This is a genomic window from Amycolatopsis sp. NPDC028719 (assembly GCF_055565395.1).
Genome location: NZ_JBVHUL010000005.1, coordinates 436,382 through 494,052, shown reverse-complemented (window position 1 = coordinate 494,052; position 57,671 = coordinate 436,382). Strand labels below are relative to the sequence as shown.

45 protein-coding genes and 1 pseudogene (1 of these 46 cut by a window edge) are annotated in these 57,671 nt (G+C 71.7%); 16 read left to right on the top strand and 30 right to left on the bottom strand.

What is annotated here, in order from left to right; translation table 11 throughout:
• The 4 genes in view from ACZ4TR_RS25590 to ACZ4TR_RS25575 are tightly spaced (at most 41 nt apart) and all read right to left on the bottom strand, a layout consistent with a single transcriptional unit that may run on beyond the window.
• On the bottom strand, positions 1-208 hold the beginning of the coding sequence (locus ACZ4TR_RS25590; RefSeq protein ID WP_465289342.1) for a hypothetical protein. The gene continues 233 nt to the left of window position 1, outside the view; the window shows 208 of its 441 coding nt (coding positions 1-208); the start codon lies at positions 206-208; its stop codon lies off the left edge, out of view.
• 41 nt (positions 209-249) lie between these two features.
• Positions 250-1,374 (bottom strand): sensor histidine kinase, encoded by a 1,125-nt coding sequence (locus tag ACZ4TR_RS25585; protein ID WP_465289341.1) that lies wholly within the window; start codon positions 1,372-1,374, stop codon positions 250-252.
• Positions 1,371-2,048, bottom strand: a complete 678-nt coding sequence (locus ACZ4TR_RS25580; RefSeq protein ID WP_169734892.1) for a response regulator transcription factor — start codon at positions 2,046-2,048, stop codon at positions 1,371-1,373. Before ACZ4TR_RS25580 ends, ACZ4TR_RS25585 begins: the two co-directional genes overlap by 4 nt.
• Before the next feature lie 35 nt (positions 2,049-2,083).
• On the bottom strand, positions 2,084-3,535 hold the full coding sequence (locus tag ACZ4TR_RS25575; RefSeq protein WP_465289340.1) for a PucR family transcriptional regulator: 1,452 nt from the start codon (positions 3,533-3,535) through the stop codon (positions 2,084-2,086).
• Between the two features lie 151 nt (positions 3,536-3,686).
• Between ACZ4TR_RS25575 and ACZ4TR_RS25570 the strand changes: the two genes are divergently transcribed.
• From ACZ4TR_RS25570 to ACZ4TR_RS25550, 5 genes are read left to right on the top strand one after another with little or no spacing between them, the layout of a single operon-like run.
• A complete protein-coding gene (locus ACZ4TR_RS25570) occupies positions 3,687-5,132 on the top strand; it encodes a sodium:solute symporter family protein (RefSeq protein ID WP_364519148.1) in 1,446 nt (481 codons plus the stop codon).
• Positions 5,125-6,069: an agmatinase gene (gene speB, locus ACZ4TR_RS25565; protein ID WP_465289339.1), complete on the top strand. Its 945-nt coding sequence runs from the start codon at positions 5,125-5,127 to the stop codon at positions 6,067-6,069. Before ACZ4TR_RS25570 ends, speB begins: the two co-directional genes overlap by 8 nt.
• Positions 6,066-7,718, top strand: coding sequence for a thiamine pyrophosphate-binding protein (locus ACZ4TR_RS25560; protein WP_465289338.1), 1,653 nt, complete (start codon positions 6,066-6,068; stop codon positions 7,716-7,718). Before speB ends, ACZ4TR_RS25560 begins: the two co-directional genes overlap by 4 nt.
• Positions 7,715-9,073 carry an aminobutyraldehyde dehydrogenase gene (locus ACZ4TR_RS25555; RefSeq protein WP_465289337.1) on the top strand — a complete coding sequence of 453 codons (1,359 nt, stop codon included), beginning with the start codon at positions 7,715-7,717 and terminating at the stop codon, positions 9,071-9,073. Before ACZ4TR_RS25560 ends, ACZ4TR_RS25555 begins: the two co-directional genes overlap by 4 nt.
• Entirely contained in the window at positions 9,070-10,521 is a 1,452-nt protein-coding gene (locus tag ACZ4TR_RS25550) for a purine-cytosine permease family protein (RefSeq protein ID WP_465289336.1), read from the top strand. The genes ACZ4TR_RS25555 and ACZ4TR_RS25550 overlap by 4 nt, the downstream gene beginning before the upstream one ends.
• Positions 10,522-10,744: 223 nt before the next feature.
• Here ACZ4TR_RS25550 and ACZ4TR_RS25545 read toward each other — a convergent pair whose 3' ends face one another.
• Positions 10,745-12,457 (bottom strand): arabinofuranosyltransferase AftB family protein, encoded by a 1,713-nt coding sequence (locus ACZ4TR_RS25545; RefSeq protein ID WP_465289335.1) that lies wholly within the window; start codon positions 12,455-12,457, stop codon positions 10,745-10,747.
• Between the two features lie 77 nt (positions 12,458-12,534).
• Positions 12,535-14,448 carry a 1-deoxy-D-xylulose-5-phosphate synthase gene (gene dxs, locus ACZ4TR_RS25540; protein WP_465289334.1) on the bottom strand — a complete coding sequence of 638 codons (1,914 nt, stop codon included), beginning with the start codon at positions 14,446-14,448 and terminating at the stop codon, positions 12,535-12,537.
• 185 nt (positions 14,449-14,633) lie between these two features.
• On the opposite strand from dxs, the pseudogene ACZ4TR_RS25535 reads away from it, so the two are divergent.
• Positions 14,634-16,102 (top strand): annotated as a pseudogene (locus ACZ4TR_RS25535) (aldehyde dehydrogenase family protein).
• 106 nt (positions 16,103-16,208) lie between these two features.
• Positions 16,209-16,646 (top strand): hypothetical protein, encoded by a 438-nt coding sequence (locus tag ACZ4TR_RS25530; protein ID WP_465289333.1) that lies wholly within the window; start codon positions 16,209-16,211, stop codon positions 16,644-16,646.
• A gap of 316 nt (positions 16,647-16,962) precedes the next feature.
• Here ACZ4TR_RS25530 and ACZ4TR_RS25525 read toward each other — a convergent pair whose 3' ends face one another.
• Genes ACZ4TR_RS25525 through ACZ4TR_RS25515 form a run of 3 tightly spaced genes read right to left on the bottom strand, consistent with a single transcriptional unit; the run spans position 16,963 to position 20,777 of the window.
• The gene (locus ACZ4TR_RS25525) at positions 16,963-17,526 is read right to left on the bottom strand and encodes a TIGR03086 family metal-binding protein (RefSeq protein WP_465289332.1); all 564 of its coding nucleotides are present in this window, start codon (positions 17,524-17,526) and stop codon (positions 16,963-16,965) included.
• A 33-nt stretch (positions 17,527-17,559) separates the two neighbouring features.
• Positions 17,560-18,747 (bottom strand): class I SAM-dependent RNA methyltransferase, encoded by a 1,188-nt coding sequence (locus ACZ4TR_RS25520; protein WP_465289331.1) that lies wholly within the window; start codon positions 18,745-18,747, stop codon positions 17,560-17,562.
• Positions 18,744-20,777, bottom strand: coding sequence for an APC family permease (locus ACZ4TR_RS25515; protein ID WP_465289330.1), 2,034 nt, complete (start codon positions 20,775-20,777; stop codon positions 18,744-18,746). The genes ACZ4TR_RS25520 and ACZ4TR_RS25515 overlap by 4 nt, the downstream gene beginning before the upstream one ends.
• 94 nt (positions 20,778-20,871) lie before the next feature.
• On the opposite strand from ACZ4TR_RS25515, the gene ACZ4TR_RS25510 reads away from it, so the two are divergent.
• Positions 20,872-21,537, top strand: a complete 666-nt coding sequence (locus tag ACZ4TR_RS25510) for a potassium channel family protein (RefSeq protein ID WP_465289329.1) — start codon at positions 20,872-20,874, stop codon at positions 21,535-21,537.
• Positions 21,534-22,190 carry a potassium channel family protein gene (locus ACZ4TR_RS25505; RefSeq protein WP_364519171.1) on the top strand — a complete coding sequence of 219 codons (657 nt, stop codon included), beginning with the start codon at positions 21,534-21,536 and terminating at the stop codon, positions 22,188-22,190. Before ACZ4TR_RS25510 ends, ACZ4TR_RS25505 begins: the two co-directional genes overlap by 4 nt.
• Before the next feature lie 152 nt (positions 22,191-22,342).
• Here the strand turns inward: ACZ4TR_RS25505 and ACZ4TR_RS25500 are convergent, their stop codons facing one another.
• Both ACZ4TR_RS25500 and ACZ4TR_RS25495 read right to left on the bottom strand, forming a co-directional pair.
• Positions 22,343-23,068 carry a DUF3159 domain-containing protein gene (locus ACZ4TR_RS25500; RefSeq protein WP_364519173.1) on the bottom strand — a complete coding sequence of 242 codons (726 nt, stop codon included), beginning with the start codon at positions 23,066-23,068 and terminating at the stop codon, positions 22,343-22,345.
• Between the two features lie 9 nt (positions 23,069-23,077).
• Positions 23,078-23,458 carry an OB-fold nucleic acid binding domain-containing protein gene (locus ACZ4TR_RS25495; protein WP_072480405.1) on the bottom strand — a complete coding sequence of 127 codons (381 nt, stop codon included), beginning with the start codon at positions 23,456-23,458 and terminating at the stop codon, positions 23,078-23,080.
• A gap of 106 nt (positions 23,459-23,564) precedes the next feature.
• On the opposite strand from ACZ4TR_RS25495, the gene ACZ4TR_RS25490 reads away from it, so the two are divergent.
• Positions 23,565-24,278, top strand: coding sequence for an alpha/beta fold hydrolase (locus ACZ4TR_RS25490; protein WP_465289328.1), 714 nt, complete (start codon positions 23,565-23,567; stop codon positions 24,276-24,278).
• A gap of 58 nt (positions 24,279-24,336) precedes the next feature.
• Here ACZ4TR_RS25490 and ACZ4TR_RS25485 read toward each other — a convergent pair whose 3' ends face one another.
• Positions 24,337-25,008 carry a DUF3710 domain-containing protein gene (locus tag ACZ4TR_RS25485; RefSeq protein ID WP_465289327.1) on the bottom strand — a complete coding sequence of 224 codons (672 nt, stop codon included), beginning with the start codon at positions 25,006-25,008 and terminating at the stop codon, positions 24,337-24,339.
• Positions 25,008-25,511 carry a dUTP diphosphatase gene (dut, locus tag ACZ4TR_RS25480; protein WP_364519177.1) on the bottom strand — a complete coding sequence of 168 codons (504 nt, stop codon included), beginning with the start codon at positions 25,509-25,511 and terminating at the stop codon, positions 25,008-25,010. The genes ACZ4TR_RS25485 and dut overlap by 1 nt, the downstream gene beginning before the upstream one ends.
• A gap of 24 nt (positions 25,512-25,535) precedes the next feature.
• Here dut and ACZ4TR_RS25475 point away from each other — a divergent pair, with 24 nt between their 5' ends.
• Positions 25,536-26,018, top strand: a complete 483-nt coding sequence (locus ACZ4TR_RS25475; RefSeq protein WP_465289326.1) for a DUF3093 domain-containing protein — start codon at positions 25,536-25,538, stop codon at positions 26,016-26,018.
• 138 nt (positions 26,019-26,156) lie between these two features.
• On the opposite strand, the gene ACZ4TR_RS25470 is transcribed toward ACZ4TR_RS25475, so the two are convergent.
• A complete protein-coding gene (locus ACZ4TR_RS25470; RefSeq protein ID WP_086676737.1) occupies positions 26,157-26,465 on the bottom strand; it encodes a DUF4193 domain-containing protein in 309 nt (102 codons plus the stop codon).
• 515 nt (positions 26,466-26,980) lie between these two features.
• On the opposite strand from ACZ4TR_RS25470, the gene cei reads away from it, so the two are divergent.
• Positions 26,981-27,664, top strand: coding sequence for an envelope integrity protein Cei (gene cei, locus ACZ4TR_RS25465; RefSeq protein WP_465289325.1), 684 nt, complete (start codon positions 26,981-26,983; stop codon positions 27,662-27,664).
• A gap of 144 nt (positions 27,665-27,808) precedes the next feature.
• Here the strand turns inward: cei and ACZ4TR_RS25460 are convergent, their stop codons facing one another.
• Positions 27,809-28,627, bottom strand: a complete 819-nt coding sequence (locus tag ACZ4TR_RS25460) for an inositol monophosphatase family protein (RefSeq protein ID WP_465289324.1) — start codon at positions 28,625-28,627, stop codon at positions 27,809-27,811.
• A 64-nt stretch (positions 28,628-28,691) separates the two neighbouring features.
• Here ACZ4TR_RS25460 and ppgK point away from each other — a divergent pair, with 64 nt between their 5' ends.
• Both ppgK and ACZ4TR_RS25450 read left to right on the top strand, forming a co-directional pair.
• Complete coding sequence (gene ppgK, locus ACZ4TR_RS25455) at positions 28,692-29,459, top strand: polyphosphate--glucose phosphotransferase (RefSeq protein ID WP_465289760.1); 768 nt, start codon at positions 28,692-28,694, stop codon at positions 29,457-29,459.
• 199 nt (positions 29,460-29,658) lie between these two features.
• Positions 29,659-31,059 (top strand): RNA polymerase sigma factor, encoded by a 1,401-nt coding sequence (locus tag ACZ4TR_RS25450; RefSeq protein WP_364519185.1) that lies wholly within the window; start codon positions 29,659-29,661, stop codon positions 31,057-31,059.
• Positions 31,060-31,131: 72 nt separating this feature from the next.
• Here the strand turns inward: ACZ4TR_RS25450 and ACZ4TR_RS25445 are convergent, their stop codons facing one another.
• The 10 genes from ACZ4TR_RS25445 to malQ form a co-directional block, all read right to left on the bottom strand.
• A complete protein-coding gene (locus ACZ4TR_RS25445; protein ID WP_465289323.1) occupies positions 31,132-31,524 on the bottom strand; it encodes a hypothetical protein in 393 nt (130 codons plus the stop codon).
• A 177-nt stretch (positions 31,525-31,701) separates the two neighbouring features.
• The gene (gene glgB, locus ACZ4TR_RS25440; protein ID WP_465289322.1) at positions 31,702-33,909 is read right to left on the bottom strand and encodes a 1,4-alpha-glucan branching protein GlgB; all 2,208 of its coding nucleotides are present in this window, start codon (positions 33,907-33,909) and stop codon (positions 31,702-31,704) included.
• 4 nt (positions 33,910-33,913) lie between these two features.
• Positions 33,914-35,287, bottom strand: a complete 1,374-nt coding sequence (locus ACZ4TR_RS25435; protein ID WP_465289321.1) for a maltokinase N-terminal cap-like domain-containing protein — start codon at positions 35,285-35,287, stop codon at positions 33,914-33,916.
• A 5-nt stretch (positions 35,288-35,292) separates the two neighbouring features.
• Positions 35,293-37,101, bottom strand: a complete 1,809-nt coding sequence (gene treS, locus ACZ4TR_RS25430) for a maltose alpha-D-glucosyltransferase (RefSeq protein WP_364519193.1) — start codon at positions 37,099-37,101, stop codon at positions 35,293-35,295.
• Between the two features lie 34 nt (positions 37,102-37,135).
• Positions 37,136-39,118 carry an alpha-1,4-glucan--maltose-1-phosphate maltosyltransferase gene (locus ACZ4TR_RS25425; protein WP_465289320.1) on the bottom strand — a complete coding sequence of 661 codons (1,983 nt, stop codon included), beginning with the start codon at positions 39,116-39,118 and terminating at the stop codon, positions 37,136-37,138.
• 250 nt (positions 39,119-39,368) lie between these two features.
• Entirely contained in the window at positions 39,369-41,513 is a 2,145-nt protein-coding gene (glgX, locus tag ACZ4TR_RS25420) for a glycogen debranching protein GlgX (protein ID WP_465289319.1), read from the bottom strand.
• 50 nt (positions 41,514-41,563) lie between these two features.
• Positions 41,564-43,285 (bottom strand): malto-oligosyltrehalose trehalohydrolase, encoded by a 1,722-nt coding sequence (gene treZ / locus ACZ4TR_RS25415; RefSeq protein WP_465289318.1) that lies wholly within the window; start codon positions 43,283-43,285, stop codon positions 41,564-41,566.
• Positions 43,282-45,558 carry a malto-oligosyltrehalose synthase gene (gene treY, locus ACZ4TR_RS25410; protein ID WP_465289317.1) on the bottom strand — a complete coding sequence of 759 codons (2,277 nt, stop codon included), beginning with the start codon at positions 45,556-45,558 and terminating at the stop codon, positions 43,282-43,284. The genes treZ and treY overlap by 4 nt, the downstream gene beginning before the upstream one ends.
• Positions 45,555-47,675 (bottom strand): glycogen debranching protein GlgX, encoded by a 2,121-nt coding sequence (gene glgX / locus ACZ4TR_RS25405; RefSeq protein WP_465289316.1) that lies wholly within the window; start codon positions 47,673-47,675, stop codon positions 45,555-45,557. Before glgX (ACZ4TR_RS25405) ends, treY begins: the two co-directional genes overlap by 4 nt.
• 78 nt (positions 47,676-47,753) lie before the next feature.
• Positions 47,754-49,715: a 4-alpha-glucanotransferase gene (malQ, locus tag ACZ4TR_RS25400; protein ID WP_465289315.1), complete on the bottom strand. Its 1,962-nt coding sequence runs from the start codon at positions 49,713-49,715 to the stop codon at positions 47,754-47,756.
• Between the two features lie 115 nt (positions 49,716-49,830).
• On the opposite strand from malQ, the gene ACZ4TR_RS25395 reads away from it, so the two are divergent.
• Positions 49,831-51,273, top strand: coding sequence for an amino acid permease (locus ACZ4TR_RS25395; RefSeq protein WP_465289758.1), 1,443 nt, complete (start codon positions 49,831-49,833; stop codon positions 51,271-51,273).
• Here the strand turns inward: ACZ4TR_RS25395 and ACZ4TR_RS25390 are convergent.
• Together ACZ4TR_RS25390 and ACZ4TR_RS25385 are read right to left on the bottom strand one after the other, a co-directional pair.
• Positions 51,251-52,033 (bottom strand): DUF6885 family protein, encoded by a 783-nt coding sequence (locus ACZ4TR_RS25390; RefSeq protein WP_465289314.1) that lies wholly within the window; start codon positions 52,031-52,033, stop codon positions 51,251-51,253. The two genes, ACZ4TR_RS25395 and ACZ4TR_RS25390, sit on opposite strands and share 23 nt — an antisense overlap.
• A 567-nt stretch (positions 52,034-52,600) precedes the next feature.
• Positions 52,601-53,407 carry an EamA family transporter gene (locus ACZ4TR_RS25385; protein WP_465289756.1) on the bottom strand — a complete coding sequence of 269 codons (807 nt, stop codon included), beginning with the start codon at positions 53,405-53,407 and terminating at the stop codon, positions 52,601-52,603.
• A gap of 342 nt (positions 53,408-53,749) precedes the next feature.
• Between ACZ4TR_RS25385 and ACZ4TR_RS25380 the strand changes: the two genes are divergently transcribed.
• Positions 53,750-53,926, top strand: coding sequence for a DUF7455 domain-containing protein (locus tag ACZ4TR_RS25380; RefSeq protein WP_284745229.1), 177 nt, complete (start codon positions 53,750-53,752; stop codon positions 53,924-53,926).
• Positions 53,927-54,097: 171 nt separating this feature from the next.
• Here ACZ4TR_RS25380 and ACZ4TR_RS25375 read toward each other — a convergent pair whose 3' ends face one another.
• From ACZ4TR_RS25375 to ACZ4TR_RS25365, 3 genes are read right to left on the bottom strand one after another with little or no spacing between them, the layout of a single operon-like run.
• Entirely contained in the window at positions 54,098-55,279 is a 1,182-nt protein-coding gene (locus ACZ4TR_RS25375; protein WP_364519219.1) for an ROK family transcriptional regulator, read from the bottom strand.
• A gap of 11 nt (positions 55,280-55,290) precedes the next feature.
• Positions 55,291-56,754, bottom strand: coding sequence for a sugar ABC transporter permease (locus tag ACZ4TR_RS25370; RefSeq protein ID WP_465289313.1), 1,464 nt, complete (start codon positions 56,752-56,754; stop codon positions 55,291-55,293).
• Between the two features lie 20 nt (positions 56,755-56,774).
• Positions 56,775-57,548, bottom strand: a complete 774-nt coding sequence (locus ACZ4TR_RS25365; RefSeq protein WP_086862680.1) for an ATP-binding cassette domain-containing protein — start codon at positions 57,546-57,548, stop codon at positions 56,775-56,777.
• Between the last annotated feature and the right edge of the window lie 123 nt (positions 57,549-57,671).

The following is a 57,671-nucleotide window of genomic DNA, read 5'->3' as shown; positions in this document are numbered from 1 at the left end:
GCATCTCGGCATCGGTCGGGAAGACCACGACGACCGCCGCGCACAGCGTGTGCCCGGCGAGCGGTGCCGGGTTCGTGTCCACCGGCAGGTCGGGCGGGCGCTTCAGGGCCGCGACGCCGAAGGCCAGCCCCACGCCGGCCGCCAGGGCCAGCGCGAAGACCGGGGCCACGACGCGGACCAGCGGCTTGTCTTCCACACCGACGATCACAGCACATCTCGGCTCCCGGGACACCGGTCGCGGCAGACTGCTCAGCGGACGGGGAGGTGGACCGTCACGCCCAGGCCGCCGCCCACGATCGGTTCCGCCGCCACGCTTCCGCCGTGGGCCGCCACCGCCGCGCGGACGATCGAGAGCCCCAGGCCCGCGCCGGACCGGGCCGTGCGGGCCACGCCCGCCCGGCGGAACGGCTCGAACAGCTCCGCCACCGTCGCCGGGTCCACCAGGCCCCCGGACGAGCGCACCCGCAGCACCGACCACTGCGGGCCCGGCTGCGTCACGACCTCCAGCCAGCCGCCCTCGACGTTGTGGCGGACCGCGTTCTCCAGCAGGTTGCCCGCGATCCGCTCCAGCAGCGCCGGGTCGCCGAACGCCGGCGCCGGCACCACCGCGAACGTCGCCCGGATCCCGCGCTGCTCGGCTTCCGTGCGGGCCGCACGCCAGGCTCGGTCGACGACCGCCGCCAGGTCGACCGGCTCGCGCACCCCGAGCCCGGCGCCGTCGGTGCGGGCCAGCAGCAGCAGCGAGTTCACCAGCTGCCCGGCGCGCTCGGTCGCGTCGCGGACCACCCCGCCCATCCGGCGCAGCTCGGCTTCGTCGGCGTCGTCGTCGGACAGGGTGACGTCGAGCTCCGTGCGGATCACCGCCAGCGGCGTCCGCAGCTCGTGGCTCGCGTTCGCGACGAAGTGGCGCTGCGCGTCGAACGCGGACTGGAGCCGGTCGAGCATGTCGTCGAACGTGCCGGCCAGCTCGGCCAGCTCGTCGTGCGAGCGCACCTCGCCGATCCGCTCCCCCAGCGACTCGACCGACAGCCGCCGCGCGGTCCCGGTGATCTCGCGCAGCGGCAGCAGCACGCGCGAGGTGAACGTCCAGGCGAGGATCGCCGCGGCCGCCACCACCAGCAGGAACGCGATCGACCCGAACAGCAGCATGCGGTTGCGGGCGTGCACGCGCAGGTGCTCGGCGAGGGCCGACGCGTCGACCTGGACGCCGTCGACGACGACCACGCTGCCCGGCGGCATCTGCGGGACGTTGTCGAGCGAGTCCCGGACGAGCGTCCAGGCCAGCCAGAGCAGCAGCAGGCTGACGGCGGCGACCAGCACGGTCGCCAGCAGGGTGATCCGGGCGCGGAGGCTGCGGGTGCCCGGCAGGTTCACGCGCGCGGCGCGCCGGGCTCCGGCACCCGGTACCCGGAGCCGACGACGGTCTCGATGATCCCCGGCTCGCCGAGCTTCTTGCGCAGCGTCATGACGGTGACCCGGACGGTCGTGGTGAACGGGTCGGCGTTCTCGTCCCACACGCGTTCGAGCAGCTCTTCGCTGCTGACGACCGAGCCGGCGGCCGACAGCAGCACCTCGAGGACGCCGAACTCCTTGCGCGTCAGCTCGACCGGCCCGCTCGCGCGCCGGACCGTGCGCTTGGCCGGGTCCAGCTCGACGTCACCCGCGGTCAGCAGCGGCGGCGCGGCCGGGGTGGCCCGGCGGCCCAGCGCTCGCACCCGGGCGACCAGCTCGGGGAAGGCGAAGGGTTTGGCGAGGTAGTCGTCGGCGCCGAGCGACAGCCCGTCGACGCGGTCGGACACCGAGCTGCTCGCGGTCAGCATCAGCACCCGGGTCAGTTCCCCGGACGCGACGATCTCCCGGCACAGCTCGTCCCCGGACATCCCGGGCAGGTCCCGGTCCAGCAACACGACGTCGTACCGCGTGACGGCGGCCTTTTCGTGCCCGTCGTCACCCGTGAGCGCGACGTCCACCGCCATGCCTTCGCGGCGCAAGCCACGGGCGATCGCGTCGGCCAGGGGTTCTTCGTCCTCTACTACCAAAACTCGCACGACTCCACAATTCCATATTTTCCTGAGAGTGCCCTTTAAGGACGATGTGCGTCAGGTGTGGCCCACCGGAGGGCGAACCACAACCGCATGCGGACCTCCGGGTCCGCCAGGTCCACGTCCAGGGCCTTCTCCACCTGGGCGATCCGGTGCCGGACGCTGTTGCGGTGCACGCCCAGCTCCGCGGCCGTCGGTTCCCAGCCGCCGTGGTGGGCCAGCCACGTCCGCAGTGTCAGCACCAATGACCGGTCCCCCGCCTGGTCGAGCGCGACCAACGGCTCCAGGGCCTTCGAAGCGAACCCGCGGGAAGCGTCCGGGGCCACCAGCGAGTCGAAGTCCAGCGGCGAGCTCCCGGCCACCACCGGGCGCCCCAGCGACTGGGCGCGCGCGAGCAGCAGGTCGACTTCGCCCTCGGACAGCCGTCCGGCCGGCGCCGGGGAGCCCACCGCCACCAGCCAGCCGTGGTCGCGCAAGCCCTCCAGCACCGCGAGCGGCGGCGCGGATCCCGCGATCGCCACGAACCGGCCGGACCGCACCGAAACCAGCGGGGTGTCCAGCCGCGCCCGCAGCCAGTCCGGGCGCTGGGCCACCTCGTCCGGGCCACGCCGGTAGGCCGTCCCGGCGACCAGCCGGACCACCTCGGAGCCCAGCAGCGACCGGGCCACCTCCCCGGGCGCCGTCCGGCCGAGCAGCAGGCCGGTGGCCGCCGCGCCCAGCTCGGCCGTGTCCGAGCCCGCGCGGCCGACCAGGCCGAGCAGGGCCGCGCCGACGGCGAGGATCGCCCGGTCGGCCCCTTCGAGCCGCCGGGATCGGCCGACGACCACCAGGTGCGACGCCGTCGCCTGCGGGTACACCGGCTGGACGACGACGAACCCGGCGTCGAGCTCGGTCGTCGCGCTCCGGATCCCGCTGCCCGTGCGCACGGTCGCCATCAGCTCCCGCACCTGCGGCGGCAGCGGCGTGGGTGCGTCGTGCGCCGAAGCCAGCACGTCCCCGGCGCCGACCAGGGCGACCCAGGACCGCAGCACCGCCGCCAGCGACGACGTCAGCTCGCCGAGCCCGCCACTCGCGGCGCGGGTCAACGTCTCGCGCGCCGCGGTGATCCGCCGCTGGTCCCGCTGCCCGGCCTCGGTCAGGGCGACGGAGACGGCCCGGTTGACCGCCAGGAACGGCGTGCGCGACGGCACCACCAGCAGCGGCAGCCCACGGCGCGCGCAGGCCCGGCGCAGGGACTCCGGCAAGGTCTCGTGCACCGTCGGGGTGAGGCCGAAGCCCAGCGCCGTCACGCCGGCGTCCCGCAGGCCGCGCACGTACCGGTCGAGCTGCCCGGGCAGGTTGACACCAGCTGTGAGGATCAGCTCGCCGCCCACCAGGTACGGCGCCGGGTCCTGCAGCTCGCTGACGTGGGCCCAGCGCACGGGGAGGTCCAGCGCGCCCGGTCGCAGCGTCTCGGGGACGACCTCCAGCGCGAGCTCCCGGTTGCCGACCACGTCCCGTAACGGGACATTCACCTCCGTGGACAACAACTCCGGGATTTGGGCCATTTCATCCTCGACTTCGCCGACATTGGGATGAAGCATCCCATGCCGCCGCGATGTCAGCCGAACCTACGGTGGCCCGAAACGACGTGAGGAGGACACCGTGACCGGGGACTACGCCGTGATCGCGTTGTACATCGCGGGGATGCTCGGGGTCGGCTGGTACGGCCTCCGGCTCGCGAAGACCAAGTCCGACTACCTCGTCGCCGGGCGCCGGCTGGGCTGGTTCATGTACTCCGGCACGATGTCGGCCGTCGTCCTCGGCGGCGCCTCCACCGTCGGCGGCGTGAAGCTCGGCTACACCTACGGCATCTCGGGCATGTGGCTGGTCGTCAGCATCGGCGTCGGCATCCTGGTGCTGCACGCGCTGTTCGCGCGGCGGCTGGTGCGGCTGAAGGTCTACACCGTCGGCGAGATGCTGGACCTGCGCTACGGCGGCCGCACCAGCGCGGTGTCCGGCGTCGTCATGTGGGGCTACACGCTCATGCTCACGGTGACCTCGACGCTGGCGTTCGCGACCATCTTCAAGGTGCTCTTCGACCTGCCGAACTGGGCCGGCATCGCGATCGGCGGGTCGATCGTGGTCCTCTACTCGGTGCTCGGCGGCATGTGGTCGATCACGCTGACCGACATCGCCCAGTTCGTCATCAAGACCATCGGCATCCTGGCGATCCTGCTGCCGGTCGCGATCAGCTCGGCCGGCGGCTTCTCCGGCATGAGCGAAAAGCTCGACGCGAGCTTCTTCAGCTTCACCTCGATCGGCACCGACACGATCATCACGTACTTCGTGATCTACACCTTCGGCCTGCTGATCGGCCAGGACATCTGGCAGCGCGTGTTCACCGCCCGCACCCCGGCGATCGCGACGTCCGGCGGCATCACCTCCGGCGTCTACTGCCTGGTGTACGGCTTGGCCGGCGCCCTGATCGGCACGGCGGCGCACACGCTGTACCCCGATCTCGCCAGTGCGCAGGACGCCTTCGCGACGATCGTCGAGCGCCTGCTGCCGACCGGCGTCCGCGGCCTGGTGCTGGCCGCCGCGCTCTCGGCGATGATGTCGACCGCGAGTGGCGCGCTGATCGCCTGCTCCACCACGACGACGTCGGACCTGCTCACCAAGATCGGCCTGAAGAAAGGCGGCGAGGTCCGCCGCAACCGGATCGCCACGCTGGTGCTCGGGCTGATCGCGATCGGCATCGCGATGGTCGTCGACGACGTCGTCAACGCCCTGACCATCGCCTACGACATCCTGGTCGGCGGCCTGCTCGTCGCGATCGTCGGCGCGCTGTTCTGGAAGCGCGGCACGCGACAGGGCGCGTACGCGTCGATGGTCGCCGGCACGGTGTCCGTGATCGCCTTCATGATCATCGACGGCGTCGCCGCCAACACCCCGATCTACTGGGGCCTCGGCGCGAGCCTGGTCGTCTACCTGGCGGTCAGCTTCGCCACGCCCCGCACGGCCGACTCGGTTCTTTCCCTTTGGACCCGCCGCCTCAACGGCGAAGACACCACCACCGAGACCCGGGAACAGGAGCCCACCAGTGCCTAACATCGGACCCCTCGACTCGTCCCGTGTCCCCCGGTTCGCCGGCTTCGCGACCTTCGCGCGACTGCCGCGGATCGACCAGGTCGAGCGTGCCGACATCGCCGTCGTCGGGGTGCCCTTCGACTCCGGCGTGTCCTACCGTCCCGGCGCGCGGTTCGGCCCGGCGGCGGTGCGGGAGGCGAGCCGGCTGCTGCGGCCGTACCACCCGGAGCTGGACGTCTCGCCGTTCGCCGATAAGCAGGTCGTCGACGCCGGCGACATCGCGGTGAACCCGTTCGACATCGGCGAAGCGATCGAAACGCTGCAGCAGGAAGCCGAAGCGCTGCAAGCGAACGGGACGCGGCTGGTGACGGTCGGCGGCGACCACACCATCGCCCTGCCGCTGCTGCGGGCCGCGGCGAAGCAGCACGGGCCCGTCGCCCTCCTGCACTTCGACGCGCACCTCGACACCTGGGACACCTACTTCGGCGAGCCGTACACCCACGGCACCCCGTTCCGGCGGGCGTCCGAAGAAGGCATCCTCGACACGAGCGCGCTGTCGCACGTCGGCACGCGCGGGCCGCTGTACGGCAAGCGGGACCTCGAAGAAGACCGCCGGCTCGGCTTCGGCATCGTCACCTCCGGCGACGTGCTGCGCCGCGGCGTCGCCGAGACCGTCGACGCGCTGCGGCAGCGCATCGGCGACCGGCCGCTCTACGTCTCGGTCGACATCGACGTGCTCGACCCGGCCCACGCGCCCGGCACCGGCACCCCCGAGGCGGGCGGGATGACCAGCCGCGAGCTCCTCGAGATCCTGCGCGGGCTGCGTGATCTCAACCTGGTCGGGGCGGACGTCGTCGAACTGGCTCCCGCTTACGATCACGCCGAAATCACGGCCATCGCGGCCTCCCACGTCGCCTACGACCTGGTGAGCCTGCTGTCCTTGGGAAAGAGCGCATGACCGATACCGAACGCATCGGCGGCGACGTCGTCGTGGAAACCCTGCGGGCGTTGGGCGCCGACACCGTGTTCGGCCTGCCGGGCCAGCACGCGCTGGGCCTGTTCGAAGCGCTGCGGCGCGCCGGCGACCTGCGGGTGATCAGCGGGCGCGTCGAAAACAACCTCGCCTTCGCCGCCGACGGGCACGCTCGCGCGCGGCTCGCGGCGAACCCCGACGGCCCGGTGCCGGTGACGCCCTTGATCGTGTCGACCGGCCCGGGAGCCCTGCTGACGTTGGCTTCCCTGCAGGAATCCCGGGCGGCGTCGGTGCCGGTGCTCGGGATCTCCAGCCAGGTCCCGGTCGCCGGGCTGGGCGGCGGGCGGCACGGTTACCTCCACGAACTGCCCGACCAGCAGGCCAGCTTCTCCGGCGTCGTGAAGTCGGTGCACGTCGTGCGCCGCGCCGGCCAGATCCCGACCGCGCTGCGCGAGGCCTGGACGTCGGCCGCGACCGCACCGTACGGCCCGGTGTGGGTCGAGATCCCCCAGGACGTCCTGCTCGGCCCGGCCGGGCTCCCGCCGATCACGTCGGTGTCGGCCACTCCCCCGCCCCTGGGACCGCTGCCCGAGCTGGTCACCGCGGCCGCCGATCTGCTGGCCGCGGCGTCGAATCCGGTGATCCTGGCGGGCGGCGGCGCGCTGCGGTCCGGCGCGCACGCCGAGCTGACGGCCCTGGCCGAGGCGGTGCGCGCCCCGGTGATCTCGACCTTCGGCGGCAAGGGCGTCTTCGGCTGGGACCACGAGCTGTCCGGGCGATCCTGGATGGAGGACTGGCACACCACGGAGTTCCTCGCCGGCGCCGACGTGCTGCTCGTGCTCGGCTCCGGCCTCGGCGAGCTGTCCAGCAACTACCGCGAGTTCGCCCCGCGCGGCCGGGTGATCCAGGTCGAGGCCGACCTGGGCAAGCTGGAGTCGAACTACCCGGGGCTCGGTATCCACGCCGACGTCCGGCTCACCCTGCAGGCGCTGCTGGAGTGGGTGCCGATGCGGACGTCCGACGGCCGGGCCGAGAAGGCGGTTTCCGGGCTGCTCGCGCGCGTCGAGTCCCGGTTGGACGGTCAGGACCTGGCCGTCGAGCGCAAGCTGATCGACGACATCCGCGCGGCGCTCCCCGAGGGCACTCAGACGTTCTGGGACATGACGATCGCCGCGTACTGGGCCTGGTCGGCGTGGAACCCCGAAGGCGCGCCGATCCACACCGCCCAGGGCGCGGGCGGGCTGGGCTACGGCCTGCCGGGCGCGCTCGGCGGCGCGGCCGCCGGCAGCCCGACGCTGGCCGTGTCCGGCGACGGCGGCGCGATGTACGGCGTCGCCGAGCTGGCGACCGCGGTGCAGCACGGCCTCGACGTCACGTGGCTGGTCGTCGACGACGGCGGCTACGGCGTCCTGCGCGAGTACCTGACCGACGCGTTCGGCCACACCACGGCCACCGAGCTGGCCCGGCCCGACTTCGTGGCTTTGGCTTCGTCCTTCGGTGTACCCGCTCGTCTCTCCTCTTTGGACACCGTCGGCACGGATCTCGCCGAAGCGCTGCGCGCACCCGGGCCGTCCGTGGTCGTCCTCCCGGCCCTGCTGAAGCTGTTCGCGCCGACCCACCTGGAGCAGGCATGACCCGCACCCTCGAGCTGACCGACCCGGCGACCGGCGAGGTGTTCGGCACCAGTGTCATCGCTGCGCAGTCCGATGTGGACCACGCGCTCGAATCGGCCGCGCAAGCGTTTGCGGGATGGCGTCGCAGCACCCCGGCGCAGCGGCAGCTGGCCCTGCTGAAGATCGCCGACACCCTCGAGGCTCGCGCTTCCGAGTTCGCCGACCTCGAAGTGCGCGAGACCGGCAAGATCCGGTCGGTCGTGCTGGAGGAGGAGATCCCGGAGTGCGTGAGCGCGCTGCGGTTCTTCGCCGGCGCCGCACGGCACCTGGAAGGCACGGCCGCCGGGGAGTACGCGCCGGGCCACACCTCGGTGATCCGCCGCGAGCCGGTGGGCGTCTGCGCGCAGATCGCGCCGTGGAACTACCCGCTGATGATGGCGGTCTGGAAGATCGCGCCGGCGCTGGCCGCGGGCAACACCGTGGTGCTCAAGCCGGCCGAGACGACGCCGTCGACCGCCGTGCTGCTGGCCGAGGTCGCGGCGGAGTTCCTGCCGGCGGGCGCGTTCACCGTGCTGACCGGCGACCGCGACACCGGCCGCGCGCTGGTGCGTCACCCGATCACGGACCTCGTCTCGATCACCGGGTCGACGCGGGCGGGCATCGACGTCGCCACCGTGGCGGCCGCCGACCTCAAGCGCACCCACCTGGAGCTGGGCGGCAACGCACCACTGCTGGTGTTCCCGGACGCCGGCCTCGCGGCGACGGCGGACGGCATCGTGGGCGCGGCGTTCTACAACGCGGGCCAGGACTGCACCGCGGGCAGCCGGGTCCTGGTGCACGCGTCGATCCACGACGACTTCGTCGCTTCGCTGGCGAAGGCCGCCGCAGCTCAGACGCCCGGCGTCGACTTCGGGCCGTTGAACAGCGCGGCGCAGTTCTCGCGCGTCGAGGGCCTGATCTCGCGGCTGCCCTCGCACGCCCGCGTCGAAACCGGCGGGACGCGGTTCGGCACTCGGGGCTTCTACTTCTCCCCCACGGTGATCTCCGGCCTGCGCCAAGACGACGAGATCGTCCAGGAGGAGATCTTCGGACCGGTCATCACCGTCCAGTCCTTTTCGGACGAAGCCCAGGCGGTTTCGCTGGCCAACGGTGTCCCGTACGGGCTGGCGTCGTCGGTCTGGACGAACGACCTCCGCGTCGCCGCGCGGGTGTCGGCCGACCTCGACTTCGGCTGCGTGTGGGTGAACACGCACGGGCCGCTGGTCGCCGAAATGCCGCACGGCGGGTTCGGCCACTCCGGCCACGGCAAGGATCTCTCGGGGTACGCCTTCGCCGAGTACACGCGGGTCAAGCACGTGATGACGAGGTTCGCATGAGCGAGAAGATCACGGAGGTCGAGCAGCACGGGATCGCGCCGATCCCGCCGGAGGAACAGACTTCGCGCCCGCGCGACCTGTTCCGGATGGCGTTCGGCGGCGCGAACACGTTCGCCACGATCATCCTTGGCACACTGCCGATCGCGTACGGGCTGAGCTTCCGCGACGCGGCGCTGGCCACGGCGCTCGGCGTCGTCGTCGGCGGCCTGGTCCTGGCGCCGATGGCGTTGTTCGGACCGCGCACGCGGACCAACAACGCGGTGTCGTCCGGCGCGCACTTCGGCGTGGTCGGCCGGTGCGTCGGATCGTTCCTGTCGCTGCTGACGGCGATCACGTTCTTCGCGATCTCGGTCTGGGTCAGCGGCGACGCGGTGGCCGGCGCGGCCCAACGGCTCTTCGGCTTCGACGGCGGCGCGGTGCTGCGCGGGCTCGCGTACGGCGTGATCGCGCTCGCGACGCTCGTCGTCTGCATCTACGGCTACCGGTTCATGCTGCTGGTCAACCGGGTCGCGGTCGTGCTCGGCACGCTGATCATGCTGCTGGGGATCGTGGCGTACGGCGGCTCGTTCGACCCGGGCTACGCGGGCACGGGGACGTACGCGCTGGGCACGTTCTGGCCGACGTTCACCCTCGCGGCGCTGACGGCCCTGGCCAACCCGATCTCGTTCGGCGCGTTCCTCGGCGACTGGGCCCGCTACATCCCCGCCCGGTACAGCAAACGTTCTCTCCTGGCGGCGCCGTTCCTGGCCCAGGTGGCGACCCTGCTGCCGTTCGGCTTCGGCATCGCGACGGCGACGCTGGTGGCGGACCCGGCCGACTACATCACCGGCCTGACGGCGGTTTCCCCGCTGTGGTACGCGATCCCGCTGATCGTGGTGGCGCTGATCGGCGGCCTGTCGACGGGCACGACGTCGCTGTACGGCACGGGCCTCGACTTCAGCTCGATCTTCCCGCGCCTGTCCCGGGTCCGGGCAACGCTCCTGATCGGGACGCTGAGCGTGGCGTTCATCTTCGTCGGCAACTTCGTGCTGGACATGGTGTCGAGCATCAACGCGTTCGCGACGCTGATCGTGCTGTGCACGTCACCGTGGATGGTGATCATGATGATCGGCTTCGTCCAGCGGCGCGGGTGCTACGACGTGGCGGACCTGCAGGTGTTCAACGAAGGCCGCCGAGGTGGCCGGTATTGGTTCGCCCGAGGAGTGAACTGGCGGGCGATGGCGGCCTGGATCCCGGCGACGACGCTGGGGCTGCTGTGCGCGAACACACCGATGATCGCGGGACCGCTGCGGGACATCGCGGGCGGCGTGGACATCAGCCTGCTGGTGACGTTGGTGACGGCGGCGGTGGCGTACCCGGTGCTGGTGAAGCTGTTCCCGGAGCCACCGGAGGTGTTCAGTTCCGTGCCCGCGCCTGCGGTGGTCGTCACCGTGCCCGCGGAGGCCTGACCGCAGAGAGCCCGCCGGGGGCGCCCCCGTTTTCCACTCTACCGGCGAGCACCGACAGTTTCGGGCGGCCGGTCCCGGCTCACGCAGTGAATGACTCATTCCTCTCGTCGGACGAGGTGAATGGGTCATTCACTGCATCGGCGCGGCCGGAAGTCTTGTCAGGCGAGTTGCCTCGGGTCGGTGCCGGCCGCTCCCGGCGGCAACCACCGTGCGGCGCGCGACCTCAACGGCAAGGGACCTGACGCGGATCGGCGGGATAGCGCAACGCGCTCCGGGCGAACGCGCCGGTCAGGTTGTCCCAGAAGCGGTTCGCGGTGAGCGGGGCCCGCACCGAGTCGAGCATCTCGCGGATCTCGGCGCACTCCAGGGCGACTCGGGCGGCCGCGATCTGGTCGGCGGGGAGCGCACCTTCGCCCGCGCCGCCGCCGTCGGCGACGTTCCACGCCGGCGGCAGGTCCTTCTCGTGCCCGCTGCGCCGGGAACCGGCCGCCTCCGAGTGCGCGGCGAGCGGGCTGACCAGTCCGTACACGTCGTGCACCCGGACCTCCAGCGGAGCGACCATGCCGAGCGCGCCGATGCTGCCGACCACGAACGTGCCGTCCGGGGCCGCCGCGGGGTAGCGCAGCCACGAACCGCGTTGCGCGATCACCATCGACGACGGCGCTTCCCGCAGCATCGCCTCCGCTTCGCGCAGCCCCATGGCGGTGGCGTAGTCATCGCCGTGCATGGGGTGCTCGCGCCCGCTCGCGGCCGACCAGTAACCGCGCTCGTCGGCGATCCCGGTCGCCGGGTCGTAGTGCCGCGCGTCGGCGTCGTAGGGCACGCGCAGCCAGACGCCGGCGACGAGCGCCCACCCGCCGACCGCGGCCACCAGGAGCGCGGTCCACCGCGTCACCGGGACCGCCATCACCGGGAGCAGCCCGGCGAAGAGCGCCGGCAGCAGCATCCGGCCGTGCATGAAGTCGCCGCCGATGCGGACCACGTACACCGCCATCACCAACCCGGCCAGCAGGGGGAAAGCGATCAGCACGAGCGTGACCCGGGTCCGGGGCAGGACACGCGTGACCAGCACGAACACGCCGGCCAGGAGCAGCAGCGGCAACCACAGGGTGTAGGGCGAGACCAGGTCGGCCAGGTAGCGCAGGCCCCGGTCCCAGTGCGCCGCCGACGCCTCCTTGGCCACCGCGGTGTTCGGGGTGACCAAGCCGTAGTAGCCCATGCGGAAGACCTGGTAGGCGAGCGGCAGCGCACCGGCGACCGCGACCAGGCCCAGGGTGCGTGGCCAGCCGCGCCAGGCGACGAAGCACAGCGCGGCGAACCCGAACGCGCTGAACAGCGCGAGGTCCGGCCGCACGAGCGGCCCGAGCCCGAGCGCGAGCGCCACCGGCCACGACCGCTCGGTGACACCGGTCGCCCGGCGCACGACGAGCCACCAGCTGCCACCCAGCCAAAGCGAGATCAAGCCGGTTTCCAGCCCGGAGGTCGCGAAGTCCAGGAACGGCGGCAGGGCGCACACCAGCAACGCCCCGGCGGGCAGCACGAGACCGGTCCCGGCCGGGCGGTGCAGGCGCCGCGCGCCGGCCATGGCCAGCACCAACCCGCCGACCGCGCAGACCAGCCCGGTCACGACGGCCACCCACTCCAGCCCGGCCCCGGGGATCAGGCCGAACAGCCAGACGAGGAAGGTCCACAAGGTGCTGGTGTTCGCCTCGACGCGCTCCCCCGCGTTGAAGACGGCGCCATTGCCCTCGTAGAGGTTGCGGACGGTGCGCAGCACGATCAGGCCGTCGTCACTCATCCACCGGCGCTGCCAGGCGAGGTTCGCGAAGAGGAGCGCGGTCGCGCCCATGGCGGTCCAGGCCCACACGCCCGGTTTCCGGTACCAGGCCGGCACCTCGCCGGGTGTTCCGGGCAGCAGTGTCCGAGAATCCGTCACGCGGTCCTCCCCCTCGTGCGGCACCCCCGGAACCTACTGCGAGCCCCCGGGTCGCCCCGACCCGGCCTGGCGCGAGCTCAGGCCGAGTGGTCGCGTGCGGACTCGGTCCGCTCGGCCGAGCCGAGGCGGCCCGCGGCCCACTCCGTCACCCGGCGAGCCACGTCCTGAGCCGTCAGCCCGATGCGCCCCAAAACCTCGTCCCGGCTCCCCAAGTCATGGAACGTCTGCGGCACCGCCAAATCCCGCAACGGGACGTCGCATTCCGCGTCGCGGAACATCGCCGCCAGCGCCGAACCGAAGCCGCCGTGGCGGCCGCTGTCCTCGACCGTCACCACCAGCTTGTGCTGCGCCGCCAGCGCCACCAGCTCGGCCGGGACCGGCAGGACCCAGCGCGGGTCGACCACCGTCACGCCGATGCCCTGGTCCGCGAGCCGGTCGGCCGCCGCCAGGCCCAAGGTCGCGAACGGGCCCACCGTCACCAGCAGCACGTCGGCACCGTCGACAGGGCGGCGCAGCACGTCGACCGTGCCCAGCCGCTCGACCGCCGCGACGTCCGTGCCGACCTTGCCCTTCGAGAAGCGCAGCGCCGTCGGGCCGTCGGACACCGCCACGGCCTCGCGCAGCTCCTCGCGCAGCGTCGCCGGGTCGCGCGGGGCCGCCACGCGCATGCCCGGCACCATGCCCAGCAGCGACAGGTCCCACATGCCGTGGTGGCTGGGGCCGTCCGGCCCGGTGATGCCGGCGCGGTCCAGCACCAGCGTCACCGGCTGGCGGTGCAGCGCGACGTCCATCAGCACCTGGTCGAACGCGCGGTTCAGGAACGTCGAGTAGATCGCGACCACCGGGTGCAGCCCGCCCATCGCCAGCCCGGCGGCCGACGTGACCGCGTGCTGCTCGGCGATGCCGACGTCGTACCAGCGGTCGGGGAACGCCTCGGCGAACTTGTCGAGGCCGGTCGAGCGCAGCATCGCCGCGGTGATCGCGACGACGTCCTCGCGCTCGGCGCCGATCTTCGCCAGCTCGTCGCCGAACACGCCGGTCCAGCTCGGGCCCTTCACCGGCGGCAGGCCGGTCTCCGGGTCGATCGGGTCGGTCTGGTGCATCTGGTCGTGCTCGTTGTTGACCGCGGGCGCGTAGCCGTGGCCCTTCTCGGTCACCACGTGCACGATCACCGCGCCGCCGAACGCCTTCGCGCTGTGCAGGGCCTTCTCCAGCGCCACCTGGTCGTGGCCGTCGACCGGGCCGAGGTACTTCAGGCCGAGGTCGGAGAACATCGCCTGCGGGCTCAGCGCGTCCTTCAGCCCGGCCTTCGCGGCGTGCAGCGCGGCGTAGATCGGCTTGCCGACGACCGGGGTGTGCCTGAGCAGCTCGCGGCCGCCGTCGAGCAGCCGCTCGTAGCCGGGCTGCAGGCGCAGCGCCGCGAGGTGGTCGGCGAGGCCGCCGATGGTCGGCGAGTAGGAGCGGCCGTTGTCGTTGATGACGATGACGACCGGGCGCTCGCGGTGGGCGGCGAGGTTGTTGAGCGCCTCCCAGCACATGCCGCCGGTGAGCGCGCCGTCGCCGACGACGGCGACCGCGTGCCGCTCACCGCCGTCCAGGGCGAACGCCTTCGCCAAACCGTCCACATAGGACAGTGCGGACGACGCGTGGCTGCTTTCGACCCAGTCGTGGTCACTCTCCGCGCGCGACGGGTAACCGGTGACGCCGCCGGTCTGGCGCAGCCGGTCGAAGCCGTCCGCGCGGCCGGTGACGATCTTGTGCACGTAGGCCTGGTGCCCGACGTCCCAGACGATCGCGTCGCGCGGCGAGTCGAACACGCGGTGCAGCGCGATGGTCAGCTCGACGACGCCGAGGTTCGGCCCCAGGTGCCCGCCGGCGCGGCGGACCTTGTCGACGAGGAAGTCCCGGATTTCGGCGGACAGTTCGCCGAGGTCCTCGACACTCATGCGCTTCAGGTCCGCCGGTCCGTTGACGGACTCCAGCAACGTCACTCGTCTCCACCTCACTTGGTCGGCACGCCCCGCGTCCGGCCAGTCTACGGAGGACGGCCACCGGCCTTCCGCCCGCCGCGTCCGGCGTCACAGGCGGAGCGCGATCACCCGTCATCTGCCGGGGTGAACCTCGTCTCCCCACCGTGCTGTGGCGGTCACGCCGCGTGGCCGTGAGAATGGGACGCATGGCGGACTTCTTCATCGGCGGCGAATGGGTGGACGCGCTCGGCGGCGGCCGGCGGGAGATCCGCTGCCCGGCCGACGGTCCCTGGTCGCGACGGTCGCCGAGGGCACCGCCAAGGACACCGAAGCCGCCATCGCGGCGGCGCGCCGGGCGTTCGACACCGGCCCGTGGCCCGGCACGCCCGCGCACCTGCGCGGTGACCTGCTGCTGCGTACCGCGGACCTGCTGGACCGCGACGCGGAGGCGTTCGCCCGAGCCGAGTCGCTCGACACCGGCAAGCGCCTGGTCGAAAGCCGCTACGACATGGCCGACATCGCCGCCTGCCTGCGCTACTTCGGCAAGCTGGCGGCGCAGGACGCGGGCCGCGTCGTCGACACCGGCAACCCGGACGCCTTCAGCCGGATCGTGCACGAACCGGTCGGCGTCTGCGGGCTGATCACGCCGTGGAACTACCCGCTGCTGCAGACCGTGTGGAAGATCGCACCGGCGCTGGCCGCGGGCAACACGTTCGTGCTCAAGCCCAGCGAGCTGACGCCGCACACCTCGATCCTGTTCCTGAAGCTGCTCACCGAGGCGGGCCTGCCGCCCGGCGTCGCGAACCTGGTGCTCGGGGCCGGCGCCGAGGTGGGCGCACCGCTGGCCGAGCACCCGGACGTCGACCTCGTGTCGTTCACCGGGGGCCTCGCGACCGGTCGGGTCATTGCCGCCGCCGCGGCCGCGACGGTCAAGAAAGTGGCCCTGGAGCTGGGCGGGAAGAACCCGAACGTGGTCTTCGCCGACGCCGACTTCGAGACGGCGGTCGACTACGCGCTGACGGCGGTGTTCCTGCATTCCGGCCAGGTGTGCTCGGCGGGCGCGCGGCTGATCGTGCAGCGGGAGTGGCACGACGAGTTCGTCGCCGAGCTGGTGCGCCGGGCCGAGCGGATCCGCCTGGGCGGGCCGTTCGACGAGCACGCCGAGACGGGACCGCTCATTTCGGCCGCGCACCTCGCGAAGATCGAGCGGTATGTGGCGGCGGCGCTGGCCGAGGGCGCGGTGCTCCGGACCGGTGGGCGGCGCCCCGACGATCCTTCCTTGGCGGAGGGCTTCTACTACCTCCCGACCATCCTCGACCAGGTGAAACAAGGGGCGTCGGCGGTCGTCGACGAGTCGTTCGGGCCGGTGCTGACGGTCGAGACGTTCACCGACGAGGACGACGCCGTCCGCATCGCCAACGACACCCACTACGGCCTGGCCGGGGCGGTGTTCACGAACGACGCTTCGCGGGCGCAGCGCGTGGCGGGGCGGCTGCGCCACGGCACGATCTGGATCAACGACTTCCACCCGTACCTGCCGCAGGCCGAGTGGGGCGGCTACAAGCAGTCCGGGTTCGGCCGCGAGCTGGGCCCGACGGGGCTCGGCGAGTACACCGAGGTCAAGCACATCTACCAGAACCTGCGGCCGGCGCCGCAGCGCTGGTTCGCCGGCTGAGCGGTCCCTCGATCGAGATCCACCGAACGGCCCAGCGCGCGAAACATGCTCGGAAAGCCGTTTCCCGCGCCTTATGCTGCCTCCACCGCGACCCAGGGAGGCCGGAGTGGACCAGCAGCGACCGGGGAAGCGGCTCCGCGGCCCGCGCGCCGTGGCGGTGGGGATCGCGGGGCTCGGCGTGATCGCGGGATTGACCCTGCGCACGGCGGACTACCCCGGGTTGCTGCCGCCGGGGACGCCGGATCCGGAGCTGGACCTGGGGCTGCGCCTGGTCTGCGCGGCGGCGGTGCTGATCGCGGGCACGCTGGCGTACCTGACGTTCGCCCGCCGCCAGGACGAGCCGCTGGCGATGGCCTCCCTCCCGGGTCTGGTCGTGACGGGCGTGGTCCTGCGGCACCTGGTGGTGACGCTCCCGGGCGTGACGAGAATCCAGCCGGCGGCGCGGGTGGTGCCGGGCGCGGGGTCCTGGGTGCTGCTGGCGTCCGGGGTGGCGATGACGGCGGCCGGCCTGGCGGCGGCGTTCGCGGTGCGCCGGGCCGCGTGAGCGTTCACGCCTTCCTCGAGACGAGCACACCCTCGATCGGGCTGGCGGCAGCCTTCGCGGCGCGCCGGGCCTGAGCGACAGCGCGCCGCCCACGCTCCCCTGACACGAGCCACACTCGCGGCCGACCTCGCGGCGCACCCGACGACATAAGCAGCAGCGCGCGCCCGCGCTCCCTCGAAACAAGCCACCTCAGCCGCCGGCAGGTGCCCGCCTTCGCGGGGCGCCTCGCCTAAAGCCGGCTGTAGGCCGCCTTGGCGGCGCGCGAGGGCCCGCTGCGTGATCAGGTCGCCGCGCAGCACCTGGGCCTCGGCGCCGGCTAGCCGTTCACCGCCCTCCGGCCGAGGAACGCCGCCAGCCGGTCCGCCGCCGTCGCCCCTGGACGCGCCTCCACCTCCGGCCCGAACGGGCCGCCCGGCGGCCGGGCCGCCGACCCGAACCGGGACCGCCACTGCTCCAGCGCCCCCTCCGCCAGGTCCGGCAGCAGGTCGGTCGAAGCACCGGTCGCGTCCGCGAGGTCCCAGCCGTGGGCCAGGTACTCGTTCACGCGCATGTGGACCAGGAACACGCCCGGCAGCTCCCCCAGCGGCGTCGTCACCTTCCGCGAGAACAGCCCCGGCTCGGCCAGCACCGCCCGCGCCGCCGCGACCGACGCGACGAACGCAGCCGCCGGCGAAGCACCCAGGTAGTCACCCTCCGGAGCCGGTGGCCCCGAACCGGCCCAGAACGCCACTTTCGCGTTGCCGTGCGCGAGGTGGTCGACGACCGCGCGGACGTCCCAGTCCGCGCACGCCGTCGGCAGTGTCCACTGCGCACGGCCGATCGCCGAGACCAGGCCGGTCACCGTCGAAGCCGCGCGATCGAAATCGTCGAGAGGAGTCATGCCCGCAGTGTGACGGCCACCACCGACAAAAACTCAGGACAGCAGCGCGACGCATTCCACGTGGTGGGTCATCGGGAACGCGTCGAACGCCCTCAGATCCGTCAGGCCGTAGCCGTGCGAAGCGAAGGTCGCCAGGTCGCGGGCCAGTGCCGCCGGGTCGCACGCCACGTAGACGATCCGATCGGGTGAACCCGCCACGATCGACTCCACCACCGCCTTGCCCGCGCCCTTGCGCGGCGGGTCCAGCACCACGACGTCCACCGGTTTCGCGGCCGACTCCAGCAGGTGCTCGACGCGCCCGGCCTGCCAGGACACCTGCGGCAGGTCGGCCAGGTTCTTCTCCCCGTCGGCGACCGCGCGCCGGCCGGACTCGATCGCCAGCACCCGGCCCGACGAGCCGACCTGCGAAGCCAGCACCGACGCGAACAACCCGACCCCGGCGTAGAGGTCCCAGGCCGATCCGCCCACGGGCGCCTCCGCCCACTCGGCCACGACGGCGGCCAGCGTCGACGCCGCCGCCGGGTGGACCTGCCAGAAACCGTGCGCGTCGAGGTGCCAGTCGCGGCCCGCCGCGTGCTGGACCGCCACCCCGCCCGCCAGCTGCCGGGCGCGGACCTTGCCGCGGACCGTGGACAGCTCGCGCACGTGGACACCGCCGTCGCCGTCGCTGGTCACCTCGATCTCGCTGCCCGGCCGCCAGCGCCGCGCCAGGACGTCGTCGAGCGCGCCCGGGACCGCGATCGGGCAGTCTTCGAGGGCCACCACGCGGTGGCTGTGGTGGGCGCGCAGGCCCGCGCGCCCTTCGCGGTCGGCGACCAGCCGGACGCGGCTGCGCCAGTCGAGCGGACCGCCTTCGAGGGCTTCCACGAAGACCTCGCGCTCGATCCCGGCCAGCCGCTGGAGCTGCTCCGCCACGACGGCGGCCTTCAAGTCACGTTGGTACGAAGGAGAAGCGTGCTGCCAGTCGCAGCCGCCGCAGCCACCCGGGACCGCGAGCGGGCACGGCGGTTCGACCCGGAACTCCGAAGCCGAAAGCACCTCGATCGCGTCGCCGCGGCAGAACGAACCGCCGTTGTCCTCGGTGACCTCGACGCGCACCCGCTCGCCCGGCAGCGCGTGCCGGACGAACACCACGCGGCCTTCGGCGCGTGCGACGCAGTGGCCGCCGTGCGCCACCGCGCCGACCTCCACCTCGAGAACCCGGCCCAGCCAGCTGGTCATTCGGCGGGCTCCTTGGGTTTGGGGGTGGCGATGGGTTTTCCGTTGGGTGAGAAGCCGCGGCGGACGTCACCGGCCGCCGGGCGCTCGTTGCGGACGCGCGCGGCCGCTTTCGCCGAGGACTCCAGCTGCCACGGCACGCTCGCCACGATCACGCCGGACTGGAACAGCAGGCGGCCCTTGAGCCGCAGCGCGCTCTGGTTGTGCAGCACCTGCTCCCACCAGTGCCCGACCACGTACTCCGGGATGAACACCGTGACCACGTTGCGCGGGTTGTCCCCGCGCACGCGCTTCACGTAGTCCAGCACGGGTTTCGTGATCTCGCGGTAGGGCGACTCGACGACCTTGAGCGGCACCTTGAAGTTGTGCGCGTCCCATTCGGCGGTCAACCGGCGCGTGTCCGCGTCGTCCACGTTGACCGTCACGGCTTCGAGGACGTCCGGGCGCATCGCCTTGGCGTAGGCCAGCGCGCGCAGCGTCGGCCGGTGCAGTTTGGACACCAGCACGATCGCGTGGTTGCGCGACGGCAGCACGGTCGGGGTGTCGCCGAGGTCCTTCAGCTCGTCGGCGACGCGGTCGTAGTGCTTCCGGATCGCCGTCATCAGGACGAAGATCGCCACCATCGCCGCGATCGCGATCCACGCGCCCAGCAGGAACTTGGTGATGAGCACGATCACCAGCACGACGCCGGTCATGGTCAGGCCGACCGCGTTGACCGTCTGCGAGCGCCGCATCCGCCGCCGCACGCCGGGGTCGGTTTCCTTGGCCAGCAACCGGTTCCAGTGCCGGATCATGCCGGCCTGGCTCACCGTGAACGACACGAACACGCCCACGATGTAGAGCTGGATGAGGCGGGTCACCTCGGCGTCGAACGCGATGATCAGCACCAGCGCGAAGGCCGAGAGGAACAGGATCCCGTTGGAGAACGCCAGCCGGTCGCCGCGCGTGTGCAGCTGCCGCGGGAGGTAGCGGTCCTGCGCGAGGATCGAGCCCAGCACCGGGAAACCGTTGAACGCGGTGTTCGCGGCCAGCAGCAGGATGATGCCGGTGGAGAAGGAGATGTAGTAGAACGCCGGCGGGAAGTCGGCGAACACCGCGTGCGCGATCTGCGCGACGATCGTCTTCTGCTCGTAGCCGGCCGGCGCGCCGGCGAGCTGCTCCGCCGGGTCCTCGGCGAACTTGACGTCGGTGATCGTGGCCAGCGTGATGATGCCGACCAGCATGGTCACCGCGAGCACGCCCATCATCAGCAGCGTGGTGGCCGCGTTCTTCGACTTGGGTTTCTGGAACGCCGGGACGCCGTTGCTGATCGCCTCGACCCCGGTCAGCGCCGCCGCGCCGGAGGAGAACGCCCGCAGCACCAGGAACGCGTACGCCACCCCCGCGAAGGTCCCCTCGGCGTTCAAGGTGAACCCGGCGCTTTCGGCCTTCATCTCGGTGCCGGTGGCGGCTTGCACCAGACCCCACACGACCATGACCAGAATGCCCAGGATGAACCCGTACGTCGGGATCGCGAAGGCCTTCCCCGACTCCCGGATGCCGCGCAGGTTCAGCGACGTCAGCACGACCACGATGACGATCGAGGCCAGCACCTTGTGCTGTGCCACCCACGGCACCGCCGACCCGATGTTGGCCACGCCGGACGAAGTGGACACCGCGACCGTCAGCACGTAGTCGACGAGCAGCGCGCTCGCCACGGTCAGCCCGAACTTCCCGCCCAGGTTCGTGTTGGCGACCTCGTAGTCGCCGCCGCCGCTCGGGTACGCGTGCACGTTCTGCCGGTAGGACGCGACGACGACCAGCATGACCAGGGCGACCATGATGCCGATCCACGGCGCCAGCGCGTAGGCGGACAGGCCCGCGACGCTCAGTGTCAGAAAGATCTCTTCGGGTGCGTACGCCACGCTCGAGAGCGCGTCGGACGCGAAGATGGGCAGCGCGATGCGCTTGGGGAGGAGCGTGTGAGCGAGCCTGTCACTGCGGAACGGACGTCCGAGGACCAGGCGTTTCAGCACGGTCGGGAACTTCGACACCACGGAAGCCTAACTGTACCGGCGCACGGTAGGTTCGGCGCTGGCATGTCGGGGTAGGTACGGACGGGTCAACCCGCCGAAGAGGAGGCAGGGCGTGCACGTGGTGATCATGGGATGCGGCCGGGTAGGCGCGTCCCTGGCCGCTGCGCTGGAGCGGCTCGGCCACGAGGTGGCCGTCATCGACAAGAGCCAGCAGGCGTTCCGCCGGCTCGGCAGCGACTTCCACGGCCAGCAGGTCGTCGGGGTCGGGTTCGACCGCAAGGTGCTGATCGAAGCGGGCATCGAGCGGGCCGGCGCGTTCGCCGCGGTGTCCAGCGGCGACAACTCGAACATCATCTCCGCGCGGGTCGCCCGCGAGAACTTCGGCATCGAGCACGTCGTCGCGCGGATCTACGACCACAAGCGCGCGGCCGTGTACGAGCGGCTGGGCATCCCGACGGTGGCGACCGTGCCGTGGACCACCGACCGGTTCCTGCGCACGCTCCTGCCGGACGGCGTCGCGTCGGCGTGGCGGGACCCGTCGGGCAACATCGCGCTGCTGCAGCTGCCGCTGCACGAGGGCTGGGTCGGGCACTCCGTCCGGTCGCTGCAGGAGGCGTCCGGCGCGCGGGTGGCGTTCATCATGCGCTTCGGCACGCCGGTGCTGCCGGACGGCAAGACGATGGTGCAGGACGGCGACGACGTGTGGGTGGCGGCGCGTTCCGGCACGGTCAGCGACGTGACCAGTGTGGCCAACCGCGAACCGGAGGACGAGGCATGAGGGTCGCGATCGCCGGGGCGGGCGCGGTGGGGCGCTCCATCGCCAGCGAGCTGATCGACGGCAGGCACCAGGTGATGCTCATCGAGCGGGAGGCCGACCAGTTCGAGCCGCAGACCGTCGAGCAGGCCGACTGGGTGCTGGGTGACGCGTGCGAGGTGTCGATCCTGGAGGAGTCCGGGATCGAGCAGTGCGACGTCGTGATCGCCGCGACCGGCGACGACAAGGCGAACCTCGTCGTGTCGCTGCTGGCCAAGACGGAGTTCGCGGTCCGGCGCGTGGTGGCGCGGGTGAACAACCCGGCCAACGAGTGGCTGTTCACCGAGGCCTGGGGCGTCGACGTCGCCGTGTCGACCCCGCGGATGCTCGCGGCGATGGTCGAGGAGGCGGTCAGCGTCGGCGACCTGGTGCGGCTGATGACGTTCCGGCAGAGCAACGCGAACCTCGTCGAGCTGACGCTGCCGGCGGAGACCCCGCTGGCCGGCAAGCCGGTGAGCGAGCTGACCCTGCCGAGGGACGCGGCTTTGGTGACGATCCTGCGGGGCGACCGCGTGATCGTGCCGCAGCCGGAGGACCCCCTGGAGCCGGGCGACGAGCTGTTGTTCGTCGCGACGGCGGACGTCGAGCCGGAGATCCGGACGGCCCTGGGCTACTGAAAGCCGTGAAGGCCTCCTTACCGGCTCCTATGGCCGGTAAGGAGGCCTTCACGGCTTTACGACTTTGGGCGGCCGGAAATGTCGGTGCTCCCCGGTAACGTGGAAAACGGGGGCGCCCCCACGCGCGCGGGTTGTGCGGGTTGTGCGGGATGTCAGGCTTCGGGGGCCTGGGCGTACTTCTCGCGCAGCCGGGCTTCGACCTCGGCGTCGGTCTCCGGCTTGGGCTCGTCCTCCGCCTGCGCCTTGAGCCGCTTGTCCGACCGGCGCACCGCCCAGACCACCACCAGCAGGCCCAGCGCGTACAGCGGGTACCCCATCGCGATCTTCGCGAAGGCCAGCCAGCCGGTGTAGTCCTCCTGGTAGAGCCACCGCTGGACGACGAACCGGGCCGCGAACACGGCCGCCAGGGCCAGCGTCGCGATGTCGTAGGCGTAGCGGGACGGCTTGTCCTTGCGCCACGCCTGCCCGGTGCCGTTCAGCACGTTCCAGACGACGCCCGCGATCGGCCACCGCACGACCACCGACAGCACGAAGATGCCGCAGTAGACGAGGCTCGCGTAGATCCCGAAGAGGAAGAACCCCTTCGCGGACCCGGTGCGGTAGGCGATGAACGCCGCGATCGCGACGCCGAAGAAACCGGAGATCGCCGGCTGCAGGGGCTCCTTGCGGACCACCCGCAGCACGGTGATGGCCACCGCGCTGCCCACCGACGTCCAGATGGCGGCGGTCAGGCCGAAGAAGGCGTTCGCCAGGACGAAGACGATCACCGGCACCGACGAGTAGATCAGGCCGGACACGCCGCCCATCTGCTCGAGCAGGGTCGGCTGCGGTTCTTCTTCCGCGTCGGTCTTCTTCTCGCTCGGGGCGGGTTCAGTCACGATGGGTGATCAACTCACTGGGCTCTGGAGCTCGTAATAGGGGTTGTACAGCACCTTCTGGCCGTCACGCTCGGCCATCCGGCCGCGCACCTTGATCGTCCGGCCAGGCTCGATGCCCGGGATCCGGCGGCGGCCGAGCCAGATTAGCGTCACGCCCTGTGTCCCGTCGAACAGCTCCGCCTCCAGCGTGGCGGCCTCGTTCGTCGGGCAGAGCTCCACGCTGCGGAGTCTCCCCATCACGGTGACCTCTTCGCCGGAACGGCAGTCGCAGGCCCGCTGGGCGCCCTCGGCGCCGGACCTCATCGACATCTCATCGGCGTCGAGCTCGTCGACGTCGCTGGTCAGCTTGCGTACCAACCGGCTGAAGTAGCCGCCGTCTTTGGCGGACATAGGTGCTCCTGTGCTCCGGGGCCCGGCGACAACCTGCTTGCGGCCCGTGCGATTCCAGCGTACTGCGGTCCCCGCCAGGGAAACGCCTTTGCGCAAAGATCGCAACGTGACGTCCGCGATCAGAGTTCCCCCGGCGGTGCTGCTGCCCGGCACCGGCTCGGACGAGGTGTTCGTCCGAGCGGTCTTCGCCGGCCCGCTGCGCGCCCTCGGTGTCCCGCTCATCGCCCCACCGCCACCGCCCGGTGCGGCCCTGGCGGACGGCTACCTGGCGACACTGGACGCGCTGGCGGACGAACACGGCGAACTGCTCGTAGGCGGCATTTCGTTCGGTGCCCACCTCGCCGCGGAGTGGGCCGTGGCCAATCCGGGCCGTTGCGGGGGCCTGCTGGCCGCGCTCCCGGCCTGGAACGGCCATCCGGGCCAGGCACCCGCATCGCTGGCCGCGACGCTGTCCGCGGATCTGGTGGCCGATTCCGGCGTCGACGTCGCCCTGGCGCAGACGGCGGGCAGCCCGGACTGGCTGCGCGCGGAACTGGACCGGGCGTGGCGCCGCCACGGCGACGGGCTGGCGGCCGGCCTGCGCGTCGCCGCGGGCCGCCCGTCCCCGGCACTGGCCGAGCTGGCGGGGCTGGCCGTCCCGGCCGGGGTCGGCACGTGCACCGACGACCCGATCCACCCGACGAAAGTCGCGGCGGAGTGGGCTCGCGCGCTCCCCCGCGCTTCGCTCGGCGAGACGACGCTCACGGCGCTGGGCGCGGATCGGGAGTCCCTCGGCCGGGCGACCGTGCTCGCCTTCCTCCGGGCGCTGAAAAAGCCGTGAATGTCGCATTGAGGGACGTGAAGTCCCTCAATGCGACATTCACGGCTTCGGCCGGGCGTCAGCCCTGTTGCTGCTGGGCCGCGATGTGCTCGGCGACGGCCTCGGGCAGCGTGATGGTGAGCGGGGTGCGGACCGGCATCGGCGCGTCGCCGCGGTCGACGATCGTGCGCCGCACGATCCCGCGCAGCACCTCCACCGCCGCCGCGGCCTCCGACTGCGGCCCGGCGATGACGCCGCGCAGCATCCAGCGCGGCCGGTCGACGCCGACGAAGCGCAGCGAGACGTCGCCGACGATGGCCGAGATCTCCAGGCCCCACACGCCGCGGCCGATGTTGACCTTGGCGCCGTCGGCCCGCAGCTGCTCGGCGAGCTCGGTGCTCACCTCGCGCCAGAGACCGCCCGAGCGCGGCGCGGCGTAGGCGCTGACCGTGATCTGGCCCTGCTCGGTGACGACGTGCACGGCGCGCACGCCGCCGGTCTCGGGGTCCATCTCGACCTGGACCTGGGATCCGTCGGGCACCGGCACCTTCACCGAGCCGAGGTCGATCCGCGGGACGCCGTCGTCCTCGAAGTCCGCGACGTCGAACGGGCCGTCGGAGACGTCCGACAGCTCGTCGTCCTCGTCGTACGCGTCGTACGCGTCGTCCTCGATCGTGTCGTCGGCCTCGGGCGCGCCGTGCCTTCCGCCGGACCCGCCCTCGGTCCGCCGCTTGCGTCCGAAAATCCCCACTACTTCTCCGTTCCTTCCCCAGCCACGGCGCTCGCGGCGAGCGCGTCTGCTCCCAGTGTGGCGTGTCCACCCGTCGAGCCGTAGCCTCCGTCGCCCCGTTCGGTGGCGTCGAGCTCGGCGACCTCGACGAATTCGGCGTGTTCGACCCGTTGCACGACCAGCTGGGCGATGCGGTCGCCGCGCGCGAGCTTCACCGGGTGCACCGGGTCGTGGTTGATCAGGCAGACCTTGATCTCCCCGCGGTAGCCCGCGTCGATCGTGCCCGGTGTGTTCACCACCGAGAGGCCGACCCGGGCGGCCAGGCCCGACCGCGGGTGGACGAACCCCGCGTACCCGGGCGGGAGGGCGATCGCGACGCCGGTGCCGACGACGCCGCGTTCCCCGGGTTTCAGGACGATATCCGAGGTCGTGACGAGATCGGCGCCCGCGTCGCCCGGCCGGGCGTAGGCGGGCAGCGGGACATCCGGGTCGAGCCGGGAGAGGAGTACCTGAACGCTGGACACGGGCGGCGAGATTACTCTCTACCCGTGGGTGAATCTGCGAAGACGGCCGCGAGTGCCGCGGTCCGGCATTCCGAACGGCTGTACGTGCCGTGGTGGGGCTGGCCGCTGCCGGTGCTGGGCGCGGTCCTGCTCGCGGCCGAGGTCGACATGGGCTACCCGGGCATCCGGGCGTGGCTGCCGTACGTGATCGCGCTGCCGGTCGTCGTCGGGCTGATGCTGTCGCTCGGCCGCTCGAAGGTCCGCGTCACCGGCGGTGACGAGCCGGAGCTGTGGGTGGGCGACGCGCACCTGCCGCTGCGCTACGTCGGCCAGGTCGAGATCTTCGACAAGGACGCCAAGCGCAAGGCGCTGGGCCGCGACGGCGACCCCGCCGCCTACGTGCTGCACCGCGGCTGGGTCGGCCCGGTCGTGCGCGTCACGCTCACCGATCCGGCCGACCCGACGCCGTACTGGCTGTTCAGCACCCGGCGCCCCGAGCGCGTCGCCGAGCTGATCAAGGGCGCCTGACCCGAGACAGGGGAAGGGGGCCGGCCTGCCGGCCGGCCCCCTTTGTCCCCAGCGCGCTTCGAGCCTCCCCCTTACTGCCCTCGAGGCTCTCCGTCGCGTCTGTTCGTCCCCGTGATCCTGTGCCGAGATCCCGCGCGGTCAGGCGCAGTCGCGGCAGATCAGGCGTCCGCCGCTCTCCTCGGCCAGCCGGCTGCGGTGGTGCACCAGGAAGCACACGGAGCAGGTGAACTCATCCGCCTGCTTCGGCACCACCTTCACGGTCATGTCCTCCCCGGAAAGCCCGGAAAGGTCGGCACCCGGCAGCTCGAAGTTCTCGGCGGTCGCGTCCTCGTCGACGTCGACGACGCCGGACTGGTTCTCGTTCCGCCGGGCCTTGAGCTCCTCCAACGAGTCTTCGGCCAGCTCGTCGGCTTCGCTGCGGCGCGGAGCGTCGTAGTCGGTAGCCATGTGTCCCTCACCCCTGCGATCAGCTTGTGTAGTCGTTTTCCCGGACCCCCGGGTGCGCCCGTGAGTCCGCCGTGCCGCTGGTCAACGTTCCAGGGCCGCTGTTTGTGCCCGACGGCCGAAGTGACCGAGGTCTCTTCTTTATGCGCCTCTTCCTGCGGCCGGAGCCCGCGAAGGGTAGCTCACGCCCGCGACGGTTCTGCAACGAGTCAGACATTGCCCGGGAATCGTCACCCGACAGGGGGAACCCGCAGGTAAGACGCGTTGTCGTCCGTTCGGGTTGCCCGGGGGTGGAGAACTTCACCGGCGACCCGTGTCCGCTTGCCCCGTCCGACCCCGCCGTGGTGCGATCGCCGCACGGGGATCGGTCGCGGGCGGGGTTCGGCGACGACCGGCGCGGCGGGGAATCCGGCGGGGTGACCCGGGACGCCGGGCGCCCGGCGCGGCGCCTAGGCTGATCGGCCACGACGGTGCCGGGTTCGCACGGTCGGTACGGATGTTCGGGAAGGGACGGGCGGGTGGCGTCGGGGAACGGCATCGGGGACCGTGGGACGCGGCCGTATCGCAGGCACAAGCCGCTGCCGGCGCTGATCGTCATCGGAGTGCTCGCGCTCGGCGCGATCGTCGTCTGGATCAACGCGGCCGTCGGCAAGGGTGACGTCGACGAGGCCGTCAAGTGCGACCCGGCCGCGAGCCCGCCGCCGGGGGTCACGTTCAGCACCCTCCCCCACAACGCCCTGGACGATCGCGCGCCGGTGCCGCCGGACAAGGTCGCCGTGAAGGTGCTCAACGCCTCCGGCACCCGCGGCCAGGGCGGCATCACCACCACTTCGCTGAAGGAGCTGGGCTTCACCGGCGCCGGCGAGCCGGCCAACGACCCCGCCTACGAGGGCCGTGAGGCCAAGTGCCGCGGCCAGATCCGCTTCGGCGAGAACGGCGTCACCGCGGCGAGGACGATCAGCCTGGTCGTGCCGTGCGCCGAGCTGGTCCAGGACAACCGCAAGGACGCGAGCGTCGACCTGGTCACGGGCACCCTCTTCGGGGACCTCCGGCCCCGCGCGGAGGCCCGCCAGATCCTCACGCAGCTCGCCGACTGGTCCAAGGCTCACCAGGGCGGCGGCTCGAACGAGCAGTCCACGGACGCGAAGGCCCCGGTCATCGACCAGACGTTGCTGGCCTCGGCCCGCGACGTCGCCTGCTGACGGCGCGTCACGACCCGCAACCCGCGCGTGTGGGGGCGCCCCCGTTTTCCACGCTACCGGCAGGCACCGACAGTTTCGGCCGCCCGAAGTCTTGAATGACTCATTCAGGACCTCCGGCGCTCTGAATGAGTCATTCAAGACCGCTCAGACCTCCGCCGCGCCGCAGTCGGCGATGACCTTCCGCAGCGGGTCGGCGATGGACGGCGCAGCCGCGTACGTGGCGTCCGGGCCCAGTTCCGGCGCCGATCCCGGCAGGTGCACCTCCGCGCCCGCCTCCGCCGCGATCAGGGCCCCTGCGGCCCAGTCCCAGCGGTGCAGCCCGTGCTCCACGTACGCGTCGAGCCAGCCCGCCGCCACCGCGCACAGGTCGAGCGACGCCGCGCCGTTGCGCCGGATGTCCCGGACCCGGCCCAGCAGCTCCGCCGCGAAGCGCGACTGGCGCGTCCGCCGCTCCGCCGAGTACGCGAACCCGGTCCCGACGAGCGTCAGCTCCAGCCGCGACGGCGCCGACACCGCCAGCCGGCGGCCGTCCAGGAACGCGCCCTGCCCGCGGGCGGCCGACCAGACGCGGCCGCTCGCCGGTTCCACCACCGCGCCGGCCACCGACTCGCCGCCGACCTGCGCCGCCACCGACACCGCGAACCACGGCAGCCCGTAGAGGAAGTTGACCGTCCCGTCGATCGGGTCGACGACCCACGTCACGCCGTCACCGGCGGTGCCGCCGCCCTCTTCGCCCAGGACCGGCTCCCCCGGCCGCAGCGAAGCCAGCCGCGCGCGCACGAGCCGCTCCGACTCGTGGTCCACCGCGGTCACGACGTCGGTGTCCGCGGATTTCGTGCCCACGGCCACCGACCGGCCGCCCGCCATCCCCTCCCAGGCCTCGCGGACCAGCTCGGCGGCGTCCGTCGCGACCTGCACCGCGACGCTTTTCAGCAACGACTCGTCAACTCCCACGTCCGACATGTCACCACATCCGGTTAAAGTCTCCGAGGCAGGCTTCTGAATCGTGCGAGAAGGGACCACGTCCGTGGTGGAGGCGACCCGCCGAGGTTTCGGCATCGACATCGGCGGCAGCGGGATCAAGGGCGCCTTGGTCGACCTGGACAAGGGGCAGCTCATCGGCGACCGCATCCGGATCGAGACGCCGAAGCCGTCCACGCCGTCGGCGGTCGCGGACGTCGTCGCCGAGATCGTGACGCAGGCGGGCTGGGACGGCCCGGTCGGCGTGACGCTCCCGGCGGTGGTCAAGAAGGGCGTCGCGCACACCGCGGCGAACATCGACAAGCAGTGGATCGGCACCGACGCCGACGCCCTCTTCGCCAAGCGCCTCGGCCGCGGCGTCGACCAGGTCGCGATGCTCAACGACGCCGACGCGGCGGGCATGGCGGAGATCCGCTTCGGCGACCCCGTCGCGCGCAAGGGCGTCACCGCCCTGCTCACCTTCGGCACCGGCATCGGCAGCGCGGTGTTCCAGGACGGCAAGCTCGTCCCGAACACCGAGTTCGGCCACCTGGAGATCGACGGCCACGACGCGGAGAAGCGCGCGGCCGCTTCGGTGAAGGACAACGAGGGCCTGTCGTACCCCGAATGGTCCAAGCGCGTGCACCGTTATCTGACCGTGCTCGAAAACCTGATCTGGCCCGATCTGTTCATCGTCGGCGGCGGGGTCAGCAAGAAGGCCGAGAAATGGGTGCCGCTGCTCGACATCCGCACGCCGGTGCTGGTGGCGACGCTGCAGAACAACGCGGGGATCGTGGGTGCCGCGGCGGCCGCGAGCGAGGGCATCCAGCACTAGATCCGGAGCCGATCTCCGGCGCCGGAGCGGGCCGGAGGGTGATCGCTTCGCGACGCATGCGCGTACCGTCGTTACAATGGAACACGGCCCACGGCTGCGGAGGCTAAAACCGCAGGCCGAGGCGTGATCCCCCGAATGTGAGGCAGCAGTGGCACCCGTGCCGTTGCTCGTCATGATCGACCGCTGCGAAAGGGCGTAAGTGGCAGCCGCAAGAACCGCAACCCGAGGCGGGACGAAGACCGCGACCGCAGCCGGCGAGCCGGCCGAAGAGGCAGCCACCGGGACGGCGAAGCCTGCGGCCCGCAAGACCACCACCGCGAAGAAGGCTCCGGCCAAGAAAGCTCCGGCGAAGAAGCCCGCGACCAAGGGCGCGAAGACCGAAGACGGCGAGCCGGACGGTCCCGTCGAGATCGACGAAGCCGAACTCGACACGCCCGACCTGTCGGACCTGGAAGAGGTCGAGGTCGACGTCGTCGACGAGACGGTCACCGACGAGCCGGACGCCGCTGAAGAAGACGATGACGACGACGAGTCGGACGAGGAGACCCCGGCGCAGCGCCGCCGTGGTGCCGCGGCCGACAAGGCGGCGGCCGCGAAGAGCTCCGACAACCCGGACTTCGTCTGGGACGAGGAGGAGTCCGAGGCGCTGCGTCAGGCGCGCAAGGACGCCGAGCTCACCGCGTCGGCCGACTCCGTGCGTGCCTACCTCAAGCAGATCGGCAAGGTCGCGCTGCTGAACGCGGAGGAGGAGGTGGAGCTGGCCAAGCGGATCGAGGCCGGGCTCTACGCCGCCGAGCGCGTGCGCACCGCCGAGGAGGAGGGCGAGAAGCTCGTCACCCAGATGCGCCGCGATCTCAAGTGGATCGTGCGTGACGGCGAGCGCGCCAAGAACCACCTGCTGGAGGCGAACCTCCGGCTCGTGGTGTCGCTGGCCAAGCGCTACACCGGCCGCGGCATGGCGTTCCTGGACCTGATCCAGGAGGGCAACCTCGGCCTGATCCGCGCGGTGGAGAAGTTCGACTACACCAAGGGCTACAAGTTCTCGACGTACGCCACGTGGTGGATCCGCCAGGCGATCACCCGCGCGATGGCCGACCAGGCCCGCACCATCCGCATCCCGGTGCACATGGTCGAGGTCATCAACAAGCTCGGCCGCATACAGCGCGAACTGCTCCAGGACCTCGGCCGCGAGCCGACCCCGGAAGAGCTCGCCAAGGAAATGGACATCTCCCCGGAGAAGGTCCTGGAGATCCAGCAGTACGCGCGTGAGCCGATCTCGCTCGACCAGACGATCGGCGACGAGGGCGACTCGCAGCTCGGTGACTTCATCGAGGACTCCGAAGCGGTCGTCGCGGTGGACGCGGTGTCGTTCACGCTGCTGCAGGACCAGCTCCAGTCGGTGCTGCAGACGTTGTCCGAGCGCGAGGCGGGTGTGGTCCGGCTGCGCTTCGGCCTCACGGACGGCCAGCCGCGCACGCTCGACGAGATCGGCCAGGTGTACGGGGTGACCCGGGAGCGCATCCGGCAGATCGAGTCGAAGACGATGTCGAAGCTGCGCCACCCGTCGCGGTCCCAGGTCCTGCGCGACTACCTGGACTGAGTTTCCTTCGGTACCAACGGAAGAACCCCGTCACCTCGGTGGCGGGGTTTCTTCCGTTTCAGGTCCGGCCGGTCAGGGAACGGCCAGGCCTCGCTCCCGCAGCGACTCCTCGACGCGCAGGCGTTCGATCTCGCGGTCCATGCCCTCGGGCAGCTCGGCGAGCCGGTGCGGGACGCCGACCTGGCGGCAGGCCTGCGTGAGGAGCTCGTCGTACGCCTGGCGCGTGCCGAAGCGCCGCGCGGCCGGGGTGCCGGACGGGTAGCCGGCCAGCAGGCGGTGCACCCGCCGCAGGTCCGCCGCGACCCGCTCGATCGGCGGACCCGCCGGTTGCGGCTTCGCGCGTTTCTCGCGCACCCACCGCAGCACCGCGGGGAACCGCAGCGCGCACCAGAACAACACCGTGGGAGCGATGCAGACCACGGCGAACAGGATCAGGTTCGCGAGGACGCCGCCGGCGCCGGCCATGCACTGATGGTAAGCCCGCGACGCGCGCCCGGCCGAGCCTTTTTCCGGGCATCTCGCGTGACTGAGCGGGCATCACGCGTGACTGAAGGGGCATCACGCGTGACTGAGCGGGCATCACGGGTGATGCCCCGCTGATCACGCGTGATGCCCGTCAGGACACGGGTGATGCCCCGTTCGTCACGGGAGGTCTGGGGGTGGGGGTTCCTCTTCGGTGAGCCAGAGGACACCCGCCGGCGGGAGCTGGAGGATCGCCGAGGCCGGCTGGCCGTGCCACGGGTCCTCCGTCGCCTCCACCAGGCCCAGGTTCCCGACGCCCGAACCGCCGTACGCCTCCGCGTCCGTGTTGACCACCTCGCGCCAGCGGCCTGCCGCCGGCAGGCCGACCCGGTAGTCGTGGTGCGGCACGCCCGCGAAGTTCGCGACGCAGGCCAGCCGCGAACCGTCGGCGCCGATGCGCAGGAAGCTCAGCACGTTGCCGCTGGAGTCGTTCGCGTCGATCCAGCGGAAGCCGTCCGGGGACGTGTCCTGGCTGAACAGCGCCGGCGTCGACCGGTACACCGAGTTCAGCGACCGCAGCAGGTCCTGGACCCCGCGGTGCAGCGGCTCGTCGAGCAGGTGCCAGTCCAGCGACCGCTGCTCCGACCATTCCTGCGGCTGGCCGAACTCGCCGCCCATGAACAGCAGCTGCTTGCCCGGGTGCGCCCACATGAACGCCAGCAGCGAGCGCAGCCCGGCCGCCTTGTTCCAGGCGTCGCCCGGCATGCGGCCCCACAGGGATCCCTTGCCGTGCACCACTTCGTCGTGCGAGAGCGGCAGCACGAAGTTCTCGCTCCACGCGTACACGAGCGAGAACGTCATCTCGTTGTGGTGGTACGCGCGGTGGATCGGCTCGTGCGACAGGTACCGGAGCGTGTCGTGCATCCAGCCCATGTTCCACTTGAACCCGAACCCGAGGCCGCCCAGGTGCGTCGGGCGCGTGACGCCCGGCCACGCCGTCGACTCCTCGGCCACCATCACGACGCCCGGGTGTCGCTTGTAGACGGTCGCGTTCAGCTCCTGCAGGAACCGCACGGCGTCCAGGTTCTCGCGGCCGCCGTACTGGTTCGGCAGCCACTCCCCTTCCTTGCGGGAGTAGTCGAGGTAGAGCATCGAGGCGACGGCGTCGACGCGCAGGCCGTCGAGGTGGAACTCCTCGATCCAGTACAGCGCGTTGGCGACGAGGAAGTTGCGGACCTCGTTGCGGCCGAAGTCGAACACGAGCGTGCCCCAGTCGGGCTGCTCGCCGCGGCGCGGGTCCGCGTGCTCGTACAGCGCGGTGCCGTCGAACTTCGCCAGCGCCCACGCGTCACGCGGGAAGTGCGCCGGCACCCAGTCCACGAGCACGCCGATCCCCCGCTGGTGCAGGCGGTCGACGAAGTAGCGGAAGTCGTCCGGGGAGCCGAACCGGGACGTCGGCGCGTAGTACGACGTCACCTGGTAGCCCCACGAGCCGCCGAACGGGTGCTCCGACACCGGCAGCAGCTCCACGTGCGTGAACCCGGTTTCGACCAGGTAGTCGCCGAGCTGGTCGGCCAGCTCCCGGTAGTCGAGCCCGGGCCGCCACGAGCCGAGGTGGACCTCGTAGACGCTCATCGGCGCCGCGGCCCACTCGGTCGCTTCGCGCTGGGCGACCCACACGTCGTCGTCCCACAGGTGCGCCGACGTCGTGACGACCGACGCCGTCGCGGGCGGCTGCTCCGTGCCGAACGCCATCGGGTCGGCCTTCTCGTGCCAGTTCCCGTCGGCCCCGAGGATCCGGAACTTGTAGCAGGTGCCGGGCCCGACACCGGGCACGAAGATCTCCCAGACCCCGGACGAGCCGAGCGAGCGCATCGCGTGCCCGCGGCCGTCCCAGCCGTTGAAGTCGCCGATCACGCGGATGCCGCGGGCGTTCGGCGCCCAGACCGCGAACGACGTCCCTTCGACGACGCCGCCCGGCGTCTCGTACGAACGGACGTGCGCGCCGAGCGCCTCCCAAAGCCGCTCGTGCCGGCCCTCGCCGATCAGGTGCAGGTCCAGCTCGCCGACCGTGGGCAGCCAGCGGTACGGGTCATCGGCCGTGACGGAGTGCCCGTCGTAGTCGATCTCCAGCCGGTAGTCGCCCGGGTGCTCGGGCACCGCGACGGCGAACAGGGCGTCGATGACCGGCTCCATCGGGTACCGGTCTTCGCCGCTGACCAGAGCCACGGCCTTCGCGCCGGGCAGCAGCGCCCGGGCCGCGAAGCCCTTGCCCACCGCGTGCACGCCCAGCACCGAGTGCGGGTCGTGGTGCGAGCCGGCCAGCAGCCGGTCGATGTCCGCGGCCGCCGGGGCCGCGGCCGGGAGGCCTTCCGGAACCGCGTTCACGGCGTCATCCCTCTCCGTCGGTGATCCGGGCGATCGAGGCGAGCGGCACGCCCAGCCAGTCGGGCCGGTTCGCGTGCTCGTAGCTCACCTCGTAGACCGCCTTGTCCAGTTCGAAGGCGCGCAGCAGCTCGCCTTGGTCGCGCGGGTCCGCCGCGATCGCGGCGTAGCCCTCGCAGAACGCCGCCCGGTTGCGCTGCGACCACTCCATGGCCCGCTGGGCCAGCGCCGGTTCGTCCGGCTGCCCGACCAGCATCTGCTGGGCCGCGTAGTCGAACGACCTCAGCATGCCCGCCACGTCGCGCAACGGCGACCGCAGCGCGTGGCGCTCCTCCACCGGGGCCGCCGGCTCGCCCTCGAAGTCGATCAGCAGCCAGCCGGTGACCGTCCGCAGCACCTGGCCGAGGTGCAGGTCGCCGTGGATGTACTGCATGGTCACGGAGTCGGCGGGCAGCGTGCGCAGCGTCTCGAACGCGGTCCGCAGCCCCGGGGCGTGCGCGGCCAGCTCCGGCACCCGCCCGGCGACGGCGTCGAGCCGGTCGAGCATCGCCTTCATCGAGCGCTCCAGCTCGTCGGCGTCGACCGGTTCGGTCCCGAGCGCCTCGGCCAGGTCCGCGTGCACCTCGGCCACCGCCCGCCCGAGCCGCTCGGCCTCGCCGGCGAAGTCGCCGCCGACCTCTTCGGCGTGCAGCTCCGGCGCGGCCATCAGGTCGCGGACGCTCGTGGTGGCCATCGCCCAGCCGTCGACCGCGTCCGCGACGAACTGCTGGAGCATGCCGACCGTGGTCGGCTCGCCGCCGAGGTCGCCGGTGATCGAGCCGAGCACCTGCGCGATGTGCTTGCTGCCGACGCCCTGCAGTGCCCGGTGCAGCAGCAGGTCCTTGTTCTTCCCCGGCGTCAGCTTCCGGAACAGCTTGAGGATGTACTGCCCGCCGTAGACCAGGGACGTGTTGCTCTGCTCCGAGGTGATCGGCCGCGCCCGCAGGCCGGTCTCCAGCTCGACGCCGGGCTCGTGCTCGAAGACGAGCGAGCCCACGCGGCCTTCCCGGGCCATCAGGTCCAGCAGCACGCCGGTGACGTCGAGGTCGCCGGACGCCTCGTAGGCGTTGAGGTCGCCGACGGCACCGATCCAGCTGGTCGACGAGATCTCCGGCGGGTGCGTCCGCCGGCCCACCAGCAGCTGGTAGGGCTCGGACCGGTCGCCCTGCTCGACCTCGACGACCACGTGCAGCAGCTGCGGGTCGCCTTCGACCAGCTCGGTCACGCCGAGCGGCCGCACGCCGGTCACCGGCCGGTCCTTGCCGGCGAACCAGCGCTGTTCGGGCAGCCAGCGCACCAGATCGTCGGTCAGGTCGTCGACCAGCTCACGCGGGTCGGACAAGGGACTCACCTCGCTTCGCCTTCGTCTCCCGGGCTCGTCAGCTGGAACCAGTAGAAACCGTGCCCCGGCAGCGTCAGCAGGTACGACAGGTCCCCGATGCTGGGGAACCGCACGCCACCGGTGAGCTCCACCGGCGTGCACCCGCGGTGCGCGGACAGGTCCAGCTCCACCGGCTGCGGGAACCGGGACAGGTTGTTCACGCAGAGCACGACGTCCTCGCCGCCGTCCGGGCGCCGCCACTGGCGCTTGTACGCCAGCACGCTCGGGTTGGACCCGCCGAGGTCGACGAACTCCCCCTCGGCGAACGCGTGGTGCTGCTTGCGCACCTCGATCATCCGCCGGGTCCAGTTGAGCAGCGACGACGCGTTGTTCGACTGCGCCTCGACGTTCAGGCCCTGGTAGCCGTACACCGGGTCCATGATCACCGGCAGGTAGATCCGGCCGGGGTCGCACGAGGAGAACCCGGCGTTGCGGTCCGGGGTCCACTGCATGGGGGTGCGCACCGCGTCGCGGTCTCCGAGCCAGATGTTGTCTCCCATGCCGATCTCGTCACCGTAGTACAGAACGGGCGAGCCCGGCAGGGACAGCAGCATCGCCGTGAACAGCTCCTGCTGGTTCCGGTCGTTGTCGAGCAGCGGGGCCAGCCTCCGGCGGATGCCGATGTTGGCCTTCATGCGCGGGTCCTTGGCGTACTCCGTGTACATGTAGTCGCGCTCTTCGTCGGTGACCATCTCGAGGGTCAGCTCGTCGTGGTTGCGCAGGAAGATGCCCCACTGGGTGCCGCTCGGGATCTCCGGGGTCTGGACGAGGATCTCCGAGATCGGGAACCGCGACTCGCGGCGCACGGCCATGAAGATCCGCGGCATCAGCGGGAAGTGGAACGCCATGTGGCACTCGTCGCCGCCGACCGCCGGGTCGCCGAAGTACTCGACGACGTCCGAGGGCCACTGGTTGGCCTCGGCGAGCAGGATCCGCCCCGGGTACTCGTCGTCGACGACCTTGCGGCAGCGCTTGAGGAACTCGTGCGTGCGCGGCAGGTTCTCGCAGTTGGTGCCCTCCTGCTCGAACAGGTACGGCACGGCGTCGAGGCGGAACCCGTCGATGCCCAGGTCGAGCCAGAAGCGCAAGGTGTCGATCATCGCGTTCTGGACGTCGGGGTTCTCGAAGTTCAGGTCGGGCTGGTGGGAGAAGAACCGGTGCCAGTAGAACTGGCCGCGCACGGGGTCGTACGTCCAGTTCGACGTCTCGGTGTCGACGAAGATGATCCGCGCGTCGGCGTAGCGGGAGTCGTCGTCGCTCCACACGTAGTAGTCGCCGTACGGGCCGTCCGGGTCGCTGCGGGACTGCTGGAACCACGGGTGCGCGTCCGAGGTGTGGTTGAGCACCAGGTCGGTGATCACCCGGATACCGCGCCGGTGCGCCTCGTTCAGCAGGAACACGAAGTCCTCGACGCTGCCGAACTCCGGCAGCACCGCGCGGAAGTCGCTGATGTCGTACCCGCCGTCGCGCAGCGGCGACGCGTAGAACGGCGGCAGCCACAGGCAGTCGATGCCCAGCCAGGCGAGGTAGTCCAGCCGGCCGGCCAGGCCTCTCAGGTCGCCGGTGCCGTCGCCGTTGGAGTCGGCGAACGCGCGCACCAGCACCTCGTAGAACACCGCGCCCTTGAACCACTCCGGGTTGCTCGGCGCCTGCTGCGCCGACCGGAAGTCGCCGGCCTGGGGCTCGACGAGCATGCCGTCGGCGGTCATCGCCTCGCCGGTGTGCGGCACACCCTCGAGCCCGAGTGCCGCGTCGGGGCGGGCTTCCTCCGCCATGTGTTCCACCTCAGTCCCTCGATCCGTTCCCCCGCTAACCGGCGAGCCGCCGCCGGACCGACACCACGTGCGCCACGGCCCGCCAGGGCTCGAGCCGCACGAAGTTCGCCGGGCCCCAGTCCCACGTGTCGCCGGTGACCTCGTCGTGGGCGATCAGCCGCTCGTGCGACTCGAACCCGAGGGCCGCCGTGTCGAGCCACAGCGTGCCTTCCTGCGGCCCGTACGGATCGAGGGTGACGACGGTGACCACGGTGTCGCCGGTGGCCGGGTCCTGTTTGGAGTACGCCAGCAGCGCGTCGTTGTCGATGTGGTGGAAGTGCAGGGTGCGCATCTGCTGCAGCGCCGGGTGCGCGCGGCGGACGGCGTTCAGCTTCGCGATCCACGGCTCCAGCGACCGCCCCTCGGCGAGCGCGCGCTCGAAGTCGCGCGGGCGCAGCTGGTACTTCTCGGAGTCGAGGTACTCCTCGCTGCCCTCGCGGACCGGGACGTGTTCGAACAGCTCGTACCCCGAGTAGACGCCCCACGTCGGCGAGATCGTCGCGGCCAGCGCGGCCCGCAGCGCGAACATGCCGGGCCCGCCGCGCTGCAGCGACTCGTGGAGGATGTCCGGGGTGTTCACGAACAGGTTCGGCCGGCCTTCGTTCCAGTGCTCGCGCAGGTCGATGGCGAAGTCGATCAGCTCCTGCTTGCCGGTCCGCCACGTGAAGTACGTGTAGCTCTGGGTGAAGCCGAGCCGGGCCAGGCCCCACAGCCGCGCCGGGCGGGTGAACGCCTCGGCCAGGAACAGGACGTCCGGGTGGGCGTCCTTCACCGACTGGATCAGCCAGGCCCAGAAGTCCGGCGGCTTGGTGTGCGGGTTGTCGACCCGGAAGATCTTGACCCCGTGGTCGATCCAGACCGTGATGACCCGCAGCATCTCCTCGTAGACGCCCTTGGGGTCGTTGTCGAAGTTGATCGGGTAGATGTCCTGGTACTTCTTCGGCGGGTTCTCCGCGTAGGCGATCGAGCCGTCCGGGCGGGTGGTGAAGAACTCCTGGTTCTTGAGCACCCACGGGTGGTCCGGCGCGGCCTGCAGCGCGAAGTCCAGCGCCACCTCCATGCCCAGCTCTTCCGAGCGGGCGACGAAGGCGTCGAAGTCCTCGAAGGTGCCGAGCTCCGGGTGGATGGCGTCGTGCCCCCCCTCGTCGGACCCGATGGCCCACGGCGAGCCGACGTCGTCGGGCTTGGCGTCGAGGGTGTTGTTGGGGCCCTTGCGGTTCACGCGGCCGATGGGGTGGATCGGCGGCAGGTAGACGACGTCGAAGCCCATCTTCGCGACCCGGTCGAGCGCGGCCGCGGCGGTGGTGAAGGTGCCGTGCACCGGCTTGCCCTCGGCGTCGAGCCCGCCGGTGGAACGGGGGAACAGCTCGTACCAGGAGCCGAACGCGGCCCGGCGGCGGTCGACCCACAGCTTGTGCGGCTTGCCCTTGGTGATCAGTTCGCGCACCGGGAACTCGCGCATGAGCTGGCGGACCTCGGGCGAAAGCGCGGGCCCGACCCGCTCGGCGAGGCTGCGCTCGTCGTCGCGCAACGCGGCGACCGCGCCGGTCAGCAGCGCTTTCTCCGCCCGGCGGTCCGGGCGGCGCGAGACGCGCTCCAGCAGCCGGGCGCCGTTTTCGAGGTCGTTGGCGAGGTCTTCGGGGCCCTGCCCGGCGGCAACCTTCACCTCGACGTTGTGCTCCCACGTCGCCCAGGGGTCGCCCCACGCGTCGATCCGGTAGGTCCACGTGCCGGTGGTGTCCGGGACGATCACCGCGGCAAACTCGTCAGGGTGATCGGGACCGCGCGGCACCATCCGCGTCTGGCGGGTCAGCCGATCGCCGGGACCGCGCCACGCGACGGTGGCCGCGACGGCGTCGTGACCCTCGCGCCAGACGGTCGCGGTGACCGGGATGTGTTCCCCCACAACGGCTTTGGCCGGATACCGGCCGCAGCTCACGCTGGGGGAGACGTCGTCGATGCCGAGCCGGCCGGTCATGGGCAACGCCCCTCGGAAGTGTGTCGGTTTGTGCGCAGGCGTCGTCAGTCTGCCCGACTCGATCACGCACGATCGAGGCAGGGCTCTCTTGTTCTGTACCCAGCCAGGGCCGGGTGAAACGCTTTCCCCGCAACGAATTTCCGGCAGGTGTCCGGCAGGTTGAGCGCGCGCCCGCCCCGCCGCCGGACCCTGCCGGTGAATACCCGTACCCGAATGGACGATAGGCGTACCCGGACCGTCGGCTCGCGCGTCAGGGGCCGTCGACGTGCTCGGCGGCCAGGCGCGGGGCGCGGAGCAGGAGCAGCGATCGGGACTGCAGCGTCAGCCGGCTCTTGGCCTCCAGCGGGCCCGGGTTGGCCGGGCTGCCGTCCGAGGTGCTCGTGTCGAGGGTCGGCTTGAACGTCTCGCCGTACTCGCGGCCCGGCAGCACCACCTCGGCCGGCTCGTCCCCCGCGTGCAGCCACATCAGCCACGAGTGGTCGGGCACCAGCTCGCCGTCGCGGTTGCGGGCCTGGCTGTTCGAGCCGTCGACCCACATGCCGAGGGTGTGCCGGTCCTCGAGCCAGTCGGTCTCGCCGAACTCCTCGCCGTCGGGGCGGAACCAGACCAGGTCCGGTTTGCCGGTCGGCGTCGTCCGGCCTTCGAAGAACTCCGGCTGCCGCAGCGCCGGGCTGTTCGCCCGCAGCCGCACGACCCGGCGGGCGAAGGCCAGCATGGCCTCCGCCTCGGGCTCCTCCGGCGTCCAGTCCAGCCAGGACGTCTCGTCGTCGAGGCAGTACGCGTTGTTGTTGCCGCCCTGGGTCCGCCAGAACTCGTCACCCGCGGTGATCATCGGGGTGCCGGTGGACAGCAGCAACGTGGCGAACATGTTCCGGACCTGGCGCGCGCGCAGCTCGCGGATCGCCGGGTCGGCCGTGTCGCCCTCGGCGCCGTGGTTCCACGAGCGGTTGTCGTTGCCGCCGTCGCGGTTGTCCTCGCCGTTGGCTTCGTTGTGCTTTTCGTTGTAGGACACCAGGTCCCGCAGCGTGAAGCCGTCGTGGGCGGTGACGAAGTTGATCGACTGCCACGGCCGGCGCAGGTTGTGGTCGTAGAGGTCCGACGAGCCGGACAGCCGGTAGGCGAGGTCCCGCACGCCGGTCGCGCCGCGCCAGAAGTCCCGCACGGTGTCGCGGTAGCGGCCGTTCCACTCCGCCCACTGGGCGCCGAAGCCGCCGACGCGGTAGCCCTCGCCGGTCGCGTCCCACGGCTCCGCGATCAGCTTGCAGCGCGAGAGCACCGGGTCGGTCGTGATCGCGGTGAGCAGCGTCGACGCCGGGTCGAACACGCCGCCGCGGGCCCGGCCGAGCGTGCTGGCCAGGTCGAAGCGGAAGCCGTCGACGCCCAGCTCCTGCGTCCAGTACCGCAGCGAGTCGGTGACCAGCCGGACCACGGTCGGCGAGCCGGCCTCGAGGGTGTTGCCGCAGCCGGTGATGTCGGCCATGTGCCCGCGTTCGGTGTGCAGGTAGTACACCGGCGCGTTCAGCCCGCGGAAGCTCAGCGTCGGCCCGTCCGGGCCGCCCTCGCAGGTGTGGTTGAACACGACGTCGACGATCACCTCGATGCCGGCCGCGTGCAGGGCGGCCACCATCAGCCGGAACTCCTCGACCTCGTGGCCCGGCTCGCTGGCGTAGGCGGCGTGCGGCGCGAAGAAGCCGAGCGGCGAGTACCCCCAGTAGTTGTGCCGCCCGGCCCGGACCAGCGACGGCTCGTCGAGGAACGAGTGCACCGGCAGCAGCTCCACCGACGTGACGCCGAGCCGGGTCAGGTACTCGATGGCCACCGGGTGGGCCAGGCCGAGGTAGGTGCCGCGCAGCGCCTCCGGGATGAACGGGTGCTGCTGCGTGAACCCCTTGACGTGCAGTTCGTAGATCACCGCCTCCTCGAACGGGACCTCGGGCTTGACGCCGGTGTCCGGCCCGCCCGGCGAGGACACCACCGACAGCGGCACGCTGCCCAGCGAATCCACTGTGGACATCGGGCCGCGCTCGGGGTCGCCGGTGAAGCCCTGCGCCGCGGCCAGGTCGGTCAGGCCGCCGGTGATCTGCCGGGCGTACGGGTCGAGGAGCAGCTTGTGCGGGTTGCAGCGCAGGCCGCGGGCCGGGTCGTACGGGCCGTGGACGCGGTAGCCGTACCGCTGCCCCGGCGTCACCCCGGGCACCAGGCCGTGCCAGACGCCGAAGGTGCGCTCGGTCAGCGCGATCCGGCGCTCGGACCCGTCGGCGTCGATCAGGCACAGGTCGACCGCGTCCGCGACGGCGGAGGTGATCGCGAAGCGCACCCCGCCGGCCTCCGGGTGGGCGCCGAGGGGAAACGGGCGTCCGGCGCGGACGTGCTGGGTCGAGGGTCGTGTGGCCATTCCTGAATCGTCCCAGATCCGGGTCACATCCCGCTCGGCGTACCGGCCGGTTACCGGGTTTCGACCAGAACGAAACTGTCCGGCGGCAGGACCGCCGCGCCCCCCTCCACGGCGGCTCCGGACCAGGTGAGCAGGGTTTCCGTGGCGCCGAGCGGGAGCGTGACCTCGCCGGATCCGAAGTTGACGGCCAGCCGGAGCCCGCCGCGGTGCAGCACGAGCCACGAGCCGTCCGGCGCGGTGTCCACCCGCAGGTCGGCGACGCGGGGACCGGCCAGTGCGGAGTGCTCGCGGCGCAGCCGGATGAGCGTCCGGTACAGCTCGAGCATCTCCCGGTGGCCGGGCGTGTCCACTTCGGTCCAGTCGAGCCGCGAACGCTCGACCGTCGCCGGGTCCATCGGATCGGGCACGTCGGACTCGCCCCAGCCGTGCCGGGCGAACTCGCGACGGCGGCCCGTGCGCACGGCCTCGGCCAGCTCCGGGTCCGGGAAGGAGGCGAAGAACTGCCACGGCGTGCTCGCCGCCCACTCCTCCCCCATGAACACCATCGGCGTGAACGGCGAGCAGAACAGGATGGCCGCGCCGCAGGCCAGCCGGTCGCGCGAGACGGTCGCGGAGAGCCGGTCGCCGGTCGCGCGGTTGCCGATCTGGTCGTGGTTCTGCAGGTAGGCGAGGAAGCGGTGGCCCGGGACGGTCCGGGTGTCGACCGGGCGGCCGTGGGTCCGCTCGCGGAACGACGACCAGGTCCCGGCGTGGAAGAACACCTCGCGCAGCACCCGCTCGACGGCGTCCTGCGCCGCGAAGTCCGTGTAGTAGCCCGACGTCTCGCCGGTGAGCTTGACGTGCAGGGCGTGGTGGAAGTCGTCCGACCATTGGGCGTGCAGGCCGTAGCCGCCGCGCTCGCGGGCCGTGACGAGCTTCGGGTCGTTCAGATCGGACTCGGCGATCAGCGTCAGCGGCCGGTTCAGCGCCGCCGACAGCTCCTCGACCTCGACCGCGAGCTGCTCGAGCAGGTGGACCGCCCGCCGGTCGAGCAGCGCGTGCACGGCGTCCAGGCGCAGCGCGTCGACGTGGAAGTCGCGGAACCAGCCCAGCGCGTTGTCGAGCACGTACCGGCGCACCTCGTCCGAGCCGGCGCCGTCGAGGTTGAGCCCGGGGCCCCAGTCGTTCTGCCCGGCGAAGTACGGCCCGAAGCGGTCGAGGTACGCCCCCGACGGCCCGAGGTGGTTGTAGACGACGTCGAGCACGACGGCCAGGCCGCGCGCGTGCGCCGCGTCGACGAACCGCTTGAAGCCGTCGGGGCCGCCGTAAGGCTCGTGGACGGCGCCCCAGAGGACGCCGTCGTAGCCCCAGCCGGCGGTGCCGTCGAAGGAGTTGACCGGCAGCAGCTCGACGTGGGTGATGCCGAGCTCGACGAGGTGGTCGAGCCGGTCGACGGCCGCGTCGAAGGTGCCGCCCTCGGTGAACGTCCCGATGTGCAGTTCGTAGACGACCGCGCCGGGCAGCTGGCGGCCGTGCCACGCGTCGTCCGTCCACTCGAACTCGCCGTGGTCGTAGACGCGCGACTCCTGGTGGACGCCGTGGGGCTGCCACCGCGACCGGGGGTCCGGCAGCCGGTCGCCGGCGCCGTCGGCGTCGTCGAGGAGGAAGGCGTAGTTGACGCCGTCGGCTTCGGCGTGCCACCAGCCGCCGTCGCCGGCGGTCATCTCGTGCACGCCGGCGTCGACGCTCACCCGGACCCGGCGGGCCGCGGGGGCCCACACGCTGAACTTCATGCGTCTCCTCGCACCAGCAACGCCACGGGGTACCGCTCGAACAGGGTGGCCACGTCGCCGGTGGCGTCGCGGCCGGTCAGGACGTCGGTCCAGACACCCGCCGGCAGCGGCAGCACGGTGTCGCGCCAGCCGCCGGCGGCTTCGAGCCCGACCGGCAGCCGGGTCACCGCCACGGCGAGGTCGGCGCTTCGCGTGTACGCCAGGACGTGCTCCGCGGCCGCGCCCTCGGCCCGCAGCGGCCGGTAGCCGCGGAACAGCGCCGGGTGTTCGCGGCGCAGCCGCAGTGCCTTGTGCACGACGAGCAGCTTCGCCGCGCCCGACGCGTCGATCTCCGGCAGCTCGCCGTCGATGACCCGCGCCAGGATTTCGCGCCGGACCGCGTAGTCGACCGGACGGCGGTTGTCCGGGTCGACCAGAGAGAAGTCCCACAGCTCGGTGCCCTGGTAGACGTCCGGGACGCCGGGCGCGGTCAGCTGCACCAGCTTCTGGCCGAGGGAGTTGACGTAGCCGGGCCGCTCGATGCGTGAGACGAACGCCTCGACGTCCGACGCCAGCTCGGCGTCACCCATGACGTCTTCCGGCCAAGCCGCGACGTCGGTCTCGAACGCCTCGTCGTGGCTGGTCCAGCTGGTCCGGAGCTTGGCCTCCTTGGCCGCCTTGTCGAGGTAGTCCCGCAGGCGGGCGGGCTCGATCGGCCAGGTCGCGAGGAGCGTCTGCCAGGCCAGGAGGTTCAGCGACGGCTCGTCGATCCCGCGCCGCGCGGTCCACCGGCGGACGGCCTCGGCGAACTCGCCGGGCACCTCGGAAAGGACCGCCATCCGCGCGCGGGTGTCCTCCGAGCGCTTGGTGTCGTGCGTGGTCAGCGTCGTCATCGCGGCCGGGTAGCCGGCTTCGCGCTCGGCCGCCAGGCGGTGGAACTCCTCGACGCCGAGGCCGAACCGGTCCGGGTTGCCGCCGACCTCGTTGAGCGCGGCGAAGCGGGTGTAGCGGTAGAACGTCGTGTCCTCGGTGCCCTTGGCCACGACCATGCCGGACGTCTGCTGGATCCGGGTGGCCAGCTCGCCGCCGGGGTTCTTCCGCACGTACGCGTCGAGGACGAGCAGCGCGTCGGCGAGGTCGGGCCGGGCCTGCCGGGCCCCGTCGATCGCGGCCGTCCAGTGCGCCGCGCCTTCCGGGAGGTAGGAGCGGTAGACGGGGAAGGCGATCATCGTCTCGGCCACCGCCTGCCGGGCTTGCTCCGGATCGACGTCGGGCAGCAGCGCCGCGATCCGCCGGACCTCGGCGACCAGGATGTGGTCGGTGACCAGGCGCCGGGCCTCGGCCTCGACGCGGTGGTAGCCGGTCTTCACGCCCAGTTCCGTGGCCAACGCGGTGTAGCCGGGCTCGGCGGCCGGGTCGACGAAGACGCCGGCGATCTCGCGCAGGGCGTCGTAGCCGGTGGTGCCGTCGACCGGCCAGCTCTGCGGCAGCGGCTCGCCCGGGTGCAGGATCTTCTCCGCGACGATCCACGCGTCCGGCGCGTTCTCACGCAGCCGCCGGAAGTACCCGCCCGGGTCGGCGAGGCCGTCCGGGTGGTCGACGCGCAGGCCGGTGACGTCGCCGTCGGCGACCCAGCGCAGGACCTCCCCGTGCGTCTCGGCGAACACCGTCGGGTCCTCGACGCGGACCGCGGCGAGGTTCGTGATGTCGAAGAACCGGCGGTAGGTCAGCTCCGCGTTGCCGCGGCGCCAGCCGATCAGCCGGTAGTGCTGACGCTCGTGGACCTCCTGCGGCGTCCCGCCTTCCGTGCCGGGGGCGAGCGGGAAGCGGTGGTCGTAGTAGGCGAGTTCGCCGCCGTCGACGGTCAGCTCGGCGACCGCGTCGTCGTCACCGAGCACCGGCAGCAGGAGCGGACCGCGGTCCCAGTCGATGTCGAAGTAGGACGCGTACTCGGACTCGCGGCCGTGCGTGAGCACGTCCCACCACCACCGGTTGACCTTCGGCACCTCGACCGACATGTGGTTCGGCACGATGTCGACGACCAGGCCGAGCCCGAGCTCCTTCAGCAGCGTGCTGAGCTCCTGCCGGGCCGATTCGCCACCCAGCGCCGGCCGCGCGCGCGTCGCGTCGACGACGTCGTAGCCGTGGGTCGAGCCGGGTGCCGCGTCCAGCACCGGCGACGCGTAGAGCGCGCCGATGCCCAGGTCGCGCAGGTAGCCGGCGATGCCGGCGGCGTCGCTGAAGGGGAACTCCGGGCGCAGCTGCACCCGGTAGGTCGACTCCGGCACCGTCATGCGGTCTCCGTCCGCTGCAGCACGATCAGGGAGCGCGCGGGCAGGGTGAGCTGGCCGCCGCCTTCGATGGGTTTCGCGTCGAGGGGCTCGACCTCGCCGGTCGCGGTGTCCACCACGACGGTCCAGGCCTGGCCGTAGCCGTTGCCCGGGAGCTGGGCGTCGATGTCCTCGAAGTGCGCGTTGAACGCGAGCAGGAACGAGTCGTCCTCGACGTGCATCCCGCGCGGGTCGAGGTCCGGGATCGCCTGGCCGTTGAGGAAGACGACGACCGCCTTGCCGAAGCCGTCGTCCCAGTTCTGCTCGGTCATCTCCTCGCCGGCCGGGGTGAACCAGGCGATGTCGCCGAGCTTCTCGCCCTTGCCGACCGGGCCGCCCTGGAAGAAGCGGCGGCGGCGGAACACCGGGTGCCGGTGCCGGAACGCGCTCAGCCCGCCGGTGAACCGGACCAGGTCGGCGTGCTCGGTGGCCAGCGCCCAGTCCATCCAGGACAGTTCGGAGTCCTGGCAGTAGACGTTGTTGTTGCCCTGCTGGGTCCGGCCGAACTCGTCGCCGTGCAGGATCATCGGCACGCCCTGGGACAGCAGCACGGTGGCCAGCATGTTGCGCTGCTGGCGGACGCGCAGCTCGTTCACCTCCGGGTCGTCGGTTTCGCCCTCGACCCCGCAGTTCCACGACCGGTTGTCGTCGGCGCCGTCACGGCCGTCTTCGCCGTTCGCCTCGTTGTGCTTTTCGTTGTAGGACACCAGGTCCCGCAGCGTGAAGCCGTCGTGGGCGGTGACGAAGTTGATCGACGCGAACGGGCGGCGGCCGTCGTCCTGGTAGAGGTCCGAGGAGCCGGTGATCCGCGACGCGAACTCGCCGAGCGTCGAAGGTTCGCCGCGCCAGAAGTCGCGGACGGTGTCGCGGTACTGCCCGTTCCACTCCGTCCACAGCGGCGGGAAGTTGCCGACCTGGTAGCCACCGGGGCCGACGTCCCACGGCTCGGCGATCAGCTTCACCTGGCTCACGATCGGGTCCTGCTGCACGAGGTCGAAGAACGTGGACAGCCGGTCGACGTCGTAGAACTCGCGCGCCAGCGCCGAGGCGAGGTCGAAGCGGAAGCCGTCGACGTGCATCTCCGTCACCCAGTACCGCAGTGAGTCCATGATCAGCTGCAGGGTGTGCGGGTTGCGCACGTTCAGCGAGTTGCCGGTGCCGGTGTAGTCCATGTAGTACTCGGGCTCCCCCTCCACCAGCCGGTAGTAGGCCTCGTTGTCGATGCCCCGCATCGACAGCGTCGGCCCGAGGTGGTTGCCCTCCGCGGTGTGGTTGTAAACCACGTCGAGGATCACTTCGATGCCGGCCTCGTGGAAGGCCTTCACCATGCCCTTGAACTCCTGGACCTGGCCGCCCTCGCCGGGCATCGCGGCGTAGGAGTCGTGCGGGGCGAAGTACCCGATCGTGTTGTAGCCCCAGTAGTTCGTGAGCCCCTTCTCCTCCAGGCCGTGGTCGGAGACGAACTGGTGCACCGGCAGCAGCTCCACCGCCGTCACGCCGAGTTTCTGCAGGTGTTCGACGACGGCGGGGTGCGCCATCCCGGCGTACGTGCCCCGCAGCGCCTCGGGCACGAACGGGTGGTTCACCGTCATGCCCTTGACGTGGGCTTCGTAGATCACCGTCTCGTTGTACGGCCGCTTCGGCTGGCGGTCGTTGCCCCAGTCGAAGAACGGGCTCGCCACCAGCGAGTACGGCACCCGGCCGGCGGAGTCGTCGTCGTTGCGCTCCTCCGGGTTGTCGAACTTGTACCCGAACAGCGACTCGTCCCACTTCACGCCGTGCGAGACGGCCTTCGCGTACGGGTCGATGAGCAGCTTGTTCGGGTTGCAGCGCAGCCCGCGGGCCGGGTCGTACGGGCCGTGGACGCGGAAGCCGTACCGCTGTCCGGGGCCGACGTTGAGCAGGTAACCGTGGTGGACGAAGCCGTCCACCTCTTCGAGCGCGTACCGCGTCTCGTTGCCCTCGGCGTCGAACAGGCACAGTTCGACGCGCTCGGCCACCTCGGAGAACAGGGCGAAGTTCGTCCCGACTCCGTCGTAGGTGGCGCCGAGCGGGTAGGGCGTTCCGGGCCAGGGCCGCACTGGGTTCTCCTCGAGCTTTCGCAGGTTGTGCCGGGTGTCCGTGCTGACGGACGGGAATCGCGTGCCGTGGGGTACCCGTTACCCGGGCAGGGGACGCGCCGCCGCCAGCGGCGCGACCGCGGCGCGCACCCCCTCGGCGGTGAAGAAGCCGTCGACACTGACGGGGAGGGGGATCCGCCAGTTAGGGTACTGGTCGATCGTCCCGGGCAGATTCGGCTGCCGTACCTGGCCCGCGACGTCGGCCGGGGAGGTCAGCACCAGCCGCGACGCGGCCTTCGCGAGCAGCGTGTGCAGCGCGACGACCATGTCGTCGGCCGGGATCCCTTCGCGCGCAAGGAGTTCTCGCAGCGCTTGGCGTTCGGCGGCGGCCGCGTCTTCTTCGGCTTCGACGCCCCGGTCCAGCAGCCCCAGCTCGGCCCGGACCCGGACGTGCTCGCCCTCGAGCCAGCCGGAGACCGTCGGCAGGTCGTGCGTGGAGATACTGGCCATGGCCTCCGGGTCCCACCCGGCCGGGCGGGTGAACGGCTTGCCGGGCGCGTCCCAGTCGCGTTCGAACCACAGGACGGCCGAGCTGAGCATGCCGCGCTCGTGCATGGTCTCGGTGACGGTCTCCTCGACGGTGCCGAGGTCCTCCCCCACCACGACCGCGCCGGCCCGGTGCGCCTCGAGCGCGAGCACGCCGACCATGGCCTCGGCGTCGTAGTGGACGTAGGTGCCGCGGTGCGCGGGCTCGCCCGGCGGGATCCACCACAGCCGCCAGAGCCCGGCGATGTGGTCGACGCGGATGCCGTCGGCGTAGCGCAGGACACCGCGGATGACGTCCCGGAACGGCGCGTACCCGGCTTCGGCGAGCTTGTCCGGCCGCCACGGCGGCAGGTTCCAGTCCTGTCCCTGCTGGTTGAAGGCGTCCGGCGGCGCGCCGACGCGGACGTCGGCGGCGAAGACGTCCCGCACCGCCCAGGTGTCGGCCCCGCCGGGGTGCACGCCGACGGGCAGGTCGTGCACGATCCCGACGGTCATCCCGGCGTCGCGCGCGGCCTCGCGGGCCGTTTCCAGCTGCGTCCGGCAGAGGTGCTGCAGCCAGGCGTGGAAGCCGACGCGCTCCTTCAGCTCCCCGCGGGCCTTCTCGACCTCGGGCCCGGACGGGTCCCGCAGGGGCTCCGGCCACTCCCGCCAGTCGGCGCCGTGCTGTTCGGCGAGGGCGCAGAAGAGGGCGAAGTCTTCGAGGTCGGCGTCCCTCGGCAGGTCTTCCACGCGGTGCGGCCACAGCAGCTCGAGCGCGGCGCGCTTCGCCGTCCAGACCTTGTCGTAGTCGATGAGCTCGCCGTCGCGGTCCGGGACCAGCGACTCGACCGCCTCCCGCGTCGCCGCGTCGGCCCGCGCGAACGTCTCGGTGGCGGTGACGCGCAGGTAGATCGGGTTGGCGAACCGGCGGCTCGCGGGCGAGTACGGCGATCGTTCGACGGGGTGGGCGGGGCTGAAGGCCTGCACGGGGTTGACCAGCAGCACGCCGGCGTCCAGTTCCGAGGCCGAGCGGGCAGCGAAGGCCGCGAGGTCGGCGTAGTCGCCGATGCCCCAGGAGCCGGCCGAGTGCAGGGCGTAGAGCTGCAGCATCCAGCCCCAGGCGGGCGGGACGTCCGGCAGCTTCGCGGGCACGACGGCGAGCACGACGTCCTGGCCGGCGGTGACGACCCGGTGCCAGCCGAGCGGCAGGTCGGCGGGGAGCTCGCCGTGCACGGCCCGCCGGCTCCCGTCTTCGAGGACGACCTCGGCGTCTCCCGGCAGCGGCCGGCCGGTGCCTTCCTTCAGCACGATCGTCGGCGGCAACCGGTCGGGAGCCTGTTCGGCCAGCGCTTCGGCGATGGCGTCGTCACTGGTGGCGTCGACGCCGAACTGCCCCAATACGGCGACGACGACGTCGTCTTCGACTTCGACCCACTCCTGGTCGGCGTTTTCGTACCGGGTGGCGACGCCGTGGCGGTCGGCGAGCTGGTGCAGGGCGCTGCGGGCGGGGATCTCGTCGGGCACGGGGACCAGCATTCCGGTGCCGGGCCGTTCCCGCCATCCGCACGGGGCGACGTCACTCAGGAGCCGATCTGCGGGAACCTTCGTGACCTTCTAACTTCTCCTCATGGGTGTGCGGAGAACGTTGAACGTGGACGACGTCCTGAAGCGCCAGGACTCGGGGGAGCTCAAGCGGCGGCTGCGCGGGCGCGACCTGGTGGGATTCGGCGTCGGGATCATCATCGGCACCGGCATCTTCACCCTCGCGGGCGTCGAGGCGAAGACGCACGCCGGGCCCGCGGTGACGCTGTCGTTCGTGCTCGGCGCGGTCGTCGCGGGGCTCGCGGCGCTCTGCTACGCCGAGCTCGCCTCCAGCGTCCCGACGGCCGGAAGTGCTTACACGTACGCCTTCGCCACCCTCGGCGAGGTGTTCGCCTGGATCATCGGCTGGGACCTGCTCCTGGAGTTCGCGCTCGGCGCCGCCGTGGTGTCGCGCGGCTGGTCCGGCTACCTCGCCAACCTGCTCGGGCTGTCGCCGGAGTGGTTCGGCGAGGACGCGAAGGTGAACGTCGGGGCGGTGCTGATCATCGCGGTGCTGACCGTCGTCGCCGTGCTGGGCATCAAGGAGTCGGCCTGGCTGACCAACCTGCTCGTCTGCGTGAAGGTCGCCGTCTGCGTGCTCGTGCTGGCGGTCGGCCTGTTCTTCGTCAAGGGCGCGAACCTGACGCCGTTCATCCCGCCGGCCCGGGCTCCCGAGAACGGCACGACGGTGCTGGAACAGCCGATCGTCCAGGCCGCGCTCGGCCTGGAGCAGTCGGTCTACGGCATCGCCGGGATGATCACCGCCGCCGCGGTCGTCTTCTTCGCCTACACCGGTTTCGAAGCGCTCGCGAACCTCGGCGAGGAGACGCTGAACCCGCGCAAGGACCTCCGGGTCGGCATCCTCGGCGCGCTCGGCGTGTGCGCGCTGCTCTACATCGGGGTCTCGATCGTGCTGACCGGCATGATCCCGTTCACCGACATCGACACCGGTGCGCCGCTGGCCGACGCGTTCGACCGGGTCGGCCAGCACTGGGTCGGCGCGCTCATCTCGCTCGGCGCGGTGACCGGGCTGACGTCGGTGATGATGGTCGAGCTCGTCACGATCGGGCGGATCGGCTTCGCCATGGGCCGCGACGGCCTGCTGCCGAAGGCGCTCGGCGCCGCGCACCCGCGCTGGGGCACCCCGCACCGGATGACCATCGGCGGCGCCGCGCTGATCGCCGTGCTGGCCGCGTTCATCCCGATCTCCGAGCTGGCCGACATGGTGAGCATCGGCGCGCTGTCGGCGATGATCATCGTGGCCGTCGCGGTGCCGGTGCTGCGCCGCCGCCGTCCCGACCTGGATCGGCCGTTCTCCGTGCCGTTTTCGCCGGTCGTCCCGATCCTGGCGGCGCTGGCCTGCCTGTACCTGATGCTCAACCTCAACGTGCTCACCTGGATCCGGTTCGCCGTGTGGCTGGCGATCGGCCTGGTCATCTACTTCGCCTACGGCCGCCGCCATTCGCGGTTCGCGCCCGGGAACGCCGAGGTCAGTCCCAAAACGACGGGGTGAGGCCGGCGACGCGGGCCGCCTCGCGCGTCACGGCGACCTGGTCGGTGTCGACGACCACCAGCACGCCGAGCCCGGCCAGCGCCGCGGCGACCCACTCGACGGGCTGGTCGTGGATACCGTTGTCCCCGAACGACGCATAAGTGTCCACAACGGACAGCAAGGTGCCTTCCGCGCCGATGCGGACGCCCGCCACGAGCACGAAGTGGCCGCCCGGCGGACGCCAGCGGGAGGTCCACAGTGGCGGGACGCCGGTGTCGAGGTAGTCGAGCAGCGCGCGTTCCGGCGTGTCGTGGGCACCGAGCTCGGCACCGTCGATCCGGGCGATCACCGCGACGCGCGGCACGTCCCACAGGCCGACCAGCAGGTCGAAGAGCGTCTCGCCGGTCCACTCCCCCGTCACCGGCACCGCGGCGAGGGCCCCGCCCGACAACGCGCCGACGGCCGTCGCCAGCCCGGAAACCCGCGTCCCGGCGGCGGCCGGGTCGTCGACGAGCGGCACGGCCAACCGGAACTCCGGCCGGCCGGCCTCCCCCGGCGGGCGCACGACGGGGCCGCGAACGGTCCCCGCGGCCACCGCGACGACGTCCTGATCGATCCCGTCGAGCCCGGCCGCGCGCAGCGCCGCGAGCCCGCAGAACGCGGCGGCCAGGCCGTCCTTCTGGGGCAGCTCCGCCTGGGCGACTGAGGCCAGCCGGGCCCCGCCCGGCAGCCACCGCACCCCGGACAGGTCGAGCTGCCCGCCGTCGATCCCCGAAGACATCGGTCCTCTCAGCGGCTTCCCGGATTCGTCACGGTCATCTTCCCAGCCTCACCGGCGCGACCGGTGGGCGCGTTCGCCCGCCCGCGCCGGGTCGGACGCCCGGTGCGACCGGTGGGCCGTGCGTTCGCCGGGCCACGGCGGAGTCGTGCGCCACCGCGTCGGTCATGGTCGCCCGCCTCCCGCTGCCCCGGCCGAGTATCCCCGTCGGAGACGACGGAGGCCATCACGATCCGGCCGCCGGCACGCCCCCGCCCTTCCCTGGGGGGGCGGCCCCGCTCCAGCGTATCGGCGACGCCCGACGAAAAGCCCGGGAAGGGCGGCCAGGGAGCCGTTCGGACGGTGGGTCGCGACGACATGAATGAGTCATTCACTGCATCGGACGAGGTGAATGACTCATTCACTGCATCGGCACGGCCGCAGACCGAGCGGAGCGAGCGCAACCGAGCCAGGCCAGCAGACCGAGCCGAGCGAGCCCCAGCCGAAGCATCCGAGGCCGACCAGCCGAACCGAAGCCACGCCGCCCCAGCTCCAGCTCCAGCTCCTGCGCAGCCGACCCCGGTTCAACCGTCACCCCGGCGGCTCCGGCGCCGGGCGTCCCGGCTCGTCGCGGCTCCGCAGCGCCACCCCGGCCACCACCGCCAGCGTCCCCAGGGCCTCCGGCCACGATGGCACCTGGGCCAGCAGCAAGAACCCCATCACCCCCGCCGTGACCGGCAGCAGCGCCAGCAGCACCGCGAAGCGCGCCTGCCCCAGCCGGCGCAGCACCACCTGGTCGAGCGCGTACGGCACCACCGTCGACAGCACCCCCACGCCGATCCCCAGCAGCAGCATCCGTGGCGAAGACCACACCTCACCCGTCCCGAAGGCCAGCGGGGACAGCACCACCGTCGCCGCCGCGAAGCCGATCGCCAGGCTGTCGATGCCCGATCCCTCGGACGAGGCCACCCGCTTGCCCAGCACGATGTAGCCCGCCCAGGCCGCCGCCGCGCCCAAGGCGAACACGACGCCCAGAACGGACCCCGACAGCTGGACGTCCGCGATCGCCACCACCCCGCACGCCACCAGGACCACCGCGAGCACGTCCCGCAGCGACCGGGAGCCGACCGCGGCCACCAGGACCGGGCCGAGGAACTCCATCGCCACCACCGTCCCCAGCGGGAGCCGGGCGATCGCCTCGTAGAAGAGCACGTTCATGCCCGCCGTCACGATGCCGAACGCGATCGCCAGCGCCAGCCGGCGGCCGCGCCAGGCAGCCCTCCCCGGGCGGCGCCAGGCCAGGAGGACCACCGCCGCGCCGAGGCAGCGCAGCCACGCCACCCCGGCGGGGGTCGCGTGGCCGAAAAGCCCGACCGCGATGGCCGCGCCGGCGTACATGGAAATTCCGCTGAGAACGAACAACAGCGGGGCGGGTACCGCGGAAAGCCTCCTCGGCGAAGTCAGCGTGCTCACGACCCCATGGTGCCTGACCACGGAAAATGTGACTCTCCGGGTATTCGTCTCCTGCATTGCGGGATGCGGTTACGGCATCCGGGGTAAATCGGCGTGACTCAGGTCCCACCGGCGCGGGAACACTTGCGAGCCGCGAAACGTCTGGAAGAGTGGAAGCACGAACACCGCGGAGCCGAGGGCGATCGCCGCCAGCGGCATCAGTCCCGAAGTGGGCGTAGCTGGATCGATGGCACCGGGCGACCGGTGCCGGGACGGAGGGAGACCCCCATGACAACGCCGACGCTCACCCGCCCCGAACTGACCGCCGCCGACCGCTGTGACCGGTGCGGAGCAGCAGCTCAGGTACGAGCCATCCTCAAGGGTGGCGAACTGCTCTTCTGCGGGCACCACGCCCGCGAGCACGAGGCCAAGCTCAAGGAACTGTCCGCCGACATCCAGCGGTAACGAACCCGAAACGCCCGAAGGCGGCCGGTGCGCACAGGCACCGGCCGCCTTCGCCTTTCTTGAAACCTGCACAGCTGAAACCTGCCCAGTCTGCAACTTGCAAAGTGCGTGGCGAATATCACGGTAAGGCCGCGAAAGACGCCTATTCCGGACACGAAACCGGACAGGAAATCAGACAGAATCCAGCACGACTTCGAACGCGACTTCCGCGGCGCCCAGTAGCTTCACGTCGGCCCCCAGCGCCGAGCTGATGATCCGCGTGCCGCCGACCGCCCGGCTCACCAGGCTGCGCCGGCGGACCTCCTCGCCGACGTGCCGCAGCACCGCTTCCGGCAGCACCGTCAGCAGGTCGCCGAGGATCACCAGCTGCGGTCCGAGCAGGTTGACGACGTTGATCAGGCCCAGGGTCAGCCACTCGGCGAACCCCGCCAGCCGCGTGAGCGCCACCTCCGGGGTCCGGCCCAGCTCGCGCAGCTCGAACAGGATCGCCCCGCGCGGGGTGTCCTCGGGCAGGCCGAGCGCCCGGCAGAGGGCCGCCTCGCCGACCTCGGTCTCCCAGCAGCCGCTGCTGCCGCAGTAGCAGGGCCGGCCGTCCGGGCGGATCACCATGTGCCCGATCTCGCCGACGTAACCGGAGCCGCCGCGCAGCGCCGACCCCTCGGCGATGACGCCGCCGCCGACCCCGACGTCCGCCGAGATGTACACCACGTCGGACGCTCCGCGGGCCGCCCCCCGCAGGTGCTCGGCGACCGCGCCGATTTCGGCGTCGTTGCCGACCAGGATGGGGATCTGGAGCACCGCGCCGAGCCGCTCGCCGAGGGCGACGTCGGTCCAGCGCAGGTTCGGGGCCTCGTGCACGTACCCGTCCGCCCGCCGGATGACGCCGGGCACCGACACCCCGGCCGCGACCGGGGTCACGTCGAGGTCGCCGGCCAGGACGGCCGTCGACTCGATGACGTGGGTGATGACCTCGTCGGGCTGGCCCATCCGGCCGCGCAGGTTCCAGCTGTTGCGGCCCAGGATCTGGCCGCCCAGCCCGACCAGGGCGATCGCGACGTGCTCGACCTGCAGGTCGACCGCGAGCACGACCGCCGCGTGCGGCTGGGGCAGGACCAGGAGCGAGGGGCGGCCCGCCCCTCGTCCCGGCCTCGGCACCTTCTCCTCGACGACGCCGGCTTCGGCGAGCCCGTCGACGAGGGTCTTGATCGTGCTCCGGTTGAGCCCCAGCTCGGCGGCCAGGGTCGCCCGGGTGCTCGGCCCGCCGACGTGCAGCAGGCGGAGCAGGGTCGTGCGGTTGTGCCGGCGCACCTCGTCCGGTCGTGCAACGGGTGTGCTGGTCACAGGCCTGATCATTCCATGCTGGTTCAGCGCGTGGACGCAGCCGCGCGGCGCCGCGACAGCGCGTCGACCGTGGCGGCGAGCAACAGGACCAGACCGGTGATGATGTTGACCACCGCGGCCGGCTGCTTGAGCAGGCCCAGGCCGTTGATGACCACGGCGATCACCAGGCCACCGACGACGGCGTCGGCCACCCGGCCCTTGCCGCCGAACAGCGACGTGCCGCCGATGACGGCCGCGCCGACCGAGTACAGCAGCGTGTTGAGGCCACCGGACTGCGGGCTGACCGAACCGACCTTCGACGCGGCGACGATGCCGCCGATGGCCGCGACCGCCGAGCCGATGACGAACACGCTCGCCCGGATCTTCGGGACGTCGATACCGGCGCGGCGGGCGGCTTCCTTGTTGCCGCCGACCGCGTAGACGTACCGGCCGTACTTGGTCCGGTTGAGCACGTAGGTCCCGGCCACCAGCAGCACCAGCATGATCGGGATGACGTACGGGACGCCCTCGATCGTGACGACGGCCTTGTTCGGCGAGCGGTTGATCGTCAGCAGCCAGGTGCCCACCGCCGACAGCACGACGAGCGCGCCGACCTTGATCAGCACCAGCGCCGTCGGCTGCACGACCAGGCCGCGCTGGAGCCGCTTGAAGTGGCTGGTCAGCGTGATCACGGCGAACCCGCCCGCGGCGACGAGGAAGAAGATCCAGCTGCCGAGGATGTTCAGGTTGCCGTTGGCGATCTTGTACAGGACGTCGGAGTTGGTGATGCCGATCGTGCCGCCTTCACCGATGAACTGCAGCAGGACGCCCTGCCACACGATGAACAGCGCCAGCGTCACGACGAAGGACGGCATGCCGATCTTCGACACGAGGAAGCCGGTGATGCAGCCGATCGCGGTGCCGACGCAGATGGCCAGCAGCATCTCGAGCCAGGCGTTGGCCGGGACGCCGACCGCGACGAGCAGCAGCCCGACCAGCGACAGCGCGGCACCGGCCCAGATCCGCTGGTAGGCCGAGAGCAGCATGGCCACGGCGAGGACCGCGATGAACGTGATGAACACGCCGGAACCCAACGTGCCCAGCAGGTTTCCGGCGTGCACGTAGTGCAGGGCCATCACCGACGCGGCGGTGCCGGAGGCGACACCGGCGGCGAGGTCGATCTCGCCGAGCAGCAGCACGAAGACGATGCCCATCGCGATGATGATCACGCCCGCGCCCTGCGGGAACACGTTGGCGATGTTGGCCAGCGTGAAGAAGTTGTCGGACAGCGCGCTGAACAGGACGACCAGCACGAGCAGGCCGAACAGCGACGGCAGCGAGCCGAGTTCACCGGCCCGCAGGCGGGCGAAGTAGTCGCGGACCGCTTCGCCGGTTGACATCGATGTCGTGTCGATGCCGAAGTCGGTGATCGCCGCGGTGGGGTTCTGGGTCTGCGCGAGCGCGTCGGCGGGTGTGCCGACTTCGTGCTTGGCAGGGGTTTCAGTCATTTCCGGTTCTTTCTTCCCGCTCACAGGACCACGGCTTCGGGCCGGGCAAGGCCGAGGTCACCGGAGCGACCCGCGGTGATCAGTTCCACGATCTGGCCGTGGCTGACGTCCTTCGTGTGCACTTCGGCGACGAGGCGGCCGAGGTACAGCACCGAAATGCGGTCGGCGACCTCGAACACGTCGGCCATGTTGTGGCTGATCAGCACGACGCCGAGGCCCTGTTCGGCCAGCCGGCGGACCAGGTCCAGCACCTGCCGGGTCTGCGCGACGCCGAGCGCGGCGGTCGGCTCGTCCAGCACGACGACCTTGCTGTTCCACAGCACCGACTTCGCGATGGCCACGGTCTGGCGCTGGCCACCGGACAGCGAGGAGACCGGCGTCCGGACCGACTTCACGGTCCGCACCGACAGGGAGGCCAGCGTCTCGCGAGCGGCCTTCTCCATGCTGGCTTCGTCCAGCTTCCAGCTGCTCCCACGCTCCCGGCCGAGGAACATGTTCTGGACGATGTCGAGGTTGTCCGCGAGCGCCAGGTCCTGGTAGACGACCTCGATGCCGAGGTCGGCCGCGTCCTTGGGCCCGCGGATGTGGGCGTCCTGCCCGTTGAACCGCACGGCCCCCGAGTCGTACGGGTGGATGCCGGCGATGCACTTGACGAGGGTCGACTTGCCGGCGCCGTTGTCGCCGACCAGGGCGGTCACTTCGCCCGCACGCACGTCGAAGTCCACGTCGTGGAGGACGTGGACGGGGCCGAAGCTCTTGTTCAGGCCCTTGATCTCGAGGATGGGCTCACTCATGGATGGCATTTCTCCTGTATGGGGACCGGGGGGGGGGGGGGGGGGGGGGGGGGGGGGGGGGGGGGGGGGGGTGGGGGGGGGGGGGGGGGGGGGGGGGGGGGGGGGGGGGGGGGGGGGGGTACG

Excerpts from the sequence above, each read along its gene's own strand:
- glgX (WP_465289319.1), bottom strand. The coding sequence starts at position 41,513 with ATGGCCACACGACCCTCGACCCAGCACGTCCGCGCCGGACGCCCGTTT.
- treZ (WP_465289318.1), bottom strand. The coding sequence starts at position 43,285 with ATGAAGTTCAGCGTGTGGGCCCCCGCGGCCCGCCGGGTCCGGGTGAGC.
- ACZ4TR_RS25525 (WP_465289332.1), bottom strand. The coding sequence starts at position 17,526 with ATGACTCCTCTCGACGATTTCGATCGCGCGGCTTCGACGGTGACCGGC.
- treY (WP_465289317.1), bottom strand. The coding sequence starts at position 45,558 with ATGACGGTGCCGGAGTCGACCTACCGGGTGCAGCTGCGCCCGGAGTTC.
- ACZ4TR_RS25370 (WP_465289313.1), bottom strand. The coding sequence starts at position 56,754 with ATGACTGAAACCCCTGCCAAGCACGAAGTCGGCACACCCGCCGACGCG.
- treS (WP_364519193.1), bottom strand. The coding sequence starts at position 37,101 with ATGGCGGAGGAAGCCCGCCCCGACGCGGCACTCGGGCTCGAGGGTGTG.
- ACZ4TR_RS25505 (WP_364519171.1), top strand. The coding sequence starts at position 21,534 with ATGAGGGTCGCGATCGCCGGGGCGGGCGCGGTGGGGCGCTCCATCGCC.
- ACZ4TR_RS25425 (WP_465289320.1), bottom strand. The coding sequence starts at position 39,118 with ATGACCGGCCGGCTCGGCATCGACGACGTCTCCCCCAGCGTGAGCTGC.
- ACZ4TR_RS25365 (WP_086862680.1), bottom strand. The coding sequence starts at position 57,548 with ATGAGTGAGCCCATCCTCGAGATCAAGGGCCTGAACAAGAGCTTCGGC.
- ACZ4TR_RS25520 (WP_465289331.1), bottom strand. The coding sequence starts at position 18,747 with ATGACCAGCTGGCTGGGCCGGGTTCTCGAGGTGGAGGTCGGCGCGGTG.
- ACZ4TR_RS25390 (WP_465289314.1), bottom strand. The coding sequence starts at position 52,033 with ATGTCTTCGGGGATCGACGGCGGGCAGCTCGACCTGTCCGGGGTGCGG.
- ACZ4TR_RS25550 (WP_465289336.1), top strand. The coding sequence starts at position 9,070 with ATGAGCGAGAAGATCACGGAGGTCGAGCAGCACGGGATCGCGCCGATC.
- ACZ4TR_RS25375 (WP_364519219.1), bottom strand. The coding sequence starts at position 55,279 with ATGATCAGGCCTGTGACCAGCACACCCGTTGCACGACCGGACGAGGTG.
- ACZ4TR_RS25445 (WP_465289323.1), bottom strand. The coding sequence starts at position 31,524 with ATGGCCGGCGCCGGCGGCGTCCTCGCGAACCTGATCCTGTTCGCCGTG.
- ACZ4TR_RS25385 (WP_465289756.1), bottom strand. The coding sequence starts at position 53,407 with ATGTACGCCGGCGCGGCCATCGCGGTCGGGCTTTTCGGCCACGCGACC.
- ACZ4TR_RS25495 (WP_072480405.1), bottom strand. The coding sequence starts at position 23,458 with ATGTCCGCCAAAGACGGCGGCTACTTCAGCCGGTTGGTACGCAAGCTG.
- malQ (WP_465289315.1), bottom strand. The coding sequence starts at position 49,715 with ATGCTGGTCCCCGTGCCCGACGAGATCCCCGCCCGCAGCGCCCTGCAC.
- ACZ4TR_RS25555 (WP_465289337.1), top strand. The coding sequence starts at position 7,715 with ATGACCCGCACCCTCGAGCTGACCGACCCGGCGACCGGCGAGGTGTTC.
- ACZ4TR_RS25460 (WP_465289324.1), bottom strand. The coding sequence starts at position 28,627 with ATGTCGGACGTGGGAGTTGACGAGTCGTTGCTGAAAAGCGTCGCGGTG.
- ACZ4TR_RS25380 (WP_284745229.1), top strand. The coding sequence starts at position 53,750 with ATGACAACGCCGACGCTCACCCGCCCCGAACTGACCGCCGCCGACCGC.
- ACZ4TR_RS25560 (WP_465289338.1), top strand. The coding sequence starts at position 6,066 with ATGACCGATACCGAACGCATCGGCGGCGACGTCGTCGTGGAAACCCTG.
- ACZ4TR_RS25470 (WP_086676737.1), bottom strand. The coding sequence starts at position 26,465 with ATGGCTACCGACTACGACGCTCCGCGCCGCAGCGAAGCCGACGAGCTG.